At 70.1% G+C, this 54,783-nt stretch carries 44 protein-coding genes and 1 pseudogene; 32 read left to right on the top strand and 13 right to left on the bottom strand.

Annotation, left to right across the window (positions count from 1 at the left end; genetic code table 11):
* The first annotated feature begins 319 nt into the window (after nucleotides 1-319).
* Both AC1DCG_RS14820 and AC1DCG_RS14815 read left to right on the top strand, forming a co-directional pair.
* Complete coding sequence (locus tag AC1DCG_RS14820; RefSeq protein ID WP_477027730.1) at nucleotides 320-1,324, top strand: FAD:protein FMN transferase; 1,005 nt, start codon at nucleotides 320-322, stop codon at nucleotides 1,322-1,324.
* Nucleotides 1,321-2,871 carry a flavodoxin domain-containing protein gene (locus AC1DCG_RS14815; protein WP_477027729.1) on the top strand — a complete coding sequence of 517 codons (1,551 nt, stop codon included), beginning with the start codon at nucleotides 1,321-1,323 and terminating at the stop codon, nucleotides 2,869-2,871. Before AC1DCG_RS14820 ends, AC1DCG_RS14815 begins: the two co-directional genes overlap by 4 nt.
* A gap of 152 nt (nucleotides 2,872-3,023) precedes the next feature.
* On the opposite strand, the gene mobA is transcribed toward AC1DCG_RS14815, so the two are convergent.
* Complete coding sequence (mobA, locus tag AC1DCG_RS14810; RefSeq protein ID WP_477027728.1) at nucleotides 3,024-3,560, bottom strand: molybdenum cofactor guanylyltransferase; 537 nt, start codon at nucleotides 3,558-3,560, stop codon at nucleotides 3,024-3,026.
* A gap of 101 nt (nucleotides 3,561-3,661) precedes the next feature.
* Here mobA and AC1DCG_RS14805 point away from each other — a divergent pair, with 101 nt between their 5' ends.
* The 6 genes from AC1DCG_RS14805 (at nucleotide 3,662) to xylD (ending at nucleotide 10,071) form a co-directional block, all read left to right on the top strand.
* Nucleotides 3,662-4,729: a LacI family DNA-binding transcriptional regulator gene (locus AC1DCG_RS14805; RefSeq protein ID WP_165257007.1), complete on the top strand. Its 1,068-nt coding sequence runs from the start codon at nucleotides 3,662-3,664 to the stop codon at nucleotides 4,727-4,729.
* 58 nt (nucleotides 4,730-4,787) lie between these two features.
* Nucleotides 4,788-5,156, top strand: a complete 369-nt coding sequence (locus AC1DCG_RS14800; RefSeq protein WP_477027727.1) for a hypothetical protein — start codon at nucleotides 4,788-4,790, stop codon at nucleotides 5,154-5,156.
* Between the two features lie 167 nt (nucleotides 5,157-5,323).
* Nucleotides 5,324-6,478, top strand: coding sequence for a fumarylacetoacetate hydrolase family protein (locus AC1DCG_RS14795; RefSeq protein ID WP_165257009.1), 1,155 nt, complete (start codon nucleotides 5,324-5,326; stop codon nucleotides 6,476-6,478).
* Between the two features lie 30 nt (nucleotides 6,479-6,508).
* On the top strand, nucleotides 6,509-7,255 hold the full coding sequence (gene xylB / locus AC1DCG_RS14790; RefSeq protein ID WP_477027726.1) for a D-xylose 1-dehydrogenase: 747 nt from the start codon (nucleotides 6,509-6,511) through the stop codon (nucleotides 7,253-7,255).
* A 178-nt stretch (nucleotides 7,256-7,433) separates the two neighbouring features.
* Nucleotides 7,434-8,303 carry a D-xylonolactone lactonase gene (xylC, locus tag AC1DCG_RS14785; RefSeq protein WP_477027725.1) on the top strand — a complete coding sequence of 290 codons (870 nt, stop codon included), beginning with the start codon at nucleotides 7,434-7,436 and terminating at the stop codon, nucleotides 8,301-8,303.
* On the top strand, nucleotides 8,290-10,071 hold the full coding sequence (gene xylD, locus AC1DCG_RS14780; protein WP_477036431.1) for a xylonate dehydratase XylD: 1,782 nt from the start codon (nucleotides 8,290-8,292) through the stop codon (nucleotides 10,069-10,071). The genes xylC and xylD overlap by 14 nt, the downstream gene beginning before the upstream one ends.
* Before the next feature lie 46 nt (nucleotides 10,072-10,117).
* Here xylD and AC1DCG_RS14775 read toward each other — a convergent pair.
* Nucleotides 10,118-10,207, bottom strand: a pseudogene (locus AC1DCG_RS14775) (hypothetical protein); the annotation flags it as partial.
* Between the two features lie 18 nt (nucleotides 10,208-10,225).
* Here AC1DCG_RS14775 and AC1DCG_RS14770 point away from each other — a divergent pair.
* Nucleotides 10,226-11,794, top strand: coding sequence for a GH39 family glycosyl hydrolase (locus tag AC1DCG_RS14770; protein ID WP_477036430.1), 1,569 nt, complete (start codon nucleotides 10,226-10,228; stop codon nucleotides 11,792-11,794).
* A gap of 119 nt (nucleotides 11,795-11,913) precedes the next feature.
* On the opposite strand, the gene AC1DCG_RS14765 is transcribed toward AC1DCG_RS14770, so the two are convergent.
* Both AC1DCG_RS14765 and AC1DCG_RS14760 read right to left on the bottom strand, forming a co-directional pair.
* Nucleotides 11,914-12,480: a hypothetical protein gene (locus AC1DCG_RS14765; protein ID WP_477027722.1), complete on the bottom strand. Its 567-nt coding sequence runs from the start codon at nucleotides 12,478-12,480 to the stop codon at nucleotides 11,914-11,916.
* Nucleotides 12,480-12,776, bottom strand: a complete 297-nt coding sequence (locus AC1DCG_RS14760) for a PadR family transcriptional regulator (RefSeq protein WP_477027721.1) — start codon at nucleotides 12,774-12,776, stop codon at nucleotides 12,480-12,482. The genes AC1DCG_RS14765 and AC1DCG_RS14760 overlap by 1 nt, the downstream gene beginning before the upstream one ends.
* A gap of 99 nt (nucleotides 12,777-12,875) precedes the next feature.
* Between AC1DCG_RS14760 and AC1DCG_RS14755 the strand changes: the two genes are divergently transcribed.
* A complete protein-coding gene (locus AC1DCG_RS14755; RefSeq protein ID WP_165257016.1) occupies nucleotides 12,876-13,844 on the top strand; it encodes a magnesium and cobalt transport protein CorA in 969 nt (322 codons plus the stop codon).
* Nucleotides 13,845-14,004: 160 nt separating this feature from the next.
* On the opposite strand, the gene AC1DCG_RS14750 is transcribed toward AC1DCG_RS14755, so the two are convergent.
* On the bottom strand, nucleotides 14,005-16,182 hold the full coding sequence (locus AC1DCG_RS14750; RefSeq protein WP_477041535.1) for a TonB-dependent receptor domain-containing protein: 2,178 nt from the start codon (nucleotides 16,180-16,182) through the stop codon (nucleotides 14,005-14,007).
* 403 nt (nucleotides 16,183-16,585) lie between these two features.
* Between AC1DCG_RS14750 and AC1DCG_RS14745 the strand changes: the two genes are divergently transcribed.
* The 4 genes from AC1DCG_RS14745 (at nucleotide 16,586) to AC1DCG_RS14730 (ending at nucleotide 21,757) form a co-directional block, all read left to right on the top strand.
* A complete protein-coding gene (locus tag AC1DCG_RS14745; RefSeq protein WP_477027719.1) occupies nucleotides 16,586-18,022 on the top strand; it encodes a sugar porter family MFS transporter in 1,437 nt (478 codons plus the stop codon).
* 320 nt (nucleotides 18,023-18,342) lie between these two features.
* Complete coding sequence (locus AC1DCG_RS14740; protein ID WP_477027718.1) at nucleotides 18,343-19,992, top strand: family 43 glycosylhydrolase; 1,650 nt, start codon at nucleotides 18,343-18,345, stop codon at nucleotides 19,990-19,992.
* 157 nt (nucleotides 19,993-20,149) lie between these two features.
* Nucleotides 20,150-21,031, top strand: a complete 882-nt coding sequence (locus tag AC1DCG_RS14735; RefSeq protein WP_477027717.1) for a rhamnogalacturonan acetylesterase — start codon at nucleotides 20,150-20,152, stop codon at nucleotides 21,029-21,031.
* A gap of 42 nt (nucleotides 21,032-21,073) precedes the next feature.
* Entirely contained in the window at nucleotides 21,074-21,757 is a 684-nt protein-coding gene (locus AC1DCG_RS14730) for a hypothetical protein (protein WP_477027716.1), read from the top strand.
* Nucleotides 21,758-21,779: 22 nt separating this feature from the next.
* Here the strand turns inward: AC1DCG_RS14730 and AC1DCG_RS14725 are convergent, their stop codons facing one another.
* A complete protein-coding gene (locus AC1DCG_RS14725; protein ID WP_058347813.1) occupies nucleotides 21,780-22,376 on the bottom strand; it encodes a TetR/AcrR family transcriptional regulator in 597 nt (198 codons plus the stop codon).
* A 191-nt stretch (nucleotides 22,377-22,567) separates the two neighbouring features.
* Between AC1DCG_RS14725 and AC1DCG_RS14720 the strand changes: the two genes are divergently transcribed.
* The 3 genes from AC1DCG_RS14720 to AC1DCG_RS14710 are packed head-to-tail and all read left to right on the top strand — an operon-like array spanning nucleotide 22,568 to nucleotide 28,358.
* Entirely contained in the window at nucleotides 22,568-23,722 is a 1,155-nt protein-coding gene (locus AC1DCG_RS14720) for an efflux RND transporter periplasmic adaptor subunit (protein WP_165257023.1), read from the top strand.
* A 12-nt stretch (nucleotides 23,723-23,734) separates the two neighbouring features.
* A complete protein-coding gene (locus AC1DCG_RS14715; protein ID WP_477027715.1) occupies nucleotides 23,735-26,929 on the top strand; it encodes an efflux RND transporter permease subunit in 3,195 nt (1,064 codons plus the stop codon).
* Between the two features lies 1 nt (nucleotide 26,930).
* A complete protein-coding gene (locus AC1DCG_RS14710) occupies nucleotides 26,931-28,358 on the top strand; it encodes an efflux transporter outer membrane subunit (protein WP_477027714.1) in 1,428 nt (475 codons plus the stop codon).
* Nucleotides 28,359-28,517: 159 nt separating this feature from the next.
* Here AC1DCG_RS14710 and AC1DCG_RS14705 read toward each other — a convergent pair whose 3' ends face one another.
* On the bottom strand, nucleotides 28,518-29,657 hold the full coding sequence (locus AC1DCG_RS14705; RefSeq protein ID WP_477027713.1) for an aspartyl beta-hydroxylase: 1,140 nt from the start codon (nucleotides 29,655-29,657) through the stop codon (nucleotides 28,518-28,520).
* Between the two features lie 50 nt (nucleotides 29,658-29,707).
* Between AC1DCG_RS14705 and AC1DCG_RS14700 the strand changes: the two genes are divergently transcribed.
* On the top strand, nucleotides 29,708-30,292 hold the full coding sequence (locus tag AC1DCG_RS14700) for an aspartyl/asparaginyl beta-hydroxylase domain-containing protein (protein WP_477027712.1): 585 nt from the start codon (nucleotides 29,708-29,710) through the stop codon (nucleotides 30,290-30,292).
* A gap of 164 nt (nucleotides 30,293-30,456) precedes the next feature.
* On the opposite strand, the gene bglX is transcribed toward AC1DCG_RS14700, so the two are convergent.
* Nucleotides 30,457-32,745 carry a beta-glucosidase BglX gene (gene bglX / locus AC1DCG_RS14695; protein WP_477027711.1) on the bottom strand — a complete coding sequence of 763 codons (2,289 nt, stop codon included), beginning with the start codon at nucleotides 32,743-32,745 and terminating at the stop codon, nucleotides 30,457-30,459.
* Between the two features lie 129 nt (nucleotides 32,746-32,874).
* Between bglX and AC1DCG_RS14690 the strand changes: the two genes are divergently transcribed.
* Genes AC1DCG_RS14690 through pseH form a run of 3 tightly spaced genes read left to right on the top strand, consistent with a single transcriptional unit; the run spans nucleotide 32,875 to nucleotide 34,816 of the window.
* Nucleotides 32,875-33,099, top strand: coding sequence for a hypothetical protein (locus AC1DCG_RS14690; protein ID WP_165257029.1), 225 nt, complete (start codon nucleotides 32,875-32,877; stop codon nucleotides 33,097-33,099).
* Nucleotides 33,100-33,137: 38 nt separating this feature from the next.
* The gene (gene pseG, locus AC1DCG_RS14685) at nucleotides 33,138-34,193 is read left to right on the top strand and encodes a UDP-2,4-diacetamido-2,4,6-trideoxy-beta-L-altropyranose hydrolase (RefSeq protein WP_477041534.1); all 1,056 of its coding nucleotides are present in this window, start codon (nucleotides 33,138-33,140) and stop codon (nucleotides 34,191-34,193) included.
* Nucleotides 34,194-34,237: 44 nt separating this feature from the next.
* On the top strand, nucleotides 34,238-34,816 hold the full coding sequence (pseH, locus tag AC1DCG_RS14680) for a UDP-4-amino-4,6-dideoxy-N-acetyl-beta-L-altrosamine N-acetyltransferase (protein ID WP_477027709.1): 579 nt from the start codon (nucleotides 34,238-34,240) through the stop codon (nucleotides 34,814-34,816).
* On the opposite strand, the gene AC1DCG_RS14675 is transcribed toward pseH, so the two are convergent.
* Entirely contained in the window at nucleotides 34,813-35,532 is a 720-nt protein-coding gene (locus AC1DCG_RS14675) for a cytidylyltransferase domain-containing protein (protein WP_477036893.1), read from the bottom strand. The two genes, pseH and AC1DCG_RS14675, sit on opposite strands and share 4 nt — an antisense overlap.
* Before the next feature lie 193 nt (nucleotides 35,533-35,725).
* On the opposite strand from AC1DCG_RS14675, the gene AC1DCG_RS14670 reads away from it, so the two are divergent.
* The gene (locus AC1DCG_RS14670) at nucleotides 35,726-38,014 is read left to right on the top strand and encodes a glycoside hydrolase family 3 N-terminal domain-containing protein (RefSeq protein ID WP_477027707.1); all 2,289 of its coding nucleotides are present in this window, start codon (nucleotides 35,726-35,728) and stop codon (nucleotides 38,012-38,014) included.
* A 165-nt stretch (nucleotides 38,015-38,179) separates the two neighbouring features.
* On the opposite strand, the gene AC1DCG_RS14665 is transcribed toward AC1DCG_RS14670, so the two are convergent.
* The 3 genes from AC1DCG_RS14665 to AC1DCG_RS14655 form a co-directional block, all read right to left on the bottom strand.
* The gene (locus AC1DCG_RS14665; protein ID WP_477027706.1) at nucleotides 38,180-38,866 is read right to left on the bottom strand and encodes a dihydrofolate reductase family protein; all 687 of its coding nucleotides are present in this window, start codon (nucleotides 38,864-38,866) and stop codon (nucleotides 38,180-38,182) included.
* An 85-nt stretch (nucleotides 38,867-38,951) separates the two neighbouring features.
* Nucleotides 38,952-39,848, bottom strand: a complete 897-nt coding sequence (locus AC1DCG_RS14660; protein ID WP_477027705.1) for an oxygenase MpaB family protein — start codon at nucleotides 39,846-39,848, stop codon at nucleotides 38,952-38,954.
* Entirely contained in the window at nucleotides 39,848-41,452 is a 1,605-nt protein-coding gene (locus AC1DCG_RS14655; protein ID WP_477027704.1) for a fatty acid--CoA ligase, read from the bottom strand. The genes AC1DCG_RS14660 and AC1DCG_RS14655 overlap by 1 nt, the downstream gene beginning before the upstream one ends.
* Before the next feature lie 157 nt (nucleotides 41,453-41,609).
* Here AC1DCG_RS14655 and AC1DCG_RS14650 point away from each other — a divergent pair, with 157 nt between their 5' ends.
* From AC1DCG_RS14650 to AC1DCG_RS14630, 5 genes are all read left to right on the top strand, one after another.
* Nucleotides 41,610-44,129, top strand: a complete 2,520-nt coding sequence (locus tag AC1DCG_RS14650; RefSeq protein ID WP_477027703.1) for a response regulator — start codon at nucleotides 41,610-41,612, stop codon at nucleotides 44,127-44,129.
* On the top strand, nucleotides 44,126-44,506 hold the full coding sequence (locus tag AC1DCG_RS14645) for a response regulator (protein WP_165257039.1): 381 nt from the start codon (nucleotides 44,126-44,128) through the stop codon (nucleotides 44,504-44,506). Before AC1DCG_RS14650 ends, AC1DCG_RS14645 begins: the two co-directional genes overlap by 4 nt.
* Nucleotides 44,503-44,769, top strand: coding sequence for an Hpt domain-containing protein (locus AC1DCG_RS14640; protein WP_477027702.1), 267 nt, complete (start codon nucleotides 44,503-44,505; stop codon nucleotides 44,767-44,769). Before AC1DCG_RS14645 ends, AC1DCG_RS14640 begins: the two co-directional genes overlap by 4 nt.
* Before the next feature lie 74 nt (nucleotides 44,770-44,843).
* Nucleotides 44,844-45,518: a DUF2306 domain-containing protein gene (locus tag AC1DCG_RS14635; protein ID WP_477027701.1), complete on the top strand. Its 675-nt coding sequence runs from the start codon at nucleotides 44,844-44,846 to the stop codon at nucleotides 45,516-45,518.
* Nucleotides 45,503-46,348: a LytTR family DNA-binding domain-containing protein gene (locus AC1DCG_RS14630; protein WP_477027700.1), complete on the top strand. Its 846-nt coding sequence runs from the start codon at nucleotides 45,503-45,505 to the stop codon at nucleotides 46,346-46,348. Before AC1DCG_RS14635 ends, AC1DCG_RS14630 begins: the two co-directional genes overlap by 16 nt.
* Before the next feature lie 180 nt (nucleotides 46,349-46,528).
* Here AC1DCG_RS14630 and AC1DCG_RS14625 read toward each other — a convergent pair whose 3' ends face one another.
* Nucleotides 46,529-48,991: a glycoside hydrolase family 3 protein gene (locus tag AC1DCG_RS14625; RefSeq protein ID WP_477027699.1), complete on the bottom strand. Its 2,463-nt coding sequence runs from the start codon at nucleotides 48,989-48,991 to the stop codon at nucleotides 46,529-46,531.
* 442 nt (nucleotides 48,992-49,433) lie between these two features.
* Between AC1DCG_RS14625 and AC1DCG_RS14620 the strand changes: the two genes are divergently transcribed.
* From AC1DCG_RS14620 to rutD, 5 genes are all read left to right on the top strand, one after another.
* Nucleotides 49,434-50,477, top strand: a complete 1,044-nt coding sequence (locus tag AC1DCG_RS14620; protein ID WP_477027698.1) for a LacI family DNA-binding transcriptional regulator — start codon at nucleotides 49,434-49,436, stop codon at nucleotides 50,475-50,477.
* A 99-nt stretch (nucleotides 50,478-50,576) separates the two neighbouring features.
* Nucleotides 50,577-52,298: a sensor histidine kinase gene (locus AC1DCG_RS14615; protein WP_477036890.1), complete on the top strand. Its 1,722-nt coding sequence runs from the start codon at nucleotides 50,577-50,579 to the stop codon at nucleotides 52,296-52,298.
* 198 nt (nucleotides 52,299-52,496) lie between these two features.
* Entirely contained in the window at nucleotides 52,497-53,198 is a 702-nt protein-coding gene (gene rutB / locus AC1DCG_RS14610; RefSeq protein ID WP_477027696.1) for a pyrimidine utilization protein B, read from the top strand.
* Nucleotides 53,199-53,372: 174 nt separating this feature from the next.
* Nucleotides 53,373-53,762 (top strand): pyrimidine utilization protein C, encoded by a 390-nt coding sequence (gene rutC, locus AC1DCG_RS14605; RefSeq protein ID WP_477036889.1) that lies wholly within the window; start codon nucleotides 53,373-53,375, stop codon nucleotides 53,760-53,762.
* Nucleotides 53,763-53,916: 154 nt separating this feature from the next.
* Nucleotides 53,917-54,726: a pyrimidine utilization protein D gene (gene rutD, locus AC1DCG_RS14600; protein WP_477027694.1), complete on the top strand. Its 810-nt coding sequence runs from the start codon at nucleotides 53,917-53,919 to the stop codon at nucleotides 54,724-54,726.
* Nucleotides 54,727-54,783: the final 57 nt, after the last annotated feature.

Genomic DNA, 54,783 nt, shown 5'->3' with positions numbered 1-54,783 from the left:
GGCATGGGCGGCCCTCCGGGCGGTCCGGGCGGCCAAGGCGGCCCCGGTGGTCCGGGCGGCGGCGCTCCCGGCGGCCAGCCCCAGGCCCCGACGGCCCTGGCCGGCAACGGCTTCTCGGCCAGCTACACCGCGACCCTGGAAGCCCAGCGTCCGTAACCTGACCTGCTCCTCCCCCGCTCGCGGGGGAGGGGGACCACGAAGTGGTGGAGGGGGCGGCGGCGCGTACAGCGCTTGAACTCGCCCCCTCCACCACGCTGCGTATCCGCAGCGCGCCACCTCCCCCGCTTCGCGAGGGAGGAGCCTGGACACCGACTCCCCCATGACCCGCGTCCTCGTCCCCACGCTCTCCGAACCGCCGGCCCGGCCGGTGGGCGGGGTCGTGCGCGGGTTCGACGGGGAAACCATGGGCACCACCTGGTCGGTCAAGGCCGTGCTGCCCGTGACCACCGACCTCGAGGCCATGGCCGCGATGGTCCAGCGCGCGCTGGACAACGTGGTCGCGCAGATGAGCGCCTGGGACCCGATGTCGGCGCTGTCGCGCTTCAATCGTTCCGCGCCCGGAAGCTGGACGGTTCTTCCGGCCGGCTTCGCGACCGTGCTGCGCCGCGCCCTGGAAGTGGCCAAGGGCAGCGACGGCGCCTTCGATCCGACCCTGGGCGCGGTCACCGATCTCTGGGGCTTCGGCCCCCGCCCCTTCTCCGGCGAGCCGCCCAGCGCCGACGCGCTGGAGGCCGCCCGCGCGCCGATGGGCTGGCGCCGCGTGGCGCTGGATGGCGACGCGCTGTTTCAGCCGGGCGGCCTTTCCATCGACCTCAACGGCATCGCCAAGGGCTTCGGCGTCGACGAGGCCGCCCGCGCCCTCGACCGGTCCGGCGTGCGCTCCTACCTCGTCGAGGTCGGCGGCGAACTGCGCGGCACGGGCGCCAAGCCCGACGGCCAGCCGTGGTGGGTCGAACTGGAGCGTCCGCCGCTGGCCGGCGCCAATGACGAGGCTGCGCCCCGCACGCTGCTGGCCCTGCACGGCCTGTCGGTGGCGACCTCGGGCGACTATCGCCGGTTCTTCGACCATGCGGGCAAGCGCTACGCCCACACCCTGGATCCCGCTTCGGGCGCGCCGTGCGACGCCGGCGTAGTCAGCGTCACCGTCCTCCATCCCGAGTGCATGACCGCCGACGCCCTGGCCACGGCCCTGACCGTGATGGGCGCCGAGTCCGCCATCGCCTTCGCCACGGCCCGCGACCTGCCGGCCCTGATCGTGACCCGCGGTCCCAACGGCCTGTCCGAGCGCCTGTCGCCGGCCCTGCAGGCGATGCTCGACGAATGACCGACCTCATCTCCAGCCTGCCGCCGGACGCGCGCCGCCTGGCCCTGGCCGCCATCGTCGTCGGCCTCTACGTGCTGCTGTGCGCCGGGATCGCACTGAAGGTGGCCTTGCGCAAGCATAAGGCCCGCCGCGAGGAGGCCGCTCTGGCGTCCGGCGCCGGCGAGCCGGTGCTGGTGGCCTTCGCCAGCCAGACGGGCTTCGCCGAGGAACTGGCCATGGCTACGGCGAAAGCGCTGCAGGCGGCCAGCCTGCCGGTGCGGCTGCGCGAACTGTCCGCCGTCGAACCCCAAGACCTGACCGGTCGCGCCCTCTTCATCGTCAGCACCACCGGCGAGGGCGATGCGCCCGACAACGCCCGCCGCTTCATCCGCGACGTGATGGCCACCGAGCCCGATCTGGCCAAGCTGTCCTACGCCGTCCTGGCTCTGGGCGACTCGACCTACGCCCAGTACTGCGCCTTCGGCCGCAGCCTCGACGCCTGGCTCGCCCGCAACGGCGGCGCGCGCCTGTTCGACACGGTGGAGGTCGACGACGGCGAGGCCGCCGCCCTGCGGCATTGGCAATCACAGCTCTCCGTGCTCACGGGCTCGACCGACGCGCCCGACTGGAGCCGTCCGGCCTACGGCCGCTGGACCCTGGCCGACCGCCGCCTGCTCAATCCCGGTTCGGCCGGCGAAGGCGCCTTCCACGTGAGGCTCGAACCGCTTGATGGCGGGCTCGACTGGCGGGCCGGCGACATCGTCGAGATCGGCCCGCGCAACGCCCCCGCCGACGTGGCCGACCTGCTTTCGCGCCTGTCGCTGAGCGCCGACGCCGCCGTGAAGGCTGAAGAGGCCACGAGCCTGGGCGAGGCCCTGTCCTGGCGGCGCCTGCCGCACGAGGACGCGGCCATCAAGGCCCTGGCCGGAACCGCGCCCCAGGCGCTGGTCGACGCCCTGCCGGCCCTGCCCCACCGCGAATATTCGATCGCCTCGCTGCCCGCCGACGGCGGCGTGGAACTGGTGGTGCGCCTGATGCGCCGCGCCGACGGCAAGCCGGGCCTGGGCTCGGGCTGGCTGATCGAACACGCAGCCGTCGGCGGCGAGATCGCCGGTCGCGTGCGCTCCAACCGCAGCTTCCACGCCCCGCAAGACGATCGGCCTATGATCCTGATCGGCGCCGGCACCGGGCTAGCCGGCCTGCGCAGCCACCTGAAGGCTCGCGCCGCCCTCTCCCGCAAGCGCAATTGGCTGGTGTTCGGCGAGCGCTCCTCGGCCCACGACTTCTTCCATCAGGCCGAGATCGAGGCCTGGGCGGCGTCGGGCGTGCTCGAACGCCTGGACCTGGCCTTCTCCCGCGACCAGGCCGACAAGGTCTACGTCCAGCACCGCCTGCGGGCGGCCGCCGACGAGGTCCGGGCCTGGGTGGCGCAGGGCGCGGCGATCTATGTCTGCGGCTCGCTGGAGGGCATGTCGCGCGAGGTGCACGCGGCGCTGGGCGAGATCCTGGACGGCGAGGCGCTGGAGGACCTGGCGGATCAGGGCCGCTATCGCCGGGACGTCTACTGACGGGCGGCGCAGCCCCTCACCCTCCCATAGCTGCGCAATGGGCCCTTCCCTCTCCCGCAGGGAGAGGTTTTCCAAGAGCGAGCCGTTCCCCTTCCACCTCTCCCACAGGGAGAGGGAGGGGCCCGCGCCGAAGGCGTGGGAGGGTGAGGGGGTTACGGCCTAAGCCGATCACGCTCCTCCGGCGTGTTCGCCCCCAGCAACCGCGCCCTGGCCGCCTCCGGGCATGGCAGCACCGCAAGCCCCGCCCGCTCGACCAGCCGCCGTAGCGGCCAGCCCGGCAGCGCCCCCTCTGGCAACGCATCCAAAGGCAGCACCATCGGCACGGGCGACACCTCGAACGTCGCGCCGGTCTCCACGGCCAGCAACGGCGCAAGGTCCTCCACCGCCAGGGTCGGCGCGTCCACCGCCAGCACCAGCGCCCGCTCGCAGCCCCGCGCCGCCAGCGCCGCGGCCCCGGCCAGCACGCCGCCCACAGGCCCCGCGCCCTCCTCGGGATCGGGAACCCAATCAAGCCCGTAGTCGCGCCCGGCGGTCAGCACCACGCTTGCGCCAGCCGCCTGCGCCAGGGCCGCCACGCGGTCGACGGCGCGCATGCCGCCCCAATCCAGCAGGGCCTTGTCCCGCCCCATCCGGACCGAGCCGCCGCCGCACAGAATGATGGCTCCAAGACGAGCGTCACGCGTATTCATGCCCCCTTCCCTACGCCCGACGAGCAGCCGCGACCAAGGCCCCGCTTCCCCCTGGCGCGAGAAACGGTCTAGACTCGCCCAAAAGGGACGGACTTCTCAGTATGAACGAACGCACCGAGCGCACGCGGCGGCGCAGCAGCCAGAGCGCCACCATCCGCGACGTCGCGGCTCGCGCCGGCGTTTCGCCGATGACCGTCTCGCGGGTCATCAACCGCGAGGCCACGGTCAAGGAAGAGACCAGGGCGTTGGTCGAGCAGGCCATCGCCGAGCTGAACTACGCCCCCAATCCCGCCGCCCGCAGCCTGGCCGGCAGCGCCCCGTTCCGCATCGGCCTGCTCTACGACAACCCCTCGACCGGCTATCTGTCGGAGTTCCTGGTCGGGGCGCTGGACGAAAGCAGCCGCACCGGCTCGCAGATCGTCATCGAGAAATGCGCCGAGCCGGAACTGGCCGGCGCCACCTTGGCCCGCCTGCTGAAGACCGGCGTCGACGGCCTGATCCTGCCGCCGCCGCTGTGCGAGTCCCAGACCGTCCTGGCCGAGGTGAAGGCCGCCGGCGCCGCCGCGGTGGCCGTCGCGCCCGGCATGGCCAGCAGCGACATGGCCACCATCCGCATCGACAACGAAGCCGCCGCCTTCGAACTGACCCAGCACCTGCTGGCGCTCGGCCACAAACGCTTCGGCTTCATCAAGGGCCACCCCAACCAGACGGTCAGCCAGCAGCGGATGGACGGCTTCATGACCGCCCTGAAGGCGGCCGGAATCCCGCAGGAAGACGTCCGCGTCGAGCAGGGCTACTTCACCTATCGCTCGGGCCTGGAGGCGGCCGAGCGGCTGCTCAACACCAAGGAGCGCCCCACCGCCATCTTCGCGGCCAACGACGACATGGCCGCCGCCACCGCCGGCCTGGCCCACCGCCTGGGCCTGGACGTGCCGGGCGACGTCTCGATCGTCGGCTTCGACGACACCTCGATCGCCGCCAACATCTGGCCGGCCCTGACCACCGTCCACCAGCCCATCGCCGCCATGGCCCGCGCCGCCGTCGACCTGGTGCTGGAGGAGATCCGCCGCCACCGCGACGGAACCGGCGAGCCGCGACAGCTGATGCACCCCCACACGCTGATCGTGCGGGATTCGACGGGACCTGCGGCGAATGCGGACAGGGGCTGAACAGGCTTCAAGGTCGAAGGCCCGCCCGTGGCTGATCTCTGCGGGGGTCGTCGCAGGCATGTTCGGGCTCTGGGTCGGCCTGCACCTCGTGGCCGGCCCCGTGGGTCTCGTCCTGTTCCCGGAAACGCCCGCGCCGGCGACCGAACTGTTCGCCGGGCTGCCCGGAGACTACGACGCGGGCCAGAAACTGCTCACCGCCCGCCTGGACGAGCGCTTTCCCCCGGGCGGGCCGGCGCATGACCTGGAGCGATATCTCCTGGCCCAGGACCTGCACCCCAGCCCGGCGGCCGTAGCGGGCGAACAGAACGTCACGGCCATCTGGGGACGATCGGTCTGCGGCCAGCGGCTGGATATCTCGTGGAAGGCCGATGAGCAGGCGCGGCTGGTCAGCCATCGGGTCGTCTACTGGAACTCCGGCTGCCTCTGACGCCGCGCCCGGCCCGCTCCGCCGCCCAGCCCTTCTGTCGACAACCTCAGAACAGTTGTCAGACAACTCCCTTGCGCGCCTCCACATGTTAGCGCTAACAAGTCTGAGAGTTACGAAGCGTGGCGGGCGTTCGCAAAGATCCGCCCGCGCCAGAGGGAGAAAACGCGGTGGGCGTGACGAAATACCTTCCCGAGGACTGGCGGGAAGCGACCCTTCTGGGCCGCATCGATTTCGGCCAGGGCCCGACCCCCGTTCTGATCCGCGGCGGCCACGTCGAGGACGTCAGCAAGATCGCCCCCACGCTCGCAGACCTGATGAACGCCTACGCGCCGGGTGACGCGATCCCGCGCGGCGTCGACAAGGGCCCGCTGGAAAAGCTCGACCTGCGTCCGGTGTGGGACGACCCGCAGGGCAACGCGCCGGCCAAGCTGCTGGCCCCCGTCGACCTGCAGGTGCTCAAGGCCGCCGGCGTCACCTTCGCCGTCTCGACCCTGGAACGGGTGATCGAGGAGCGCGCCCGCGGCGACGCCGCCAAGGCCCTGGAGATCCGCCAGCAGCTTTCGGAGCGCATGGGCGGCGACCTCAAGAGCGTCGAGCCCGGCTCGGAAGGCGCCGCGCGCCTGAAGGAGGCCCTGGTCGCCGACGGCCTGTGGTCGCAGTACCTGGAAGTGGCCATCGGCCCCGACGCCGAAATCTTCACCAAGGGCCCGACGCTGTCGTCGATGGGCTGGGGCGACCAGATCGGCGTCCGCTCCGACAGCCACTGGAACAATCCCGAACCGGAAGTCGTGCTGCTGGTCGACGGCCAGGGCGAGATCCGCGGCGCCTCGCTGGGCAACGACGTCAACCTGCGCGACTTCGAAGGCCGCTCGGCTCTGCTGCTCAGCAAGGCCAAGGACAACAACGCCTCCTGCTCGATCGGTCCGTTCTTCCGCCTGTTCGACGCCTCGTTCAGCCTGGACGACGTGCGCAACGCCGAGGTCGAACTGAAGATCACCGGCCGCGACGACTTCGTGCTCGACGGCAAGTCGAACATGAGCCTGATCAGCCGCGACCCGGCCGTGCTGGCCGGCCAGGCCCACGGCAAGCAGCACCAGTATCCGGACGGCTTCGTGCTGTTCCTGGGCACCATGTTCGCGCCCATCCAGGACCGCGACGCCCCCGGCCAGGGCTTTACCCACAAGGTCGGCGACCGCGTCCGCGTCTCGACCCCCAAGCTGGGCGTGCTCGAGAACGAGGTGACCACCTGCGACCAGGCCAAGCCCTGGACCTTCGGCATCTCGGCCCTGATCCGCAACCTGGCCGGCCGCGGCCTGCTGTGACCCTCGTTTCCTCTTTCCAGGCTTAAGCGCATGTCCTCCGCCATCTATCCCAGCCTCCAGGGCAAGCGCGTCGTCATCACCGGCGGCGGCTCCGGCATCGGCGCGGGCATCACCACCGCCTTCGCCCGCCAAGGGGCCGAAGTGATCTTCGTCGACATCGCCGCCGAGGACTCGCAGGCCCTGGTCGCCGACCTGGCCGACGCCCCGATCAAGCCGGTGTTCAAGCAGGTCGACCTGACCGACCTCGAAGCCGTGAAGGCCTTCTTCGCCGAGACCGGCGCCATCGACGTGCTGGTCAACAACGCCGGCAACGACGACCGTCACAGCCTGGCCGACGTGACCCCGGCCTACTGGGACAACCGCATGAACGTGAACCTGCGTCACATGCTGTTCTGCGCCCAGGCCGCGGCCCCGGGCATGAAGGCGCGCGGCGGCGGCGCGATCATCAATTTCGGCTCGATCAGCTGGCACCTGGGCCTGGAGGACCTCGTCCTCTACGAAACCGCCAAGGCCGGCATCGAGGGCATGACCCGCGCCCTGGCCCGCGAGCTTGGTCCCGACGACATCCGCGTCACCTGCGTGGTGCCGGGCAACGTCAAGACCAAGCGCCAGGAGAAGTGGTACACCCCCGAAGGCGAGGCCGAGATCGTCAAGGCCCAGGCCGTGAAGGGCCGCATCCTGCCGGCCAACGTCGCCTCGCTGGTGCTGTTCCTGGCTTCGGACGACGGCAGCCTGTGCACCGGTCACGAGTACTGGATCGACGCCGGCTGGCGATAAGATAGGTCGGCGACGGCCCCCTCCGGCCCTCCGGGACACCTCCCCCAGAGGGGGAGGATCTGAAGCGCTAGAGGCTCCCCCTCTGGGGAGCTGTCGCCCCCGGGTCCGACCAAAGGTCGGCCCAAAGGTGATTTGAGCGACTGAGGGGGCCCAGCGCCGTAGGAGGAAACGAAAAGCCATGACTGCCCCCACCTGCGTCTGGGACCTGAAGGCCACGCTCGGCGAAGGGCCGATCTGGCATGGCGACGCCGTCTGGTTCGTCGACATCAAGGGCCATCGGGTCCACCGCTACACCCCCGCCACCGGCGAGACCGCCAGCTGGGACGCGCCCGACCAGGTGACCTTCGTCGCCCCCCGCGTCGGCGGCGGCTTCGTGGCGGGCCTCAAGAGCGGCCTGCACCACTTCACGCCGGAACAGGGCTTCACCTTCATTTCGCAGATCGAGGACGCCGGCCTCGACAACCGCCCCAACGACTCCACGGTCGACGCGCAGGGCCGCCTGTGGTTCGGCACCATGCACGACGGCGAGGAGGCCGACAGCGGCGCGCTCTACCGGCTCGAAGCCGACGGCTCGCTGACGAAGCACGACGCCGGCATCTGCATCACCAACGGCCCGGCCGTCTCGCCGGACGGAGCGACCTTCTATCACACCGACACCCTCGGAAAGGTGATCTGGGCCTTCGACGTTGGGGCCGACGGCGCCCTCTCCAACAAGCGCGAGTTCTTCCGCCTGGCGATCGATGACGCCTGGCCCGACGGCTCGGTGGTCGACGCCGAGGGCTTCGTCTGGACGGCCCTGTGGGGCGGTCGCGGCGCCATCCGCATCTCGCCGCAAGGCCAGGTCGTCCGGCGGGTCGAACTGCCGGCCATCAACGTCACCAAGCCGTGTTTTGGCGGACCGGACCTGAAGACCCTCTACTTCACCACCGCCCGCAAGGGGCTGAGCGACGAGCAGCTCGCCGCGAACCCGCTGTGCGGCGGCCTCTTCGCCCTGCCTGTCGACGTCGCCGGGCAGCCGCAATACGAGGTGCGCCTTGACCTCCGCTAATCGAACGCCCCGCCGGTTCCGCTCGCGCGACTGGTTCGACAATCCCGACCACATCGACATGACCGCGCTCTATCTGGAGCGCTTCATGAACTACGGGATCACCCCCGAAGAGCTGCGCAGCGGCAAGCCGATCATCGGCATCGCCCAGACCGGCAGCGACATCTCGCCGTGCAACCGCATCCACCTCGATTTGGTGGCCCGGGTGCGCGACGGCATCCGCGACGCGGGTGGCATTCCGATGGAGTTCCCGGTCCACCCGATCTTCGAGAACTGCCGTCGCCCCACGGCGGCGCTGGACCGGAACCTGTCGTACCTCGGTCTCGTCGAGACCCTGCACGGCTATCCGATCGACGCCGTGGTGCTGACCACCGGCTGCGACAAGACCACCCCGGCCGGCATCATGGCCGCCACCACGGTCAACATCCCGGCCATCGTGCTGTCGGGCGGCCCCATGCTGGACGGCTGGCACGAGGGCGAGCTGGTCGGTTCGGGCACGGTGATCTGGCGTTCGCGCCGCAAGCTGGCGGCCGGCGAGATCGACGAGAACGAGTTCATCGAGCGCGCGGCCTCCTCGGCCCCCTCGGCCGGCCACTGCAACACCATGGGCACCGCCTCGACCATGAACGCGGTCGCCGAAGCCCTGGGCCTTTCGCTGACCGGCTGCGCGGCGATCCCCGCCCCGTACCGCGAGCGCGGCCAGATGGCCTATCGCACCGGCCAGCGGATCGTCGACCTGGCCTATGAGGACGTCAAACCGCTCGACATCCTGACCAAGAAGGCCTTCGAGAACGCCATCGCCCTGGTGGCGGCGGCCGGCGGCTCGACCAACGCCCAGCCGCACATCGCGGCCATGGCGCGGCATGCGGGCCTGGAGATCACCGCCGACGACTGGCGGGCGGCCTACGACATCCCGCTGATCGTCAACATGCAGCCGGCCGGCAAGTATCTGGGCGAGCGCTTCCACCGGGCCGGCGGCGCGCCGGCGGTGCTGTGGGAACTGCTGCAGCAGGGCCGCCTGCACGGCGACGTGCTGACCGTCACCGGCAAGACCATGGGCGAGAACCTGCAAGGGCGCGAAACCTCCGACCGCGAGGTGATCTTCCCCTACGCCGAGCCGCTGGCGGAAAAAGCGGGTTTCCTCGTTTTGCGCGGCAACCTGTTCAACTTCGCGATCATGAAGGCCAGCGTCATCGGCGCCGACTTCCGCGAGCGCTACCTGTCCAAGCCGGGCCAGGAAGGTGTGTTCGAGGCCCGGGCCATCGTCTTCGACGGCTCGGACGACTATCACGCCCGCATCAACGACCCAGCCCTGAACATCGACGAAAGCTGCATCCTGGTGATCCGCGGCGCGGGTCCGATCGGCTGGCCGGGCTCGGCCGAGGTGGTCAACATGCAGCCGCCGGATCACCTTCTGAAGAAGGGGATCATGAGCCTGCCCACCCTGGGCGACGGCCGTCAGTCGGGCACCGCCGACAGCCCCTCGATCCTCAACGCCTCGCCCGAGAGCGCGGTGGGCGGGGGCCTGTCGTGGCTGCGCACCGGCGATACGATCCGCATCGACATCAACACCGGCCGCTGCGACGCGCTGGTGGACGAGGCCGTGATCGCCGAGCGCCGCAAGGAGGGCGTCCCGGCCGTGCCGGCCACCATGACCCCCTGGCAGGAAATCTACCGCGCCCACGCCAGCCAGCTGGACACCGGCGGGGTGCTGGAGTTCGCCGTGAAGTACCAGGACCTGGCGTCCAAGTTGCCTCGGCACAATCACTAGCCAACAAGCAAGATAGCGGGTCATCCCGGAAAGCCCGCAGGGCTTATCCAGGACCCAGGGGCCGGCGCACTGCGGTTGCCCCTGGGTCCCGGCTCTCCGCTTCGCTGCGGCCGGGACGACGAACTGAATTGGTCAAGAAGGAAGGAAGACGCCCATGTTCTCGCGCCGCCGACTGATGGCCGCCATCGCCAGCCTGACAGCGCTGCCTTCCCTGCCCGCCTTCGCAAGCTCAGCCAAGCGGACGATCGCCCTCGACCTGGCCAAGGCGACCACGCCGGTCGACCGCTTCTTCGACCTGTCGATCGGTTCGGACTACCCCGGCACCCTGTTGCGCGAGGACAGCCTCTCCCAACTGAAGACGGCGTCGGACGAGCTGAAGTTCCGCTACATCCGCTTCCACGCCATCTTCCACGACGTGCTCGGCACGGTGAAGAATGGCGCGGACGGCAAGATCACGTACGACTGGACCAAGATCGACCAGCTGTACGACCGCCTGCTGGCCATGGGGCTGAAGCCGTTCATCGAGCTGGGCTTCACGCCCGAGGCGATGAAGACTTCGGACCTGACGATCTTCTGGTGGAAGGGCAACACCTCGCACCCGCAGTTCGAACCGTGGGCGCACCTGATCGACGCCTTCGTGACGCACCTGCGCAAGCGCTACGGCGAGGCCGAGGTGCGCACCTGGTTCTTCGAGGTCTGGAACGAGCCCAACCTCGACGGCTTCTGGGAGAAGGCGGATCAAAAGGTCTATTTCGACCTCTACGCCCTCACCGCCAAGACCATCAAGGCGATCGACCCGACCTTGCGGGTCGGCGGTCCGTCGACGGCCGGCGCGGCCTGGGTTCCGGAGTTCCTGGCCTACTGCAAGGCCAACAATGCGGCGGTCGATTTCGTCACCACCCACACCTACGGCGTCGAAGGCGGCTTCCTCGACGAGAACGGCAAGGACGACACCAAGCTGTCGGCCAATCCCGACGCGATCATCGGCGACGTGCGCAAGGTGCGGGCCGAGATCGAGGCTTCGGCCTATCCCGGCCTGCCGCTCTACTTCACCGAATGGAGCACCAGCTACACGCCGCGCGACCCGGTGCACGACAGCTATCACAGCGCCGCCTACATCCTGGCCAAGCTGAAGGGCGTCAAAGGCATCGTCCAGGGCATGAGCTACTGGACCTATAGCGACCTCTTCGAAGAGCCCGGCCCGCCGACCGCGCCGTTCCAGGGCGGCTTTGGCCTGATGAACCCCGAGGGCATCCGCAAGCCTTCGTGGTTCGCCTACAAGTACTTGGCGGCCCTGCGCGGCAAGGAAGTTCCGTCTACGGATCATAGCGTCCTGGCCAGCATCGACGGCGGCAAGGTCGCCGCCCTGGTCTGGGACTTCACCCAGCCGGTGCAGCCGACCAGCAACCGCTCGTACTTCACCAAGGTGCAGCCGACGACGGACGCCCCGGCCGCGGCGCTCAGCGTCGCCAGCCTCAAGCCGGGTCGCTACCGCCTCAAGGCCCAGCGCACCGGCTTCCGCGCCAACGACGCCTACACGGCCTATGTCGAGTTGGGCATGCCCAAAAGCCTGACGGCCGACCAGATCGGCAAGCTGCAGGCCCTGACCGCCGACAAGCCGGAGATCGACCGCGCCATCACCGTCGGCAAGGACGGCTTGGCCAAGATCGACTTCGCGATGCGCCGGAACGACCTGGTGCTGGTGACCCTGGAACGGACGTGAAGATGCTCCCCCGGAAGGGGGAGCTGTCGCGGAGCGACTGAGGGGGAAGTGATCGCGGCATATCAACAGCCGCTTCCCCCTCCGACCCTACGGGCCACCTCCCCCTTCAGGGGGAGGACTTATCGCGCGATCCTCGCCGCGCGGCGTCGCCCCACGGCCGAGCCCGCCAGGGCGCCGACATAGCCCAGGCCCACCATGACGGCCCAGACGACCAGCATCTGCAGGGTCGGGGCGCGAAGCCCCGCCCCCGTGACCGCCAGCAGGGCGTTGCCGATCAGCGACGGCCCCAGGCCCACGACCAGCGCGGTCGCCAACCGGCGTCGGGGCCAGTTCAGGGCGATGGCGAAACCGGCCAGCACCAGCGCGGCGACGATGAGCGGCATGACCAGGCGGGCCGCTTCCCCTCGCGAGAGCAGCCCCGAAAGGACGGCGCCGAAATAGCAGAGCGGCGCCAGGGCTCCGACGAGCGCTACGCCCGCCGCCAGCGCCGCCGCGTAGGTCGCCTCCCCCGCCGCCCGCCAGCGCGCGGCCGCGACGAGGCATCCCAGCGACCAGGACAGCCGGCCCTTTTCGAGCGCCTTGAACTCGGCGTGCATGGCGTCAGCCCACTCGCCCCGCCCGGCCGGCGGATTGCTGACCGCCAAGCTCATGATCCGGTCGGCGAGATCTCTACGGTTTCCGGTCATCAGGCTCCCCCCAGGGCCAAGGATGTTGCTGACGGACGACAAACGGCCGCCAGGGCCGAGCGGCCGGCGCCGGTGATGCGATAGGCGTGCCGCGCCGGGCGGCCCGGACGTTCGGGCTCCAGCCAACGGCTCTCCAGCAGGCCGCGCTCGGCCAGCCGGATCAGGATCGGATAGAGGCTGCCCGATTTCAGGCCGGTGGCCGCGGCAACCTCCAGGCCATACAGCCACTCGCGCCCATGCAGCACGTCGAGGACGGCGAGCGACTGCGGCGAAAGCTTGCGGGGCGCGGCGGGCATGGTCAAAACTCTACATATATTGCAAACATCGTCAAGCGCCCCGGCCTTGCCTCCGCCCGGCGTTCACGCCATCTGCGGACCAGCAGAGCAGGAGCCTTCATGAGCGTCGTCGCCGCCTACGCCTATATCGACGGAAAGCGGGTGCGGGAGATCCGGCTCGACGATCCGGCGAGCCTGGCGCCGCGCGACGGCGAGTTCGTCTGGATCGGCCTGGTGGACCCCACCGAGGACGAACTGCGCATCCTGCAGGAGCGCTTCGACCTGCATCCGCTGGCCGTCGAGGACGCCCTGCACGCGCGGCAGATGCCCAAGGTCGACATCTATGGCGGCCAGCTGTTCGTGGTCGCCAAGACCGCCCAGATGGTCGAGGGCCGCATCGTCTTCGGCGAGACCGACATCTTCGTCGGCTCGCGCTTCCTGATCAGCGTGCGCCACGGCTCGGCCCGGGCCCACCTGGAACTGCGCGCCCACCTGGAGGCCCAGCCCGCCCTGCTGGCCCATGGCGGCGACTACGTGCTGCACGCCGTGCTCGACTTCATCGTCGACGGCTACCTGCCGGTGGTCGACGCCATCGAGGACGAACTGGCCGAGATGGAGCGGCGGGCGCTGGACGCCTTCCTCAGCCGGGCCGAGATCACCCGCCTGTTCACCCTGCGCCGCGAACTGACCAAGTTCCTGCGGCTGCTGGGGCCCATGGCCCAGGTCGCCGGCTATCTCGAGCACCACGAGACGCCGTGCATCGATCCGGAGGTGAAGCCCTATTTCCGCGACATCCGCGACCACGTCGCCCGCGTCGACCTGCTGATCGCGGGCCTGGGCGAAGTGCTCAATTCGGTGTTCGAGGTCAGCTCGCTGCTGGAGCAGCAGCGCCAGGGCGTCATCACCCGCCAGCTGGCCGCCTGGGCGGCGATGCTGGCCGTGCCCACCGCCGTCGCCGGCGTCTACGGCATGAACTTCGAGCACATGCCCGAGCTGAAATGGACCTTCGGCTATCCGCTGGTCCTGGGCGTCATCGCCGTGGTCTGCGCCCTGCTCTATCGACGCTTCAAGAAGGCGGGCTGGCTTTGAGATGCTCCCCCTGAAGGGGGAGCTGTCGGCCCCCGGGTCCGTCCGAAGGCCGGCCCGAGGATAAACTCCGCGACTGAGGGGGAAATTGTTGCGGCGCTTCCGAAGCCGCTTCCCCCTCCGCCCCTTCGGGCCACCTCCCCCTTCAGGGGGAGGATCGCAATCAGCCCCCGACCGCGCCCGAGCCGAAGTCGAACTGCTCGGGCCGCGGCTTGCCGCCGCCGAAGTTCCAGGTGAAGCCGAAGAACACCGCCCGCACGTTGGCCGTGCGCAGGGTGACGTCCTTCAGGGTCGGCGTGTCGGTGACGGCCTTGTCCTCGAAGCTGTCGAGCGCGTCCTGCACGGTCACGACGAACGACAGCTTGTCGTTGACCTTCCGGCGATAGCCGAGATTGACCATCTGAAACGGCTCGCGGTGGCCCTGCGCGGTCAGGCGCTTGCCCGAGGTGAAGGCGTTGATCTGGAAGAAGTCCTTCGGGGTGGCCTGCCAGTTCAGGTTGGCTCGGCCCGACAGCGTGGTGGCCGAGCGCGTGCCCGAGAAGCCGAGGTTGCCCGCGTCGATCTCGTTCCAGAAGGCGTTGGCGCTGACGTTGTAGGTGATCTTGGGCGACAGGCGGCCGTTGGCCACCAGTTCCAGACCGCCGTTGCGGCTCTTGTTGAGGTTTTCGCGCGTGGTCAGCAGCACGCCGTCGCCGAGGTCGCGGACCACGTCGGTGACCACGCCCTCGCTGCTGCGGTAATAGGCCGTGGCCAGGTAGTAGGCCGGGCCCTTGCGATACTGCCAGCCCAGCTCGAACGAGTCGGTGACCTGCGGCTTCAGGTAGGGGTTGCCCGCCCGGTAGTTCTGAGGGTCCTGATAGACGCGGTAGGGGTTCAGGTCCTGCACCTGCGGGCGCTGGACGCGGCGGCTGTAGCTGCCCTTGAACGTGTTGTTCTGGTCGACCGTGTAGCCCAGGTGCAGGCTGGGATAGACCTTGAAGTAGTCGTTCTCGAAGGTCTGGCCGCCGGTGACCTGGTTGCCGTTGATCTGCACCTGCTCGGCGCGCAGGCCGCCCTGGGCGGTGAAGTCGCCGAACGCCTTCTCGTAGGTGATGTAGCCGGCATAGACGTCCTGATCGAACAGGAAGCGGTTGGTGCGGGCCGGATCGACCGTCTGGGCGCTMCACGAGGTCCCGGTCGAGCCGTGGTTGTCGTAGTCGTTCTTCACCCATTCGAAGTCGAGGCCGGTCTTCAGCGTGCCGCCGCCGACGTTCGGCTGGGCATAGTCGGCCTTGAAGTTCGTCCGCTCCTGGTCGGCGCCGAAGCCGAACAGCTCGTAGGCGTCGGCCCCGGCGCTGTAGTCGGTGAAGGCCGTGGAGCTGCGCGAGAAGTCGGTCTGCTCGTATTCCAGGTGCGCGGTCAGCTGGTGCTCGGAACCCTTGAACTGGTGACGCCAGTCGGCGCTGACGCCCTTGTTGTCGCGCTTCATGGTCGCGTCGGTGTCGCGCGTGTAGTCGGGGAAGGCGCCGGTGGTCTCGTAGGTTTCGCCGCCCGTGGTGTCGAACTGCATGCGGCGGTAGCGGACCTCGCCGCTCAGGCGGTCCTTGGGCGTGAGGTCGTAGTCGATCCCGCCGCGCAGACTGACCATGTCGCCGTCGTTCTCGAAGGCGCCGTCCTGGCTGCTGGTCCCCGCCGCCGTGGTGCGGTCGATGGTCTGCCAGGCCTTCTGCTGCTCGTGACGGAAGCCGGCGTCGCCCGACAGGGTCAGCTTGCCGTTGACGTAGTTGCCGCTGATCCCGCCGTTGTAGCGGCCGTCGGTGCTGGCGTTGCCGCGCAACGACCCGGTAGCGCCGGGCTTGCGGGTCTGCTTGGTGACCAGGTTGATGATCCCTGCCGTGCCGTCCGGGCGGAAGGCGGCCGAGGGGTTGGTCATCACCTCGACCCGGTCGATCTGGTCGGCCGGCATGGCCTGCAGCGCATCGCCGCGACCGTCGCCGTTGAACATGCCCGACGGCTTGCCGTCGATCAGGATGGTGACGTTGGCGTCGCCGCGCAGGCTGACATTGCCCTGCACGTCGACCTCGACCGAGGGGATGTTGCGCAGGGCGTCGGCGATCGAGCCGGTGCGGGCCGACAGGTCGTTGGAGACGCTGTAGCTGCGGCGGTCGATCGAGCTGCGCATGGCGGTGTTGTCGCCGGTGACGGTCACGCCCTCGACGGCGGCCGGCGCGGTCTTGGGGGCAGACGCCGAACCGCCCTGGGCGGGCGCGGGGGCGGCCGTCTGAGCGCCCCCTTGGGCCAGCGCCAGGCAAGGCGTCGCGACGATGGCGGCGGCGGAGAAAAGGATGGTCTTCAGGCGCAAGGCGCGTCCCCCGAGGCAGGCTCGTCGAGGCGCCGCGAGCGGACGGTCCGCGCTGGTCTCGACCTCCAGCGGTAAAGCGCGGCCGGCTTTGCGGGGCAAATTTCTTTTCGGCAATGTTGCAGCGGCGCCGCCCAGCGTGGCGCCGCTGCAACGGCTGCGCGGCGCGGCCCCGTCCTGCGGACGGCAGGCGAAATGACAACGTTGCCATCGCCCCTTGCGAGCGCCGCCGGACCTGACACTATCGCGCGGCAAATGCGACGGCGGGTGCGGCGGGAATCCCGCAAAAACGGCCGCTTGCGTGCTGATACCGGTAACACTAAGGTCGCCGGCAACCAAGGTCCCTACGGGGGCGCGTTAGGGATCAAAGCAGGCTCCGGAAGGAGCCAGTTCGGGGAGGACTCCAGTGGCATCAGTTTCCAGCGCCGGGCCAAGCGCCGGCATGAGCGCCGACGGCGCGAAGGTCAACATGGCCTTCGTCGCCGCCATCGTGGCCGTGGCCACCATCGGCGGCTTCATGTTCGGCTACGACAGCGGCGTCATCAACGGCACGCAGGAAGGCCTCAACAGCGCCTTCAAGCTGACCGAGTTCGGCACCGGCCTGAACGTGGCGGCAATCCTGATCGGCTGCGCCATCGGCGCCTTCGCCGCCGGTCGCCTGGCCGACGTCTGGGGCCGCCGCACCGTGATGATCATCTCGGCCCTGCTGTTCGTGATCAGCGCCCTGGGCACGGGCGCAGCCCACACCTCGACCATCTTCGTCATCTTCCGCCTGATCGGCGGCCTGGGCGTCGGCGCCGCCAGCGTGCTGTGCCCGGTCTACATCTCCGAAGTGACCCCGGCGAACATCCGCGGCCGCCTGTCGTCGGTGCAGCAGATCATGATCATCACCGGCCTGACCGGCGCGTTCGTGGCCAACTACGTGCTGGCCCACACCGCCGGCAGCTCGACCGCCGACTTCTGGCTGGGCCTGCCCGCCTGGCGCTGGATGTTCTGGATGCAGGTGATCCCGGCCGGCGTGTTCTTCTTCGCCCTGCTGACCATCCCGGAAAGCCCGCGCTACCTGGTCGCCAAGGGCAAGGACGCCCAGGCCGAAGCCATCCTCTCGCGCCTGTTCGGCCCGGGCACGGGCGCGGCCAAGGTCGCCGAGATCCGCGCCTCGCTGAGCGCCGACCACAAGCCGAAGTTCTCCGACCTGCTCGACCCGGTCACCAAGAAGATCCGTCCGATCCTGTGGGCCGGCCTGGTCCTGGCCATCTTCCAGCAGTTCGTCGGCATCAACATCGTCTTCTACTACGGCTCGGTGCTGTGGCAGTCGGTGGGCTTCACCGAGGACGACAGCCTGAAGATCAACATCCTGTCGGGCGCCCTGTCGATCCTGGCCTGTCTGGCCGCGATCGCGCTGATCGACCGCATCGGCCGCAAGCCGCTGCTGCTGATCGGCTCGGCCGGCATGGCCGTGACCCTCGGCGTCCTGACCTGGTGCTTCTCGACCGCCACCACCGTCAACGGCGCCCTGCACCTGGACAGCACGGTGGGCCCGATCGCCCTGGTCGCCGCCAACCTCTACGTGATCTTCTTCAACCTCTCGTGGGGTCCGGTCATGTGGGTGATGCTGGGCGAGATGTTCCCCAACCAGATGCGCGGCTCGGCCCTGGCCGTCGCCGGCTTCGCCCAGTGGATCGCCAACTTCGCCATCTCGTTCAGCTTCCCGGCCATGGCCAAGATGAGCCTGTCGGCGACCTACGGCTTCTACGCCGCCAGCGCCGTGGTTTCGTTCTTCCTCGTCCAGAAGCTGATCCACGAGACCCGTGGCAAGGAACTGGAAGCGATGGAGGGCTAACCTTTCCAAGAACCTCCCCCTCTGGGGGAGGCGACCGCGAAGCGGTCGGTGGGGGGAGGAAGGCCACCGCTTGGGCGGCTGAAAACTTCCCCCCACCGTCGCCTTCGGCGACACCTCCCCCACGGGGGGAGGTTCCTAGATCCAAGAAACGCCCGGAGCCCCGCTCCCGGGCGTTTTCTTTTGCCCGCGTTCCTGACAGCGTTATCGTGGGAAAATGGGCGATGACACCGGTAGACAAAGCCGCATTCCGCCGCTTAAGTGACCGGTAACAAGCCGACGTGGCGTCAGTTCGCGCGGCCAGTACCCGGGAAGGAAAATTCATGGCCGACCTCAGCCGACGCGGAGCCCTGTTGCTGACGGGGGGCTCGCTTCTGACCGGGGCCGCCGCCGCGGCCGCCCTGCCCTCCGCCGCTGCGGCCGAAGGCGTGGGCTCCCTGCCCGCCAAGCCCAAGTCCGGCCCGAACTGGACCAAGGGCGTCGAAGGCCAGCGCAAGGCCGACCTGGGCGACGGAACCTTCCTCAACCCGATCCTGGCCGGCGACCGGCCCGACCCGTCGATCCTCAAGGACGGCGACGACTACTACATGACTCACTCGTCCTTCGACGCCTATCCGGGCCTGCTGATCTGGCATTCGAAGGACCTGGTGAACTGGGCGCCGGTGGGCCCGGCCCTGAAGACCAACATCGGCTCGGTCTGGGCGCCGGAGCTGTGCAAGCACCAGGGCCGCTACTACCTCTACATCCCGGCCAAGTTCCCCAAGAACAACACCAGCTACGTCATCTGGGCCGACAAGATCGAAGGCCCCTGGTCCGAGCCGATCGACCTGAAACTGCCCGGCTACATCGACCCCGGCCACATCGTCGACGAGAACGGCGAGCGCTGGCTGTTCCTGTCGGGCGGCGACCGCATCAAGCTGGCCCCCGACGGCCTGTCGACGGTGGGCAAGCCCGAGCACGTCTACAATCCCTGGCGCTATCCCGATGACTGGGACGTCGAGGGCTTCTCGCCCGAAGGCCCCAAGGTCATGAAGAAGGGCGAGTACTTCTACATGATCACCGCGGTGGGCGGCACGGCCGGCCCGCCGACCGGCCACATGGTCATCGCCGCGCGGGCCAAGTCGCTGGGCGGCCCGTGGGAGAACCACCCGAAGAACCCGCTGGTGCGCACCGTCGACAACGCCGAGAAGTGGTGGTCGCGCGGCCACGCCACCCTGGTCGAAGGCTCGGGCGGCGAGTGGTGGACCGTCTATCACGGCTATGAAAACGGCTTCTGGACGCTGGGCCGCCAGACCCTGCTGGCCCCGGTGACCTGGACCAAGGACGGCTGGTTCGACATCGGCGGCGGCGATCTGGCCAAGCCGATCAGGAAGCCCCAAGTCGCGCAAAAAGAGCGCGGCAAGGCCGTGCCGCACGGCATGGCGCTGTCGGACGACTTCAGCACCGACAAGTACGGCGTGCAGTGGAACTTCTTCGACCCCAAGCCGGGCGAGCAGGACCGCATCAGCCGCTCGGGCGGCGTCCTGACCCTCAAGGGCGCGGGCGAGGCCCCGTCGACAGGCTCGCCCCTGATCTTCGTCAACGGCGACCAGGCCTACGAGATCGAGTGCGAGATCGAGATCGATCCGGAGACCCGGGCGGGCCTGATCCTGTTCTATGATCGCCAGCTCTATTGCGGCCTGGGCTTCGACGCCAAGAACTTCGTCACCCACCAGTACGGCATCGAGCGCGGCCGCCCGGCCAATCCGCATGGTTCGCGGATGCTCATGCGCCTGCGCAACAACCGCCACATCGTCGCCTTCCACACCTCGGGAGACGGCGGCAAGACCTGGAAGCGGTTCGACCGCGGCATGGAGGTCAGCGGCTACCACCACAATGTGCGCGGCGGCTTCCTGATGCTGAAGCCAGGGATCTACGCCGCCGGCAAGGGCTCGGCCCGGTTCAGGAACTTCAAATACCGGGCCCTGGACTAGGGCCGGAGGATCAATCCTCGCCATTTCCCTATTCGTCATCCCGGAAAGCGCGCAGCGCTTATCCGGGACCCAGGGGCCAAGCGCGGTGCGGTGGCCCCTGGGTCCCGGCTCTCCGCTTCGCTACGGCCGGGATGACGAGCAATTTTTGGAGCCCGACATGCGCCTGAAGTCCCTCCTTCTCGCCGCCACCCTCGTCGCCGCGCCCTTCGCCGCTTTTGCCCAGGCTCCGGCCGCCGAACCCGAGCCACCGATGTTCAAGGCGGTGAAGATCGTGCTGATCGGCGATTCGACCACCGCCGTGATCGGCGGCTGGGGCCCCAGCTTCTGTGGACAGCACCTGACCTCGTTCGCCGCCTGCATCAACCTGGCGCGCGGCGGCCGCTCCAGCGGCAACTACCGCACCGAGGGCTCGTGGCGGCTGGCCATGAAGGAGATCGCCGCCGGCGGCTTCCAGGACACCTATGTGCTGATCCAGTTCGGCCACAACGACCAGCCGGGCAAGCCGGGCCGCTCGACGGACCTGGCCACCGAATATCCCGCCAACCTCAAGCGCTATGTCGAGGAGGTGCGGGCCGCCGGCGGCAAGCCGGTGCTGGTCACCCCGCTGACCCGCCGCCAGTTCGAGGGCGGCAAGCTGATCGACGACCTGGGCCCCTGGGCGCAGGCGACCCGCAAGGTCGCCGCAGAGACCAAGACCCCGCTCGTCGACCTGCACGCCAAGTCCTACGCCGCCGTCCAGGCAATGGGCGCGGCCGAAGCCACGCGTTTCGCCCAACAGCCGCCCCCGGCCGAGGTGCTGGCCGCCGCCAGGACCGGCACAACGATCAGCGCCCAGCCGGCGGCCCCGCCTGCGCCGGGCGCGAGCCCCGCCAAGCCCCCGCAGGCCCAGAACAACGCCGCCGTCGAGCCGATGGGCCAGGCCAAGCTGTCGTTCGACTACACCCACCTGGGCCGCGACGGCGCCGACTACTTCTCCAAGATCGTCACCGACGAACTGGCCGTCGCGGTTCCGGCCCTGCGGCGGTATCTGGTGCCGTAGCGCGGCTTGCCGAGCAGAGCCCGACCGTGGGATCGTGGGGCCATGTCGCGACGCGATCCCCACACCTTCCTCGATACGCTCGGCCTGGCCGGAGACGGCGACGACATCGACCTGCTGCGCGAGATCGAGGCGTCGTTCGGCGTCGCTTTCGATGACGAGGCCGGCGACTGGCGCACGGTCGGCGATCTCTATTGGGCGCTGGTGCGGCGGGTCGGAACCGACGAGGCCGGCCTGTGCGCCACCAGCATGGCGTTCTATGCATTGCGCGGCGCGCTGGAGCGGCAAGGCAGGACCGAGCCGCGCGCACGACCGACATCGCGCCTCGCCGCCCTCGCCCGCCTGCCGCCCAGGCGCCAGTACGCCTTGCTGACGCGAGAGCTCGGCCTGAAACTGCCCGCGCCGCCAAGCGGCTGGGCGGGAACCCTGGGCCTATGCCTGTGCCTTGCGGCGGCGCCCGGCGGCGCCGTCGCGCTGTTCCAGCCCGCCCTGTGGCCCTGGCTGGCGGCCTGCGTCGCGGCCGGCGTCGCGCTTCTGCGGCTCGACCCGGGCGCCTATGGCCAGCTCACCCTGGGCGATCTCGCCCGCGAGACGGCGGCCCGCAACAACGCTCGTTTCGTCGCCAAGGGCGCGGATACGCGCCACGAGGCGGTGTGGCGCGCCCTTCGCGACCTTCTCGCCGCCGACGGCCACCAGAACGTCGGCCTGGAGACCCGGCTGATCGCCTGATCCCATCGTCAGCGGAAACCGCTCACCCCAGCAGGCAGGTCAAAACCGACTTCATCACCGTGGCCATGGCCTGACGATCCTGTTCGGGGTGGTTGACGCTGCGGATGACCAGGCCGTCGAACATAGCGCCGATCATCTCGGTGCGGGCGGCGAACTCCTCGTCGCTCCATTCGGGCTTGCGGCTGCGCTCCAGCATCTGGCTGGCCAGGGCGCGTTCCTGGTCGTCGGCGGCGCGGACGATGGCGGCGACCTTGGGATTGCGCGAGGCCTCGGCCATCACCTCCAGCACCAGCGGCGCGCGACGCGGGTCGTAGCATTTGCTGACCGCCTCATCGATGTGATCGAGCATGGCGTCCAGCAGCGTGCCCGGCCGGCTTTCCAGCTCGGCGAACTTCTCGCGCATCTCGGCCAGGTCCTGGGCGACGATCGCCGCGACCATGGCTTCCTTGTTCTCGAAGTAGCGATAGATCTGGCCCACGCTGAGGCCGGCGGCCTTGGCGATCTCGGCCATGCTGGCGCCATGGAAGCCAGCCTGGCGCACAACATCGCAGGCCGCATCCAGGATCTGTTGCCGCCGCGCCTCGGGCGTCGGCTTGGCGCTTGAACTCACGTCGACCATCGAGCGGTCCCGTTCTCCATTACATTTCCGTCAGGTCAACCGAGCCGGCAGGACGGGGTGTTGACTTCGCCTTACCCCGGGCCTATGTCCAGCGCAATTGAGAATGAACGTTCATTCTCAAATTGTTCATCATAGGCGCGTCGTCAAGGGGACCTCCCCCCCTGCGGCAGCCTGTCGCTCCGGGGATATCCATGGCTATCAAACGTCCGCTCGCCGCTTCGGCGGTTCTTCTGGCGGCTGTCTCGCTCACCCTCGCCGCCTGCGGGCAAGGCAAGGGCGGAGCCGCGGGCGGCATGGGCGCGGGCGGTCCCACGCCCGTGGGCGTGGTGGTCGTCAAGACCGAGCCGGTGACCCTGACCAGCGAACTGCAGGGCCGCACCTCGGCCTACCTGGTCTCGGAAGTGCGTCCGCAGGTCGGCGGCATCGTCAAGGCCCGCCTGTTCCAGGAAGGCTCCTACGTCCGCGCCGGCCAGCCGCTCTACCAGATCGAGCCGGCGACCTTCCAAGCCCAGGTCAACAGCGCCCAGGCGGGCCTGGCCCAAGCCCAGGCGACCTACACCGCCGCCAAGCTGAAGGCCGACCGCTACAAGGAACTGGTCGCCGTCAACGCCGTCTCCAAGCAGGACAACGACGACGCCCAGGCCGCCGCCCAGCAAGCCTCGGCGAACGTCGCCGCCCAGAAGGCCGCGCTCGACACCGCCCGCATCAACCTGGGCTGGACCCGCGTCGTCGCCCCGATCTCGGGCCGCATCGGCAAGAGCTCGGTGACCCCCGGCGCGCTGGTCACGGCCAGCCAGGCCACGGCGCTGGCCACCATCCAGAACCTCGACAAGATCTATGTCGACCTGACCCAGTCGTCGGCCGAGCTGCTGCAGCTGCAGCGCGACCTGGCCGGCGGCCAGCTGGGCCGCTCGGGTTCGGCCCAGGTCAGCCTGAAGCTGGAAGACGGCTCGACCTACCCGGTCCAGGGCCGCCTGGAGTTCGCCGACGTCACCGTCGACCAGACCACCGGCTCGTTCGGCCTGCGCGCCACCTTCGACAACCCCAACGGCGCCCTGCTGCCGGGCATGTACGTCCGCGCCACCCTCGGCAAGGGCGTGGCCTCCAACGGCGTGCTGATCCCGCAGGCCGGCGTGAGCCGCGACCCCAAGGGCAACGCCACGGTCACCGTGGTCGGCGCCAAGGGCGTGGCCGAGGTTCGTCCGATCACCGTCGGCCAGACCGTCGGCGACAAGTGGCTGGTCACCTCCGGCCTGAAGGTCGGCGACCAGGTCATCGTCGAAGGCCTGCAGAAGGTCCGTCCTGGCGCGCCCGTGAAGCCCGCCGTCATCACCGCTCAACGCTAAGGCCGGCCCCAAATGCTGTCCCGTTTCTTCATCGACAGACCCATCTTCGCATGGGTGGTCGCGATCGTGATCATGCTGGCGGGGGCGCTCGCCATCCGCACGCTGCCGATCGCCCAATACCCCGAGATCGCCCTGCCGCAGGTCTCGGTCTCCGCCAACTATCCGGGCGCCTCGGCCAAGACGGTCGAGGACAGCGTCACCCAGGTCATCGAACAGAAGATGAAGGGCCTCGACGGCCTGGATTACATGTCGTCGACCAGCGACAGCTCGGGCTCGGCCACGGTCACCCTGACCTTCAAGGCCGGCACCGACATCGACATCGCCCAGGTGCAGGTCCAGAACAAGCTGCAGACCGCCACCGCCCTGCTGCCGCAGGAAGTGCAGCAGCAAGGCCTGACGGTCGCCAAGTCGGCCCGTAACTTCATGATGGTCGTCGGCCTCTATTCGGAGAACGACAAGACCACCAACACCGACCTGGCCGACTACATCGCGTCCAACATCCAGGACCCGCTGAGCCGCGTCGACGGCGTCGGCGAAGTGCAGCTGTTCGGCGCCCAGTACGCCATGCGCATCTGGCTCGACCCGAACAAGCTGTCGTCCTACAGCCTGACGCCTTCGGACGTGTCGGCGGCCATCCAGGCCCAGAACGCGCAGGTCTCGGCTGGCCAGCTGGGCGGCACGCCCAACCTGCCGGGCACGGGCCTGAACGCCACGATCACGGCCCAGTCGCGCCTGCAGACGCCCGAAGAGTTCGAGAACATCATCGTCAAGAACAGCACGGGCGGGGCTCTCGTCCGTCTGCGCGACGTCGCCCGGGTCGAACTGGGCGCCGAAAGCTACGTCTCGACCGCCAAGTTCAACGGCCGTCCGGCCGCGGGTCTGGCCATCCGCCTGGCCCCCGGCGCCAACGCTCTGGACACCGCCAAGGCGGTGAAGGAGCAGATGGCCACGCTCGAGAAGAATTTCCCGGCCGGCTACAAGTACGTCGTTCCTTACGACTCCACGCCGTTCGTGGAACTGTCGATCCACGAAGTGATCAAGACGCTGGTCGAAGCCATCATCCTGGTCTTCATCGTCATGTTCCTGTTCCTGCAGAACTGGCGCGCCACGCTGATCCCGACCATCGCCGTCCCGGTCGTCCTTTTGGGCACCTTCGGCATCCTCGCGGCCTTCGGCTACTCCATCAACACCCTGACCATGTTCGGCCTCGTGCTGGCCATCGGCCTGCTCGTCGACGACGCCATCGTCGTGGTCGAGAACGTCGAGCGGGTGATGAGCGAGGAGCACCTGTCCCCCGTCGAGGCCACGCGCAAGTCGATGGGCGAGATCACCGGCGCCCTGATCGGCATCGCGCTGGTGCTGTCGGCGGTGTTCGTGCCGATGGCCTTCTTCAGCGGCTCGCAAGGCGTCATCTACCGCCAGTTCTCGATCACCATCGTCTCGGCGATGATGCTGTCGGTCGTGGTCGCCCTGGTGCTGACGCCGGCGCTCTGCGCCACCATGCTGAAGCCGCACGACCGCGCCCACGGCGAGGCTCTGCGCACCGATCATCCGGGCCTGCTGGGCGCGGTGATCAACTTCTTCAACCGCTTCTTCAACTGGTTCAACCGCAGCTTCAACGACGTCTCGGGACGCTATCAGGGCGGGGTCCGCAAGATCCTCGGCCGCAGTGTCCGCTGGATGGCTATCTACGGCGTGATCATCCTGGTCATGGGCCTGCTGTTCGTCCGCCTGCCCAGCGCCTTCCTGCCGGAAGAAGACCAGGGGATCATGATCACCCTCGTCCAGCTGCCGCCGGGTGCCACCGAGGAACGCACCCTGGGCGTCCTCGACCAAGTCCGCAGCCACTTCATGGACGACGAGAAGGAAGCCGTGCAGTCGGTGTTCACCGTCTCGGGCTTCAGCTTCAGCGGCGCGGGTCAGAACGCCGGTCTCGCCTTCGTCCGCCTGAAGGACTTCGACGAGCGCAAGGCCGCCAACCTGAAGGCTCCGGCCGTCGCCGGCCGCGCCATGGGCAAGTTCCTGCAGATCCGCGATGCGATGGTGTTCGCCGTCGTGCCGCCGGCCGTGCCGGAACTGGGCACCTCGTCGGGCTTCGACTTCCAGCTGCAGGACATCGGCGGCGTGGGCCATGACGCCCTCACCGCGGCCCGCAACCAGGTCCTGGGCATGGCTGGCCAGGATCCCAACCTGGTCGGCGTGCGTCCCAACGGCCAGGAAGACACCCCGCAGCTGAAGATCGACATCGACCAGGCCAAGGCCGGTTCGATGGGCCTGACCACGGCCGACATCAACGCGGCGCTCAGCGCGGCGTGGGGCGGCTCGTACGTCAACGACTTCATCGACCGCGGCCGGGTCAAGAAGGTCTACATGCAGGCCGACGCGCCCTACCGCATGAAGCCCGAAGACCTGAACAACTGGTACGTCCGCAACAGCAGCGGCCAGATGGTGCCCTTCTCGGCCTTCGCCACGACCCGCTGGGTCTACGGCTCGCCGCGTCTGGAGCGCTACAACGGTCTGTCGTCGATGAACATCCAGGGCGCTCCGGCCCCGGGCAAGAGCTCGGGCGACGCGATGAAGGCCATGGAGAAGATCGCCGCCCAGCTGCCGGCCGGCATCGGCTACGAGTGGACCGGCCTGTCGGCCCAGGAACGTGAAGCGGGCAACCAGGCTCCGGCCCTGTACGCGATCTCGATCCTGGTGGTGTTCCTGCTGCTGGCGGCCCTCTACGAGAGCTGGTCGATCCCGCTGTCGGTCATCATGGTCATCCCGCTCGGCATCGTCGGCGCCCTGCTGGCGACCACCCTGCGCGGCCTGTCCAACGACATCTACTTCCAGGTGGGCCTGCTCACGACCATGGGCCTGGCGGCCAAGAACGCCATCCTGATCGTCGAGTTCGCCAAGGAGATCTTCGAGCGCACCGGCAACCTTGTGGAAGCCACGCTGGAAGCCGTCCGCATCCGTCTGCGTCCGATCATCATGACCTCGCTGGCCTTCGTCTTCGGCGTGCTGCCCTTGGCGATCTCCAACGGGGCTGGATCTGGCAGCCAGCACGCGATCGGCACGGGCGTCATCGGCGGCATGCTGTCGGCGACCATCCTGGCGATCTTCTTCGTCCCGCTGTTCTTCGTGATCGTCGAACGGATCTTCAAGCCCAAGCCCCGTCACCACGACGAGGCCCCCGCCACCCCGGTGGAAAGCCACTGAGATGCTTCGTAACCTGACCCTCACCCTGCTGGCGGCCAGCGCGCTGACTGCCTGCACCATGGCCCCGAAGTACGAGCGACCGGCCCTGCCGGTCGCCACCACCTGGCCCACGGCTTCGGCCAACGGCCAGACGGCTTCGGCCGGCGACCTCGCCTGGAAGCAGGTGTTCGAAGACCCCCGCCTGGCGGGGACCATCGACCTGGCCCTGGCCAACAACCGCGACCTCCGGATCGCGGTGCTCAACATCGAGCAGGCCCGCGCCACCTATCGCATCCAGCGCGCGGCCCTGCTGCCGACGGTCAACGGCACGCTCTCGGGCACCAAGAGCGAGACCCCGACCGCGGCTTCGGGCTTCGGCTCGGCGATCGGCGGCTCGGGCTCGCTGGAGATCGAGAACTACAACGCCACCGTCGGCGTCACCTCGTACGAGCTCGACATCTTCGGGCGCGTGCGCAGCCTCAAGGACCAGGCGCTGCACAGCTACCTGGCCACCGAGGAGACCGCCCGGGCGACGCAGATCAGCCTGATCGCCGAGACGGCCAACGCCTGGCTGACCTTGGCGGCCGACCAGGACCTGCTGGCCCTGGCCAAGGACACGCTGAAGAGCCGTGAAGACAGCCTCGCCCTGGCCCAGCGCCAGTTCGACGTCGGCGCGGCCTCGCAGCTGGACCTGCGCACCTCGCAGACCCTGGCTGAGACGGCCCGGGCCGACGTGGCCACGTACACGGCCCAGGTCGAGCGCGACAAGAACGCCCTGCGCCTGCTGGTGGGCGCCGAAGTTCCGGCCGACCTGCAGCCGGCCGGCGGCCTGATCACCGCCCAGATCCTTCCCGATCTGCCGGCGGGCGTGGCTTCGGACGTGCTGACCCGTCGTCCCGACGTGCTGGCGGCCGAGCACAGCCTGATGGGCGCCAACGCCAACATCGGCGCGGCCCGCGCGGCCTTCTTCCCGCGCATCAGCCTGACCGGCTCGTACGGCAGCGCCAGCGCCGACCTCGACGGCCTGTTCAAGAGCGGCACCAAGAGCTGGAGCTTCGCGCCCAGCATCAGCGTGCCGATCTTCGCCGGCGGGGCCAACAAGGCCGGGCTGGACAGCGCCAAGGCCGGCCAGAAGATCGCCGTGGCGACCTACGAGAAGACCGTGCAGACGGCCTTCCGCGAAGTCTCCGACGCGCTGGCCACCCAGGCCACCATCGGCGACCGCCTGGCCGCCCAGGAACGGGTGGCCGCCGCCGCCGCCGACACCGCGCGACTGACCAAGCTGCGCTACGACCGCGGCGTCGACAGCTCGCTCGTCCTGCTCGACGCCCAGCGCACGCAGTACACGGCCCAGCAAGGCCTGATCAACGCGCGCCTGGCCCGGGCCAGCAACTTGGTCACGCTCTACAAGGTCCTCGGCGGCGGCGCTCCCGCCAGCAAGGGGTCCTGACCTGATCGGGGAGGGTAAGGCCCCTCCCCCAACCGATCCCCGCGCGACGGTGCGGGGCTGATCGCGGCGGCATCCCCCCGGACACGCCGCGACCGGAAGGGGCGCATCACCCCCCCAATCCCAGATGCGCCCCTTCCACCCTTATTCCCTTCCCCACAATCAGATCCGACCGCCCGACGCCGCCTCCAGCCGCGCGTGCAGGCCGTCCAGCCGGGCCGCGCAGGCCGCCCGGATCGCCGGATCGACCTCGGCGCGCTTGGCCGCGCCATCCGGCGCGAACGCCCGCTCGGGCGCCTTGGCGTCGATCTTGGCCGCCGCCGCCATCGCCTCGCGCTCCGCCGCCTCGGGCGCCCAGCCGAAATGCGGCAGCACACGCCCAGCCACCGCCTCGGGCAGCGTCGCATAGTTGACCAGCAGCCCCGCTTCGTCGGCCGCCAGGGCCGCCAGCATCGCCTCGCCGATCGCCGCCAGCACCGCGGCCTGATAGTCGGCGTCCGGCGTCGCCGGCTGCGCCAGGCCGAACACGGCCGGCGCCACCACCTGCGGAACCATCTGCATGCCCGGCGAGCGGGCGTGCGAGACCATCACCTCGGCCGGCGCCCGGTAGAGGTGCAGCCAGGGCGCCTGCGGAAAGGCCGCGCGGAAGAGGTCGAAGGCCAGGGCGTGCCAGCAGTCCAGCTTGAGGAACAACCGCTCGTCCCCCGCGCCGCGCGCCCGGCCCAGCGCCGCCACGACGCCGCGCAGCAGGACGACCTTGCGATCCCTGGGCAGGTCGCCGCGCACGACGTGGTCGATCGGCGCGGCCTCCGACAGCACGGTCGCGCCCGCCGGCGCCCCGAGCATCCGGCCAAGCAGGGTCGAGCCGCAGCGCGACATGTGGAAGACGAGGCCGTCGGGGGCCGGTCCCGCCAGCCCTTCCAGCGCCGACAGCGGCGTGCGCAGCCGCAACAGCCGGTTCAGCGGCAGCGACCAGACCTTGGGGACGCTCTCGCCAAAGAACGACTCCGCCAGCCGGCGCGCGCCGAAGAAGGCCCAGTCGACCGCGTCCTCGCCCGGCGAGACGGCGACCGGCAGCCATCCGGCCGGCGGCGCGGTCGGGCGCGGGACCACGTTGCGCCTGGCCAGTCGCTCGGCCAGGCCCGGGGCGGCCAGCCCCCATCCGGCGGCCACAGCCTGCGCCTCGCGGGCGAAGTCCTCGTCGCGGAACAGCTCGGCGAGCCTGGCGCAGGCGGCGACGTCCTCGGCCAGCCGCGCCATGAAGGCTTCCAGATCCCGCGTCGCGCCCGCCGTAAGTTGCATGCCCGCCCCTGGCCCTTGTCGGTTGAAGAGCGGCACAATAGGCTCGGGCGATGGGATTTCCAGACCGCCTGAAGCTGCCGTTCGCCTTCGATCCGGCGCGCCTGCGCGCCGACCTTACGGCCCTGACGGCCGGGGCCGACTGGATCGCCCACTTCGTGACCCAGAACTACGAGGGCGACTGGAGCGTCATCCCCCTGCGCAGCCAGGCCGGGGCCAGCCACCCGGTGATGATGATCTATTCGGACCCGGGCGCGACGGCGTTCGAGGACACGCCGTTCCTGGCCCCCTGCCCGTATTTCCGAGAGGTGATCGCCGCCTTCCCGTTCCAGGCCACCAGCGCCCGGCTGATGAAGCTGGCCCCCGGCTCGGTCATCAAGACCCACCACGACGAAGACCTCGACGCCGGCTCGCTGCTGGTGCGCTTCCACGTACCGGTGGTCACCAACCCCGATGTCGATTTCCGCCTCAACGGTCGCCGCGTGGTGATGGAGGCCGGCAGCGCCTGGTACCTCAAGCTCACCGACCCCCACAGCGTCGCCAACCACGGAACTGAGGATCGCGTGCACCTGGTGATCGACGGCTACGTCAACGACTGGGTGAGGGGGTTGTTCGCGGCAGTGGAAGAGGCGGTTTAGGCGCGGTCCACAACGGTGTCATCCCGGCCGGAGGAACGCGCCAGCGGTCCGCAGAGCCGGGATCTCCCACGCTTGCGGGGTATCGGAACGGTGCGAGATCCCGGCGCTCCGCTTCGCTACGACCGGGATGACAAGTTTATCGGGTGGTGCCCCCCTGCACTTTCCTACGCCCCCAGCAGCGTGAACTGGGCGTTCAGCCCGTCGACCGCGCTGCTGGCCACCCAGACGTCGAACACGCCCGGCTCGGCGGTCCAGCGGTCGCCCTCGCCGAAGAAGGTCAGGCTGCCGCGCTCCAGCTCGAAGGTGATGTCGCGGCTCTCGCCCGGCTTCAGGGCGACCCGCAGGAAGCGCTTGAGCTCGCGCACCGGCCGGGTGCGGCTGGCCACCCGGTCGCGGGTGTAGAGCTGCACCACGTGCACGCCCTCGCGCTTGCCGGTGTTGGTCACCCGGGCGCTGACCTGCAGCTTGCCGTTCCAGGCCAGGGTCGGCGAGGACAGCTTCAGGTTCGACAGGGAAAAGGTGGTGTAGGCCAGGCCGTAGCCGAACGGGTACAGCGCCTCGTTCTTCACCGTGCGCCAGCGGGCCTTGTACTCCTGGATCTCGCTGTCGGCCGGGGCAGGACGCCCCGTCGTGCGGTGATTGTAGGCGTAGGGCTGCTGGCCGCTCTCGTAGGGAAAGCTGACCGGCAGGCGGCCCGACGGGTTCACCGACCCGAACACCACGTCGGCCACAGCGTGGCCGGTCTCGGTGCCCAGGAACCAGGTCGCCAGGATCGCCGGGGCGTTCTTCACCGCGCCGTCCAGCACCAGCGCCCGACCGTGGCGCAGCAGCACGACGGTGGGACGGCCGACGGCCGCCACGGCCTCGGCCAGCATCATCTGCGGCTTGGGGATGCCGATGTCGGTGCGCGACTGGGCCTCGCCCGACATGTTCTGGCCCTCGCCGATCGCCAGCACGACGATGTCGGCGGCGGCCGCGGCCCGCACCGCCGCTTCGATCCCACCGGGTATCGAGGCCTCGACGTCGCTGCCCTTGACGGTCTGCAAGAGGTTGGGATCGGCCATGGCCTGGCGAAAGCCCGTGGCCAGGTCGACGCCCAGGCTCTTGTCGCCGAAGAAGGCCCACGGCCCCAGGATGTTGTCGCGGTCGTCGGCGAACGGCCCGATCAGGGCGATGCGCTTGCCCGAGCGCGGCAGCGGCAGGAGGTTCCCGTCGTTCTTCAGCAGCACGATCGAGCGGGCGCCCGCCTCGCGCGAGAGGGCGCGCATGGCCGGGGTCGCCGTGCGGGCGGCCTGGGCCTTGGGGTCGATCGAGCGGAACGGCTGGTCGAACAGGCCGATGGCCTCCTTCAGCATCAGCACCCGGCGCACGGCCTGGTCGACCACCGCCATCGGCACCGCGCCGCTCTTGACCAGTTCGGGCAGGTAGCGGCTGTAGAGCCCGCTCTGCATGCTGATGTCGACGCCCGCCAGGATCGCCAGGCGGGCGGCGTCGCGATCGTCGGCGGCGTAGCCGTGGGCCACCAGTTCCTGGTCGGCGGTGTAGTCGGAGATGACCACGCCCTTGAAGCCCCACTCGCCGCGCAGCAGGTCGGTCAGCAGACGCTTGTTGGCCGTGGCCGGCACGCCGTTGATGTCGTTGAAGGCCGACATGGCGGTCAGGCAGCCGGCCTCGAAGGCGGCCTGGAACGGCGGCAGGTGCACCTCGCGCAGCGTGGCTTCCGACAGCTCGACGGTGTTGTAGTCCATGCCCGCGACCACCGCGCCGTAGGCGGCGAAGTGCTTGGCGCAGGCCAGCATCGAGTCCGGCGACGTCAGGTTCGGCCCCTGGAAGCCGCGCACCCGGGCCTGGGCCAGCGCCTCGCCTAGGAACACGTCCTCGCCCGAGCCCTCGGCCACCCGGCCCCAACGTTCGTCGCGGGCCACGTCGACCATCGGCGCGAAGGTCCAGTGCAGGCCATGGGCCGTGGCTTCCTGCGCGGCGGCGCGGGCGGTGCGGTAGGCCAGCGGCGGGTCGAAGCTGGCGGCCTCGGCCAGCGGGATCGGATAGACGGTCTTGAAGCCGTGGATCACGTCGGCCGCCAGCAGCAGTGGGATGCCCAGGCGCGAATGCTCCACCGCCGCCGTCTGGGCCAGCAGCGCGCCCTCGACGCCGACGCCGTTCATCAGCGTGCCGATCTTGCCCGCCCGGGTCTCGGCCAGCAGCTGCTGGGTGTTGCGCAGGTTGATGGCCGGGTTCATGTCGCCCACCGGCGGGCGGATCATGTCGGCGTAGCAGGACAGCTGGCCGGCCTTCTCGTCGATGGTCATCTTGGCGATCAGCGCCTCGACCCGCTCGGAGCCTCGCGCCTGCGCCGACGCTCGGCCGGCCACCGCCAGCCCGGCCAGGCCCGCCGCACCGGCCATCAGTCCGCGACGGCTGATCCCTTCAAGCGAAGCTTCGCGCCGATCCATAGAATCCCTTCCGACTGCCTGCGGGCGGCAACCTCGCCGACCCGTGCGGATCGCGCAACGCCCCGCACGGGCCAAGCGAACCACGCAGGGCCGCTTGCGTTATCAGTCTGGCTGAAGGGAGACCCGACCATGTCCGCTCAATGGCGCATCGAGATCCGGCTGGGCGAGGGCCACGCCCCGCTGCGCAGCGTGCTCGTCGAGGCCGACACCGAGGTCGACGCCCTGCGGCAGGTGCTGGCCGAGGCCGAACGAGACCACGTCGCGGCCGAGGAACTGCTGCTCGACGGCCAGGAAGAGGTGTTCTCGCGCACCGAGGTCCTGGACGGCCACGTGGAGCACCAGGGCCAGGCCTGACGCTCGCCCGCCAACCGGGCCTGTGCTAGGCCCGGTGCATGGCTGGAGAACGCATCCTCTTCGTCGTCAACGCCGRCCCCAGCGTCGGCGGCGGCCACTTCATGCGCAGCCTGAACCTCGCCCGCGCGCTGGAGGCGGGCGGCGCGACCTGCGCCTTCGCCGGACCGCCCGCAGTGACCGGGCTGATCGAGACCTTCGCCTCGCCTTCCCTGCTGGCCGCGACCTTCGCCGACGAAGACCTGGTCGCCGGCGCCGCCGGCCTCGCGACCGGCTACGACGCCATCGTCTTCGATCACTATGATCTCGTCGCGGCCGACCACCGCCGGATCGCCGAGGGCCGCCCCGCCCTCGTCGTCGACGACCTCGCCGACCGTCCGCTGGCCGCCGACCTGCTGCTGGACGCCGGGGTGACGCGCCAAGCCAGCGACTACGACGGTTTGGTCCAGCCGGACACCGAACTGCTGCTCGGCCCGAACCACGCCGCCCTGTCGCCGGCCTTCGCCGCCCTGCGCGACGAGGCCCTGGCCCGCCGCGCCGCCGCCACGCAGGTGGAGCGCGTGCTGGTCTCGCTGGGCCTGACCGACGTCGGCGGGATCACCGCGCGCACCGTCGGCGCCCTGCTGCCGGTGCTGGGCGAGCGGGCCCTCGACGTCGTGGTCGGCGGCCAGGCGCCCAGCCTGCCGACCCTGCGTGAAATCGCCGCGGTCGACCCGCGCCTGACCCTGCACGTCGACAGCCGCGACATGCCCCGGCTGACCGCCCGGGCCGACCTCGCCATCGGCGCGGCCGGCTCCAGCAGCTGGGAGCGCTGCGTGCTGGGCCTGCCGACCGTGTCGCTGGTGCTGGCCGACAACCAGCGCGAGGCGGCCCAGGCGCTGTCGGACCTGGGCGCGCATCGGTCGCTGGACGGCTCGGCCGTGCGCGAAGGCCTGCAGCCGGCGTTCCTGGCCCTGGCCGAGGACATGCACGCCTGGCGCGACATGTCCGCCGCCGCCGCAAAGGTCTGCGACGGCCTGGGCGCCCAGCGCACGGCCGAACGGTTCATCGCCCTGATTTCGCCCCGTTTCGGAAACAATCACGCGACGCTCACCTGACACTTACCCGCGCGTAAGCCCGTCAAGCGTCGAGACCCCCTGTCATGCCCAAAGTCACCCTGCGCGCCGTCGCGGCGCACGACCAGGCGCGACTGCTGGAATGGCGCAACTCCGACGCCGTCGCCCCCTACATGTACAGCGACCACCTGATCTCCGAGGGCGAGCACGCCGCCTGGTTCGCCCGCCTGGGGACCAATCCGACGGTTCGCTACTGGATCATCGAGCTGGACGACCATCCGGTGGGCCTGGCCAACCTCGCCGACATCGACCTGGGCAACCGCCGTTGCGCCTGGGCCTATTACCTGGCCGATCCGTCGGTGCGCGGCCTGGGCGTCGGCAGTTTCGTCGAGTACTGGGTGATCGAATACGTGTTCGGCGTGTTGGGCCTGGCCAAGCTGTGGTGCGAGGTCATCGAGAGCAACAAGGCCGTCTGGCGCCTGCACGAGGGCTTCGGCTTCACGCGCGAGGCGTTGCTGCGCAGCCACGTGGTCAAGGGCGGCCAGCCGCTGGACGTGATCGGCCTTGGCCTTCTGGAAAGCGAATGGCGCGGGGCCTCGCGCGAGGCCGCCCGCGAGCGGCTGATCGCCAAGGGCTTCGACCTGTCGGACCTGCCCGCCGCCTAGATCCGCGGCAACCCGCCCAAGTCTCGCAGATCCGGCCGGCTGCGCACCAGCGACCGGATGTCTTCGGAACCGAAGTCCGGCTGGCCTGCGTAAAGCGCCTCATAGACCGCCCGCACGAATTCGAGGTCCGAGGGCAGGTCGACCGTCCAGCGCACCTGGCTTTCGTCGACCGCCTGGGTGAGGCCGCCCAGGGCGAAGCGCTCGGGCCGGCGGTAGACGAAAGGGGTGACGTGCTCGCGCTCGTAGGGGTCGCTCGCCTCGTCCGCCATCAGCCGCAGCAGGCCCACGCTCAGAATCTCGGCGTCCAGCCCGATCGGATAGGTCCGGTGCGGCAGGGTGGTGGCCGAATAGTCCGCGCCGCCGGCAAGGTGTCTGGCGATCAGCGCCTCGATCAGCACCGGATCGGCCAGCGGGCAATCGGCCGTCAGGCGCAGCATCCGGTCATCGTCGTCCAGGCCCGCGACCGCGCCGGCGAACCGGCCCAGCACGTCGTCCAGCGGGCCGCGGAACACCTCGACGCCCGCCGCTTCCAGGGTCTCGGCCAAGGGATCGTCGCTGGCCTCGCTTGAGGTCGCCGTCACCAGCCGGTCGATCGAGGCCACGCGACGCAGGCGTTCGACCTGGCGCAAGACCATCGGCGCGCCAGCCACGTCGGCCAGCACCTTGCCCGGCAGCCGGGTCGAGCTCATCCGGGCCTGCAGCACCGCGACGATCACTGCGCGCCTCCCTGGAACATCGGTTTCATGGTCCGCCTGCCTCGCCCTGTCGGCCGCACCCTCCGCCGGGTCGGTTAAGGAGGACTTTCGCTCGCGAGGCCGGTTTGGACAACCAAGCATTGACAGCGTTGTCAAACCATTGTGGTCTCCCTGCCCAACGACCGCATGCGACGATCGAAGGGAGAAGAACGCCATGGGACCGCTGATCGACCGCCGCGCGCTGCTGGCCGCCGGCGCCGCGTTGGGCCTGGCGCCCGCCCTGCCCGCCCTCGGCGCCGACCAGGAGGCCCGGGTCCGCGCTCTCCTCAAGCAGATGACGCTGGACGAGAAGATCGGCCAGACCCACCAGCCGGCCGGCGGCCGCCAGAAGGCGCTGAACTCCAAGATCGACGCGACCGCCCTCGACCTCGTGCGCAAGGGCGGCGTCGGCTCGTACCTGCACGTGGCCGGCGCGGCCTTCCTGCGCGAGTTGCAGCGCACCGCCGTCGAGGAGTCGCGGCTGAAGATCCCGCTGCTGTTCGCCATCGACGTGGTGCACGGCTTCCGCACCCTCTATCCCGTGCCGCTGGCCATGGCCGCGACCTTCGACCCGGAGATCGTGCGCGCCACCGCCCGCATGGCCGCCGTCGAAACCGCCGTCAGCGGCCTGCACTGGACCTTCGCCCCGATGGTCGACATCGCCCGCGACCCGCGCTGGGGCCGCATCGTCGAGGGGGCCGGCGAGGATCCCTATCTCGGGTCGGTCATGGCCGCCGCCCAGGTGCGCGGCTTCCAGGGCGAGGGCCTTTCCGCGAAAGACTCGATCCTGGCCTGCGCCAAGCATTTCGGGGCCTATGGCGCGGCCGCCGGCGGCCGCGACTACGACAGCGCCGAGCTGTCGGACCGCACGCTGAACGAGGTCTACCTGCCGCCTTTTCATGCGGCGGCCAAGGCCGGCGCGGGCACGATGATGACCGCCTTCAACGACCTGAACGGCGCGCCCACCACCGCCAACGCCGCCCTGGTGCGCGGCGTGCTCAAGACCCAATGGGCGTGGCCGGGCCTGGTGGTCAGCGACTGGAACGCCATCCTCGAACTGATCAATCACGGCATCGCCGAGACCCCGGTCCAGGCCGCCGCCCTGGCGCTGAAGGCCGGGATCGACATGGACATGGCCAGCGGCGTCTACGCCGCCCACCTGAAGACCGCGATCGGCCAGGATCCGTCCCTGCTGCCGCTGCTCGACCAGGCGGTGACCCGGATCCTGACCGCCAAGATGCGCCTTGGCCTGTTCGACGATCCCTACCGCTTCGGCGATCCCGAGCGCGAGAAGACCATCTTCGTCGGTCCCGAGCATCGCGCCGTCGCCCGCGAGGCGGCGCGCAAGGCCGTGGTGCTGCTGAAGAACGACGGCGGCCTGCTACCGATCGCGCCTTCCGTCCGGAAGATCGCCGTCATCGGGGCCCTGGCGACCGACAATCTCTCTCAGCTCGGCTCGTGGAAGGCGCGCGGCCAGGTCGGCGACGTCGCCCCACTGCTGCCGGCGCTCAAGGCCATCGCCCCGGCCGGAACCACGATCATCCACGTCGCCGGCGCCGGTCCGCGCAGCGACGACGAGACAGGCATCCCGGCCGCCGTCGAGGCCGCCAAGGCCGCCGACCTCGTGCTGCTGATGGTCGGCGAGGACTTCGACCACAGCGGCGAGTCGCGCAGCCGCGCCGACCTTTCCCTGCCGGGCGCGCAGAGCGCCCTGGCCCGCGCGGTGCTGGCCACGGGCAAGCCCGTCGTCGTGCTGCTGCCGTCGGGCCGCCCCCTGGTCGCGTCCGAGGTGCTGGAGAAGGCCCCCGCCGTGCTGGCGACCTGGTTCCTCGGCGTCGAGGCCGGCCCGGCCCTGGCCGAGATCCTGTTCGGCAAGGCCGCGCCGGGCGGCCGCCTGCCCGTCGGCTTCCCGCGCGCCACCGGCCAGTCGCCGACCTACTACGCCCATGTTCCCACCGGCCGCCCGGCCGATCCGGATCTGGCCAAGGACACGGCCCGCTACCACGACGTCGACATCGGCCCGCTGTTCCCGTTCGGCCACGGCCTGAGCTACGCCACCTTCGCCTATGCCGACCTGGCCATCGACCGCGAGAGCATCGCCCCGAGCGGCGCGGTGAAGGTCTCGCTCACCGTGGCCAACACCGGATCGGCGAGCGCCGACGAGGTGGTTCAGCTCTATGTCCGCGACCCGGTCGCCAGCGTCGCGCGGCCGGTCAAGGAACTGCGAGGCTTCGTGCGGCTGACCCTCAAGCCCGGCGAGCGCAGGCGCGTGACCTTCACCCTCGCCGCCGCCCAGCTGGCGATCTGGAGTCCCGAGGGCTGGCGGGTCGAGGCCGGCAGGGTCGACCTGATGATCGGCTCGTCCTCGGCCGACATCCGCCTGAAGGGCGCCTTCACGATCGCCGCGCCCGGCAAGGCCAACGAACCGGCGACCGCCGTCCTGACGTCGGTCGACGTGGCTTAGAGATCGGAGCTCAAAGAAACATGTCATCCCGGCCGGAGGAGCGCGACAGCGATCCGCAGAGCCGGGATCTCCCACGCCTGCCGATGCGGAACGGTGGGAGATCCCGGCGCTCCGCTGCGCTACGGCCGGGATGACAATGGGATAGGCTGTTGAACGCGCTACGTGTCAGTTGAGTCCGTCGCCTCCCCCCTCCCCCGCCCACGCAGCCCGCCGCTTCAGCTCCGCCTCGCTCGGCGCCTGCACCATGAACGAACCGGTGCGCACCGGGCCGTCGCGGCGGTAGCGGTTCACGACCACGCCGGTGTCGGCCAGGATCGAGCCGGTCAGGATCCAGGCGCCCGGGGCCGCGTCCTCGTCGAACAGCCGCCGCCCCGGTCCCAGCAGCACCGGGAAGACCATCAGCTGCATCTCGTCCACCAGGTCGGCCGCCAGCAGAGCATGGACCAGCTGGGTGGAGCCCTGGGTCAGGAGGTCCGGTCCCGCCTGTTCCTTGAGCCGTCGCACGCCCTCAGCCGCGTCCGGCCCGACGACGCGGCTGTTCTCCCAGGTCAGCGCCAGGCTTGGATCGCGGGTGGCGACGTGCTTGGTCGCGGCGTTGAAGCGCTCGGCGATCGGGTTGGCCGGATCCTGGTAGGGCCAATGGGCGGCGAAGATCTCGTAGGTGCGGCGGCCCAGCAGCAGGTCGAACGGCGCCTCGAACAGCGACATCACCGCCTGGCCGGTGACCGGGTCGGAATAGGGCGCGACCCAGCCGCCACGGGCGAAGCCGCCGCGGCGGTCCTCGTCCGGTCCGCCCGGGCCCTGCATGACCCCGTCCAGGCTGACGAAGGCGGCGACGATCAGCTTTCTCATGTCCATGCTCCCTTGCGGTTTCCCCAAGGACGCCCGGCCCGATCACGATCCTACACCCCTGCCCGCCTTATCGAGGGCGCAGGGCTCAGGCGCGCGCTCGCCGCCGGTAGAGATAGTCGTACGGCAGGCCCATGCGCCGGGTGGCCTCGACCGCCGGCGAGCCCTTGATCGGCATCTTGTCGGCGCTTGCCCCGGCCAGGCGCACCAGCCGCCGCTCCACGCCGTTCAGGTCGAAGGCCTCGCCCAGTCCGAGGCGCGCGCGCACCTCGACCGGGGTGATCGCCACAGCCGCCCGCACCAGCGGTTTCTGGATCAGCCGCAGCGGCCCCGGCAGCAGCGGCGTATTCGTCATGATGTCGAGGAACTCGAAGACGATCTCCGACGGCTCCAGGCTGGGCAGCATCACGGCCAGCTGGCGCTTCCACTCGGCCTCTGAGGCGGGGACGCCGGTCGCGCCGTAGAGCCGCGCGCCGGGGGCGGCCTCGGCGAAGGCCGCATCGCGCTCGGCCGGCGTCAGGGCCTGGGCATAGGCGTGATAGGCCTCGATGAAACCGAAGCTGGCGGTGGCCTGCACCCAGTCCAGCAGCGCCGGGTCGTTGGCCTGGTAGGCCACGCCCGCCGGGGTCTCGCCGGTGACATGGCCGTGCATGCGCACGACGCCGGCGATCATCTTCTCGGCGACCTCCCGCGGGCCGTAGACCGTGACCATCGCCGCCAGGCCCGTGCGCTTGAGGCGTTTCAGCGGCTGCGCCTTGAAGCTGGAATGATCCCAGACACCCGAGCGCACGCGCGGTTCGGCCAGCTCCAGGATCACCGCGGTGATCCCGCCCACGAACAGCGACACCGGGTTCTTGAACACCCGCCACGACACCGAGTCCGGCGAGGTCAGGGCCGCCGCGCCGGGCGGCGCGGAAAAGTCGATCGCCGGTCCCCCGTCGGGCGCCAGAAGTCGCGCGGCGGCGCGCGAAAGGGGATCGGCCATCAGTTCACCCGTCGCTCTCGCCCCGCCCAGTACGGTTCGCGCAGCTGGCGGCGCAGGATCTTGCCCGAGGCGTTGCGCGGCAAGGCCTCGACGAAATCGACGCTCTTGGGCGCCTTGAAGTGCGCGATGCGCGTGCGGGCGAAGGCGATGATGTCTTCCGGATCGGGCGTGACGCCGGGCTTGGGCGCCACCACCGCCTTGACCGCCTCGCCCCACTTGTCGTCGGGCACGCCGATCACCGCCACCTCGGCCACGTGCGGATGGCCGTAGACGGCGCTTTCCACCTCGGCCGGATAGATGTTCTCGCCGCCGGAGACGATCATGTCCTTCACCCGGTCGTGGATGAACAGATAGCCGTCCTCGTCCAGATAGCCGGCGTCGCCGGTGCGCAGCCAGCCGTCGGCGTCGATGGTCGCGGCGGTGGCCGCGTCCAGCTTCCAGTAGCCGGCCATGTTCGACGATGAGCGCACGGCGATCTCTCCGACGGTGTTGGCGGGTAGAACGCCGCCGGCCCCGTCGAGGATGCGAAGCTCGACCCCCGGCATCGGCAGGCCGGCCGAGCGCATGCGCTTGTTGCCGGCCGGATCGTGGTCCTCGGGCGGCAGATAGACCACCGTGCCGGTGGTCTCGGTCATGCCGTACTGCTGGACGAAGCCGCAGCCGAACACCTCGATGCACTCGCGCAGCAGGTCCAGCGGAATGGGCGCGGCGCCGTAGAGGATGTGGCTGAGGCGCGAATAGTCGATCTGCCGCGCCCGGGGCAGCCGCACCACGATCTGCAGCGCGGCAGGCACCATGAACATCTTCGACACCCGGTCCTTCTCGATGAAGTCGAGCACCTTGGTCGGGTCGAACTCGCGCGCCACCACGCCCTTGGCGCCGTTGAACAGGCCCACCAGGCCCCAGCCCGTGCCGCCGATATGGGCCACCGGCATGGCCACCAGGCTGACGTCGTCGGGCCCCCAGACGTTCCAGTCCATGGGCGCGCGCTCGGCGGCGGCCTTGCGCATGGCCAGCAGGTTGTCGTGGGTCAGCATCGCCCCCTTGGGCTTGCCGGTGGTGCCCGAGGTGTAGAGCTGCAGCACCACGTCGGACGACTTCAGCGGAGTGGCCGGGTCGGCGTGATCCTGGGCATCGCGCCAGGCGGTGAACAGCGGCAGGTCGGCCGGACCGCCCGGCTCCATGGCCACCACCGGCGGCCGCGGCCCCTCCAGCAGCTTGGCCACCTCGCCCACGTGATCGACCAGCTCGGGACCGACGAACACCATCTTGGCCTCGGTGTCGGCGACGATGTAGGCGATCTCGGCGGGGGCCAGGCGCCAGCCGATCGGGGCGGTGACGACGCCGGCCTTGGCCGCGCCCAGCAGCATCTCGAAATAGAGGTCGCTGTTCTTGCCGACATAGGCGATGCGGTCGCCCGGCTCCAGGCCCTCGGCGACCAGGGCCCGGGCCACCTGGTTGGTATGGCGGTCGAGCTCTTCGAAGCGGGTCTCGCGTCCCTCGAAGGCGAAGGCCACGGCGTCTGGCCGTTCCTGCGCGTGATAGCGGGCGACGTCGCCCAGCGTGGGCATGCGGGCGAAGTCGACGGCGGCGGCTCCAGTCATCCGATCCTCCCTGCGCGCCGTCTTTCGCGGCCGCTCGGATAACATGGTTTTCGTCGTGACCCCGGGTAAGTCAACGGTAGCGGGAAACCCGCGTTTGGTCGCGCCGCCGACCCGCCCTAAGCTGTCGACTCGAACGCCCGCGAGGAACCCTCCGTCCATGACCAGCTTCCTCCTGCGCCGCGAACAGCGCGGCCTGCTGATCTCGGTGATCCTGGGGCTGGTGGTGGCCCCGCTGCTGCTGCTGCTGACGACGTGGGAGATCCAGCGCGAGTTCACGCGCGGCCGCGTGCTGCGCGAGGCCGTCGACCACTCCTACGAACAGCGCATGCAGCTGCAGACGCTGTTCTCCCTGCTGCAGGACGCCGAAACCGGCCAGCGGGGCTTCGTGATCACCGGCCAGCAGCGCTTCCTCGAGCCCTATGACGCCTCCCTGCGACGGCTGCCCAGCCACCTGGCGTCTCTGCGGGCCCTGCGCCAGCGCGACGTCGGCGACCTGATCGCCAGCGATGATCCCGTATTCGACCGCCTCGTCGCCCTCATCGAGCGCAAGCAGGGCACGATGGCCGAGGGCATCCGCCTGCGCCGGGACGAAGGCCCAGACGCCGCCCGCACCCTGGTCTCCAGCGGCCAGGGCAAGGCGATCATGGACGAGATCCGTGTCGTCACGGGCGAACTGCAAGCCGCCGACAAGGCCGCCCTGGGGCGGCGCATCGCTGAGAACGACGCCCTGACCCAGCGGACCGAGCGCCTGACCCAGACCCTGTTCGTGGTGCTGGTGGTGTTCCTGCTGGCCGCCTTCCTGCTGCTGTCGCGCCAGATCCGCGCCCGCCAGCAGCTGTTCACCGTCGCCCAGGCCACGGCCGGGCGCCTGGACGCCATCCTCGACAACGCCCAGGACGCCATCGTCACGCTCAACCCCAGCGGCACGATCGAGACCGTCAACAAGGCCGCCGAGGAGATGTTCGGGCTGCCGCGCGAAGGCCTGCTGCGCAAGGCCTTGGCCCAGTTCATCGACCTGCCCGACCGTGGCGAGCTGTTCATCCGCCAACTGGCCGGCGCCGACGACCTGTCCAAGGGCGTGCTGCGCGAGCTGACCGGTCGCCGCGCCGACGGAACCACCTTCCCCATCGAGGCCTCGATCGGCCTGGTCCGCCTGCCCGAGGGCGAGCGCATCACCGCCTCGATCCGCGACATCTCCGAGCGCCGCCGCGTCGAGAAGCTGAAGGCCGAGTTCGTCTCCACCGTCAGCCACGAACTGCGCACGCCGCTCACCTCGATCGCCGGGTCGCTGGGCCTGCTGGTCGGCGGCGCGGCCGGCGCCCTGCCCGAGCGGGCCGCGCGCCTCTTGGGCATCGCCCATTCCAACTGCCAGCGCCTGGTGCGGCTGATCAACGACATCCTCGACATCGAGAAGATCGAGTCCGGCCAGATGGAGTTCGACCTGCAGCCGCTCGATCTGGGGGAACTGGCCCGCCGGGCGGTGGACGCCATGGGCGGCCTTGGCGGCCAGATGAACGTCGCCTTCGAACTKGATGTCGCCCCCGGCCTGCCCCTGGTGCGCGGCGACGCCGACCGCCTGAGCCAGGTGGCCGCCAACCTGCTGTCCAACGCCGCCAAGTTCTCGCCGGCCGGCGGCGCGGTCGAGGTCAAGGTCAGCGCCCCGCGCCCCGACGTCCTGCGCTTCTGCGTCCGCGACCACGGCCCCGGCGTGCCCGAGGCGTTCCGCGACCGCATCTTCTCGAAGTTCGCCCAGGCCGACGCTTCGGACACCCGCGCCAAGGGCGGCACCGGCCTTGGCCTGGCGATCTCGCGCGAGATCGTCCAGCGGCACGGCGGCCGGCTGTGGTTCGAGTCCGAGCCCGGCCAGGGCGCGACCTTCATGTTCGAGCTGGCGACGATCGAGACCCGCGCCCGCGTGCCCGAGGCCAGCGACGGCGCGGCCCGCGTGCTGCTGTGCGAGGACGATCCCGACATCGCCGAAATCCTGTCGGAGGCCCTGCGCCAGGCGGGCGTGCGGGTGCACACTGTCGGCGACGTGGCCTCGGCCAGCGCCGTGCTGGAGATCGGCGGCTTCGACGCCTTCGTCACCGACGTGCGCCTGCCCGACGGCAGCGGCCTTGATCTGCTGCGCCGTCTGCGCGCCGACGCCGCCACCCGCGACATCCCCGCTCTGGTGATCTCGGCCGAGGCCGCCGAAGGGCGCGGCGAGGCGCTGGACGTCGTCGACTGGCTGCAGAAGCCCATCGACCTGGAGCGCCTGCGCACCGCGGTGCATCGCGCCGTCAACGGCCACGCCGACAGCCGCCGCATCGAGGTGCTGCATGTCGAGGACGACGCCGACGTCCACGCCGTGGTCCGCGACGCCCTGCAGGAGCGCTGCACCGTCCGCCACGCCGACAGCGTGCGCGCCGGCCGCGCCGCCCTGCAGCTGTCGCGGCCCGACGTGGTGATCCTCGACCTGGGCCTTGGCGACGGCAACGGCGTCGAGCTGCTGGGCGACCTGCACGAAGGCGACGAGCCCGTGCCGGTGATCGTCTTCTCGGCCCAACCGCTTGAGGACAGGGCCCTGGCGGCTTCCGTCGACGCCGTTCTGACCAAGTCCAAGACCACGCTGGACCAGCTGGCCCGAACTGTGCGCAAGCTCGCCGCGGACGCCGATTCCAAGAGACGCCGATGACCGACCTGAAGCTCCTTTACGTCGACGACGAGGCCGACATCCGCGAGGTGGCGACCTTCTCGCTGGAGCTCGACCCGGGCATCGAGGTGCGTTCGGCCGGCGGCGGCGTCGAGGCCTTCGCCATGCTGGACGGCGACGACTGGCGCCCCGACGTGGTGCTGCTGGACGTGATGATGCCCGACATGGACGGGCCGGCCGTGCTCGCCCGCCTGCGTGAACGCGGCGATCTGAACGGCGCACCGGTGATCTTCATCACCGCCCGCGCCCAGGCCGAGGAACGCGCCCGCCTGCTCGGCTTCGGCGCCGCCGACGTGATCACCAAGCCGTTCGACCCGATGACCCTGGCCCAGGACGTGCGCGCGATCCTCGCCCGATGACCACCGCCGACCCTCTCGCCCCCCTGCGGGCCAAGTTCCTGGTCCGCGTCGCCGACGACCTGGCCAAGCTGCGCGCGGCCGAGACCTCGATGAAGGACAGGCACTACATCGTCCACCGCCTGGCCGGCGCGGCCGGCGTCTTCGGCTATGCCAGGATCACCGACCTGGCCCGGGATCTGGACGACCTGCTCCTCGACCAGGGCGACGCCCCGCCCGAGGCCTTCGACGACCTGATCGCGGCGTTGGAGGGCGTGGCGGCCTAGACACCCGCCCCCGTCGGCCGTCATTGGCCCCAGGCCGCTGTTCCCAGCGCATCCCGCCGGCCACCACGGCGGTCATGGAACAGGTCTTCGCGCCAACTCTGGCCCTTCACATCACCTGCGGGCTGGCCGCTGTCGTCGTCGGCGTCGCGCCCATCCTGGCGCGCAAAGGCTCGCGGCTGCATCGGCTTTCGGGGCGAGTGTTCGTCGTCCTGATGGGGGTGATGCTGGCGGCCGCCTGGGTGATGACGGCGCTGCATTTCAACGCCTATTTCGCCGCCCTGTCGGCGACGGCGAGCATCGGCCTGTTCTCGGGCTGCCGGGTGCTGCGCCGCAAGCGGCCCGACCGCGATCCGGCCCAGCGGGCGACGGCGCTGGACTGGACCGCCACCCTTGCCGTGGTCGCCATCGGCGCCTGGGTGCTGGCGCTTCTGCTGACCGGCGACAGCGACGCGCCGCGCGCGCCGGCCATAGCCCTGGTCTGGGGCGCCTTCCTGATCGGCGGCTGGGACCTGTGGCGTTTCGCACGCCCGGCCGACTGGCCGTTCTCGCCCGAGCTCTGGACCTACGAGCATCTTGTGAAGATGCTGGGTGCATACGGCGCGGTGCTCAGCGCCTTCTCGGGCAATTTCCTGACCTTCCTGCCCACGCCATGGAGCCAGCTCTGGCCGACCTTGCTGTTCCAACCGATGGCCGTGATCTGGATCGCGGTCCTGGCCGTCCGGCGCCGGCGCGCATGCTTGCTCGCCTGAGCGCCGCCCCGACCGCCGCCTGGGTCTGGGCCTTCACCGCCTACAGCTGGACGATCACCAGCGTCAGCGCCGCCTGGTTCGCCCGACGCCTGGCGACGGCGCGCGGCCAGACGCTGTCGGTGGCGGCCTCGCTGCTGTGGCAAGGCGGGATCTACGCCGCCTGGCTGCCGGCGGCGGGACTCGTCTGGCTGGTGCTGCGCCGCTTTGGGGCCGGGGCGCGGGGGATCGCCGCCTGCTTCGCCGCCGGCCTGGCCGTCGTTCCCCTGGAAGCCCTGGCGGCCGGCCTGATCGACCGCGCCTTCATCGGCGACGGCCAGGACCTCGCCGCGCGGATGCTGGACCGGACGCCGGTCTGCCTGCTGCTCTATTCGGCCATCGTCGCCGTCGGCCTGGCCGCCGCCCACCACCGCCGCGCCCGCGAGGCCCGCGCTCGCAACACCCTGCTGGAAGCCGCCCTGGCGCAAGCCCGCGCCGTCGCCGCCCCGCCCAGCGACGCCGAGCGGCTGATGGTGATGTCGGGCGCGCGGCGCATTCCGGTCGAGGTCGGCGCCGTCGAGTGGTTCGGCGCGGCCGACAACTACGTCGTCGTCCACTGGGCCGGCCGCGAGGGCCTGCTGCGCGCCACGCTGCAGAGCCTGGAGGCCCGCCTGGACCCCCGCCTCTTCGCCCGCGCCCATCGCTCGTCCCTGGTCAACCTGGCCCACGTGCGCGAGGCCCGGCCGCTGTCGGACGGCTCCTGGCGGCTGCTCATGGCCGGCGGCGACGAGGTGGTGACCAGCAGGACCTACCGCGATGCGCTGCTGGAGCGGTTGGGCGGGCGGGGCGGCTAGAGCGTCTTAGCCGCCCCCCTCTTTTCTTCCCGTCATTCCCGCCCTTGTGGCGAGAATCCCTCTCTCAGTTGCAAGGGAAGATGGAGCGACGCGCCAAGCCCATCGCTTGCACCTCACGTGCGGGCGGAACCAGGGTTTCCCGCCACGAGGGCGGGAATGACGGGCCTATTTGGGAGGCCCCTACTGTCCCGGACAGGCCACATGCGCCTCGGTCGGCTCCAGGCGGATCTCGCGGAAGGCCAGCTTGAAGCCGGCCTGCGCCGACAGCACCACCGGCGAGGAGATGCGGCCCATGTCCGCGCCCGCCGCCTTCAGGCACGACAGCTTGATCTGGGTCTTGCGCCATTCGCCCACGGGGGCCTCGGCGAAGATCTTCGTGACGTCCACGCCGCCGGCGCAGCCCTCGCCGCACGAGATCGAGAAGCCGACCGGGCCCGGCGCCCGTTCGTCGACGCGATAGGTCAGGGCGATCGACAGGTCGCCGGTGGTCTGGCGGGACAGATCGGCTGGCGGACCGTTGACCAGCAGCGCGCCGGGACCGGTCCAGGTCGCCAGGCGGGCGTCTTCCTGGGCGGCGGCGTCGATGGCCGTCAGCTTCACCCCGCCGGCGGTCGACAGCAGCCACGGCGCGGGCGTGCGGCCCGAGACGAAATACTTGTCGACATTGACGCTGGCGCCGGACACGCCCGACACCTCGCCCAACTTCGCCACCTTGCCGGGCTTGGCGTAGGACAGGCCATAGCCGTAGGCGAACTGCGGGTCATAACCCTTGTCGCCCTTGTTCAGCGGGCCCGGGTCTGCGGTCTTGGGCCAGCTGAACGACAGCTTGCCGGTGAAGTCGCGCCTGGACTTGCCGTCCTTGCCGGCCACCAGCACGTCAGCCACGCCGCCGCCTTCCGAGCCCGGCAGCCAAGCGGCGACGAAGGCGTCAGAGGCGTTGATCTCGGGGTTCACCCACAGCGGACGGCCCGACAGGAACACAGCCACCACCGGGACGCCGGCGGCCTTGAGCTTCTTCAGCAAGGCCAGATCGGTCTTGTCGCCGGGCTGGTATTCCAGATGCTGCAGGTCGCCCTGGAACTCGGCGTAGGGCGTCTCGCCGAACACCACCACGGCCACGTCCGGCTTGTCGGTGAAGGCGCCGTCCTTGGACAGGGTCGCCTTGCCGCCCGAGGCCTCGACCGCCTCCTTCAGGCCGCTCCAGATCGACTGGGCGCCGGGGAAGTCGGCGTTGGTGTTGCCCGTGCCCTGCCACGACAGGGTCCAGCCGCCGGCCGCCTTGCCGATGTCGTCGGCGTCGCCGGCCACCAGCACCTTCGCTCCTGATTTGATCGGCAGCACGCCGTCGTTCTTCAGCAGCACCAGCGACTTGGCCACCGCCTCGCGGGCCAGGGCGCGGTGATCCGGAGCGCCGACCCGCTCGTAGCGGCCCTGCACCGGCGGGGCGACGCGATCGAAGAGGCCCGACTTGATCTTCACCCGCAGGATCCGGCGCACGGCGTCGTCGAGGCGCGCCATGCCGATCTCGCCGCTCTCGACCTGCTTGAGGGTGTTGTCGAACAGCCCCTGCCAGCTGTCGGGGGCCATGTACATGTCGAGGCCCGCATTCAGCGCCTGCGGGCACGAGACGTTCGAGCAGCCGTCGACCTGGCCGTGGGCGTTCCAGTCGCCGACCACGAAGCCGGAAAAGCCCATGCGCTCCTTGAGCACGTCGGTCAGCAGGGTCTTGTTGCCGGTGTGCTTGACGCCGTTCCAGCTGGAGAACGAGGCCATCACCGTCAGGATGCCGGCCTCGATGCTGGGCGGATAGCCCTGGGCGTGCAGGCGCACGAGGTCGGCCTCCGACACCGGCGCGTCGCCCTGGTCCTTGCCATTCAGCGTGCCGCCGTCGGCCAGGAAGTGCTTGGCGCTGCCGGCGATGCGGCCGGCCTCCAGCGCCTTGCCGGGCGCCAGCTTGCCCTGCAGGCCCAGCGTCATGCGGCCGGCATAGCTTTTGACGATCTCCGGATCCTCGCCATAGCCCTCGTAGGCCCGGCCCCAGCGGTCGTCGCGCGGCACGGCCACCGTGGGCCCGAAGGTCCAGTCGCCGCCGGCCACGGCCACCTCTTCGGCCGTCGCCTTGCCGATGCGCTCGATCAGGTCGGGATCGCGGGTCGCGCCCAGGCCCACATTGTGCGGAAACAGCGTGGCGCCGACCACGTTGTTGTGGCCGTGCACGGCGTCGATGCCGAACATCAGCGGGATCGGCACGTGGCCGTCGCGGGTCTCCAGCGACACGGCGCGGAACAGGTCGACGAACTGCGCCCACTCTTTGGGACCGGCCTTGTCATTGCCGTTCGGGCCCGAGCTGCCGCCGGCCAGGATCGAGCCCAGCGGGTATTCGCGCAGCTGCTCGGGGCGGATCGAACCGATGTCGGCCTGGATCGTCTGGCCGACCTTTTCGCGCACCGACATCCTGGCCATCAGCGCGGTGATCCTGGCCTCGGTCGCCGCGTCGGTCAGGGCCGCGGGGCTCTTGACCACGGGCCAGGCCGCGACATTCGCCGCAGCCTTGCCGGCGGGGGTCAGCACCTCGGCGGCGGCGAGGCTGGTCAGGCTGGTGGCGGCCAGCAGGGCCAGGGCGGAAAGGCGGAACGGCGTCACGGGCGGCCTCGATCGAAAAAGGAGCGCGGCGGCCAAGGGGAAAGAGGCCGCCGCGCCCGAACACGCCACGGGAGCAGCGTAGGGTTTCGAGGCGGCGGCTGGCCGACGGCGCGCGGCGGCGCCCGGCCATGCGCACACGCATGGATCTGGCCTCCCGCTCGCGGGGTCGTCTGCTTGCGACCGCCTCACCGCTCAACGAGACAACGTTGTCTTACTTCGTGTCAACACGCTTATATTTGTCCACTTGAGGACAAATCGATCTCAAACCATTCCGACATAAGCGATTTCGCCGAAGCAGAGAGCACAGATAATTTTTGACAACGATGTCTTACTTGCGCTTCCAGGACGATTTACTGCGCTCCCATGACAGGAACCGGCTCGACTCGGTCGCCGCGGGCGCGCTATCGCTAACGCCGCGCCGAAAGCCGGCGGCGGGAGCCCGATGCGCAACGTCACCATCGTCCATGTCGCCGAAAAGGCCCGGGTCTCGGTCAAGACCGTCTCGCGCGTGGTCAACAACGAGCCGACCGTGACGCCGGAACTGCGCGAGCGCGTGCAGGCGGCCATCGACCAGCTGGGCTACGCCCCCAACATCGCCGCCCGCCGCCTTGGCGGGTCGCGCTCGTTCCTGATCGTCGCCTTCAACGACCGCAAGCTGACCCTGGAGAACTGGCGCAGCGACCGGGGCAACAACTGGATCGACCGCATGCAGTACGGGGCCATGCTCCGCTGCGACGTCCACGGCTATCACCTGCTGTGCGAACTGATCGACCTGGAGAGCGACCAGCTGGCCCGGCGGGTCGGCCACGCGCTCTCTTCGCTGCGCCCCGACGGGGTGATCCTGACGCCGCCCAACTGCGAGGACCCGACGGTGCTGGACGCGCTGAAGCGCGCCCAGGTTCCGTTCGTGCGCCTGGGCTCCGCGCAGGCCGGCCCCGGCGCACGGGTGCGGATGGACGACCAGGCCGCCGCCCGCCAGCTGACCGAGCACCTGGTCGAACTGGGGCATCGCCGCGTCGGCTTCGTCACCGGCAGCGCCCGCTTCCTGGCCAGCCGCGACCGCGAGGAGGGCTACCGGCGGGCGCTGGCCGCCGCCGGCCTGACGGTCGACGAAACCCTGCTCGTGCCCGGCGACTTCACCTTCGAGGGCGGCGTCGCGGCCGCCGAGGCCCTGCTGACGCGCCCCGACCGCCCCACCGCCATCCTGGCCGGCAACGACGAGACCGCCCTGGCGGTCATGCACGTAGCCCGCCGGCTGGGCGTGGCGATACCGGACCACCTGTCGCTGGCGACCTTCGACGACACCCCCAGCGTCAGGCTGTCCCTGCCGCCGCTGACCACGATCCGCCAGCCGGTGGCCGAGATGGCCGCCCAGGCCGTCGACCTGCTGGTCGCCGCCGCCGCCAAGGACGGCAAGCTGTCGCGCGCCGACCACCTGCTGCCGTTCGAACTGGCCCTGCGCGCCTCGACCGCGCCACCGCCTTAAAGAAGCCGCCTCCACCCGCGACGGGATGTCGCGGGGAGCTTGACCAGCCAGCCTGTGCGCCCTTTCCTCTTGCGACTTCGAATTTGGAGCCGGCAGCGCTTGGCCAGAGACATGACCCAGGTCGACGCCGCCTCAGCCGCCGCAGGACCGCCCACCGTCCGAAGGCGGCTGTTGATCATGGCGCTTTGCCTGGTCGCCCCGGCCATCGTCTTCATGGCCCTGCTGGCCCGCGCCGAGTACGGCCAGAGCCAGGGTCGCTACGAGCAGCAGCTGGTCGCCACCACGCGCGCCCTGGGCCTGGCCGTCGACCGCCAGCTGGCCCAAGGCCAGAGCACGCTGCAGGCCCTGTCGGTCTCGCCGGCCCTGGCGGCCGGCGACCTGGAGAGCTTCGAGCGCCAGGCCCGCGCCGCGGTGCGCGCCAAGGACGCCTGGATCGTGCTGATCTCGCCCCGCGGCCAGGTGGTCAACACCCGCCTGCCGCCCGGCCAGACCCCGCCGCGCAACACCGGCCTGCCGCCCGAACGCTGGGCCGCCGTCCGCTCTGGCCGCACCACCGTGTCCAACCTCACCTACGGCACGGTGGCCAAGCAGCCGATCGTGGCCATCGACATGCCGGTGATCGTCGATGGCCAGCTCTACGACCTGGCCTACATCCAGACCCCCGCCGCCTTCGCCCCACTGTTCGCCGCCCAGGGCGTGCCGCAGAGCTGGACGGCCAGCATCGTCGACCGCGACGCCCGCCTGGTGGCCCGCTCGCGCGACCAGGACAAGATGCTGGGCCGCTCGGCCAGCCGGCCGATGCTGGACGCCATGGCCAAGGACAACGACGGCGTTCTGGAGACCTACACCCTCGACGGCACCCCCACCCTGTCGGCCTTCAGCCGTTCGCCGACCTATGGCTGGAGCTTCATCGTCGGCGTGCCGCGCACCGAACTCGAACGCGCCAACCTGTCGTCGCTGGCCCTGCTGGTTGTGGCGGGCCTGGCCCTGCTGGCCATCGGCGCCGGGGCGGCCCTGCTGTTCTCGCGCGGGATCTCCGGCGAAGTGCGGGCCCTGGTCGCCGACGCCCGGCTCATGGCCTCGGGCGGCGACATGCCGGCCCAGACCACCGGCGGCCTGCGCGAGATCGGCGAGGTGCGCGAGGCCCTGCACGCGGCCTCACGCCAGCTGCGCGCCCGTGAGGCCGAGGAAAAGCGCGCGCAAGGCCGCCAGCAGCTGATGATCAACGAACTGAACCACCGGGTGAAGAACACCCTGGCCACGGTCCAGTCGCTGGCCCTGCAGAGCCTGGGCAAGGGCGAGCCCGCGCCCGGCTTCGACGCCTTCAACGAGCGGCTCTACGCCCTGGCCCGCGCCCACGACCTTCTGACCCGCACGGTGTGGGAGAGCGCCGACCTGGCCGACCTGCTGCGCCAGACGCTGGAGCCCTACGGCGACCGCGCCCGCATGGAGGGCCCGTCCGCCGCCCTGCCGCCCAGCGCGGCCCTGGCCCTGTCGATGGTGTTCCACGAACTGGCCACCAACGCCTCCAAGTACGGCGGCCTGTCGACGCCCGCCGGCCGGGTCGAGGTCACCTGGCGGCGCGATCCGCTGGATCCGCATCGCCTGGCCCTGCGCTGGGTCGAGAGCGGCGGCCCCAAGCTGAAGGGACCGCCCAGCCGCAAGGGCTTCGGCTCGCGCCTGATCGCCGCCAGCCTGCGCAACGAACTGAAGGGCGAGGCCCAGTTCGACTATCTGGGCACCGGGCTCGTCTGCACGCTGACGGTCCGCACGGCCGGCGCCCAAGCTTTGGGCGAAGACGCCCCCGCCGCCGACGCCTGAACGAGCAGCCGCGCGCGCCCGCGCCGGACGCCGGCCGTGCGCTTGACCGATGTTCTCTCGCTCATCGTGATGGTCGATCCGCTCCGCACCCATCCTGGGGCGCCGTCGGATCGATCGTATTGCCTCGCCGCGTAGATTGATCTTCCATGACGCTCAGGATGCAGGCCGCAGAGCCGCACCTGAGGGAAGAGCGCGTTCATGATCGTAACCGACGACTCCGTCATGCTGCCGGCCCGGCCCGAGCCGATCCCGCTGGATCCGGCCCGCACGGCCGTCATCGTCATCGACATGCAGAACGCCTACGCCTCCAAGGGCGGCTATCTCGACCTGGCCGGCTTCGACATCGGCGGCGCGGCCGCCTGCATCCAGCAGATCAAGGGCGTGCTCGAAACCGCCCGCGAAGCCGGCGTGCAGGTGATCTATTTCCAGAACGGCTGGGACGACCAGTACGTTGAAGCCGGCGGCCCCGGCTCGCCCAACTGGTGGAAATCGAACGCGCTGAAGACCATGCGCGCCAAGCCCGAGCTGCAAGGCAGGCTCCTTGCCCGCGGCCAGTGGGATTACGAGCTGGTCGACGAACTGGCGCCGCAGCCGGGCGACATCTGCCTGCACAAGACCCGCTATTCCGGCTTCTTCAACAGCCAGCTCGACAGCGTGCTGCGCTCGCGCAACATCAAGAACCTGGTCTTCGTCGGCATCGCCACCAACGTCTGCGTGGAGTCGACCCTGCGCGACGGCTTCTTCCTCGAATATTTCGGCACGGTGCTGGAGGACGCCACCCACCAGGCCGGCCCCGACTTCGTCCAGAAGGCCGCCCTCTACAACATCGAGACCTTCTTCGGCTGGGTCTCGACCGTGGCCGACTTCAAGGGCGCGTTCGGGCAGCTGGCGCCGAAATGAACCGCCGTGCGTCCTTCGAGGCGCGCGGGGCGCGCACCTCAGGATGAGGGCGTCACTGCACCGAATTCCTCATCCTGAGGCGCCCGCGTAGCGGGCCTCGAAGGACGCACCACCGCCCCTTTCTCCGCCTTCGGACGGAATGAAGAACTTAATTACAGAAGGACAGAGGACGAGATGCCCAAGACCGTCATCACCCCGCCCGGCACGGGCACGCCGATCGCGCCGTTCTCGCCGGGCACGCTGGCCGACGGGATCGTCTACGTCTCGGGCACCCTGGCCTTCGACAAGGACAACAACGTCGCCCATGTCGGCGACGCCGAGGGCCAGACGCGGCAGGTGCTGGAGACCATCAAGTCGGTGATCGAAACCGCCGGCGGCACGATGGACGACGTGACCATGAACCACATCTTCCTCACCGACTGGGCCAACTACCAGACCATCAACAAGGTCTATGCCGAGTACTTTCCGGGCGACAAGCCGGCCCGCTACTGCATCCAGTGCGGCCTAGTGAAGCCCGACTTCCTGGTCGAGATCGCCACCGTCGCCCACATCGGCAAGCGCTGATCCGTATGGTTCTCGCTCCGTCCCTTTTGCTCCGAGCATCCCCGCGAAGGCGGGGATCCATGCCGAACCTGTGGATCGTGGCTCGGCCGCGCCAATCCTCGAGAGTCAGCTTGGATCCCCGCCTTCGCGGGGATGAGCGGGTTTGGGGGCGCGCATGACTTCGGGAACCGTCGACGGCCTGCACTACGAACTGCACGGCGGCCCCATCGCGGGCCGCGAGGTCGTGCTGATGTCGTCGGGCCTGGGCGGTTCCGGCAGTTTCTGGGGGCCGCAGATGGCGGCGCTGACCGAGCGCTGGCCGGTGGTGCTGTACGACCACCGCGGCACGGGCCGCAGCGTGCGCGAACTGCCGGCGGAGCGGCCCTACAGCGTCGCCGACATGGCCGAGGACATGGTCAGGGTCATGGACGCCCTGGGGATCGCCAAGGCCCACGTCGTGGGCCACGCGGCCGGCGGCAATGCGGGCCTGGCGCTCGCCCTCTCCCACCCCGACCGCCTGGGCAAGCTGGTGGTCGTCAACGGCTGGTCGCGGCCCGATCCGCACATCAGGCGCTGCTTCGACACCCGCCTGCATCTGCTCAACGACACCGGCACCGCCGCCTACGTCCACGCCCAGGCCCTGTTCCTCTATCCGGCGACCTGGATCTCGGAGAACAGCGACCGCCTGGCCGCCGAAGAGCCGCACCACGTGGCCGGCTTCCCGCCCAAGGCGGTGATGCTGGCTCGCATCGGCGCGCTGCTGGCCTTCGACATCGACGAGCACCTGCCGCGGATCACCCACCCGGTGCTGGTCAGCGCCACGGCCGACGACATGCTGGTGCCCGTCACCTGCGCCCATCGCCTGGCCCAGCGCCTGCCCGACGCCACGCTCGACATCCTGCCCTGGGGCGGCCACGCCTCGAGCGTGACCGACCCCGAGGGGTTCAACGCCTCGCTGGTGAAGTTCCTGGAGGGGGACGGATGAGCGAGAGGCAAAAAACAAATCCTCCCCCTCTGGGGGAGGTGGCCCAGAGGGCCGGAG

This window comes from Caulobacter sp. 10L414, assembly GCF_056395525.1.
Note: the sequence above shows the minus strand (reverse complement) of the source record. Positions and strands in the feature narration are given on the sequence as shown.

What these genes read in the sequence shown, in the direction of transcription:
- AC1DCG_RS14765 (WP_477027722.1), bottom strand. Translation starts at nt 12,480, where the DNA reads ATGACCGGAAACCGTAGAGATCTCGCCGACCGGATCATGAGCTTGGCG.
- AC1DCG_RS14635 (WP_477027701.1), top strand. Translation starts at nt 44,844, where the DNA reads ATGGAACAGGTCTTCGCGCCAACTCTGGCCCTTCACATCACCTGCGGG.
- AC1DCG_RS14800 (WP_477027727.1), top strand. Translation starts at nt 4,788, where the DNA reads ATGTTCGGGCTCTGGGTCGGCCTGCACCTCGTGGCCGGCCCCGTGGGT.
- AC1DCG_RS14760 (WP_477027721.1), bottom strand. Translation starts at nt 12,776, where the DNA reads ATGCCCGCCGCGCCCCGCAAGCTTTCGCCGCAGTCGCTCGCCGTCCTC.
- AC1DCG_RS14770 (WP_477036430.1), top strand. Translation starts at nt 10,226, where the DNA reads ATGTTCTCGCGCCGCCGACTGATGGCCGCCATCGCCAGCCTGACAGCG.
- AC1DCG_RS14715 (WP_477027715.1), top strand. Translation starts at nt 23,735, where the DNA reads ATGCTGTCCCGTTTCTTCATCGACAGACCCATCTTCGCATGGGTGGTC.
- xylB (WP_477027726.1), top strand. Translation starts at nt 6,509, where the DNA reads ATGTCCTCCGCCATCTATCCCAGCCTCCAGGGCAAGCGCGTCGTCATC.
- AC1DCG_RS14710 (WP_477027714.1), top strand. Translation starts at nt 26,931, where the DNA reads ATGCTTCGTAACCTGACCCTCACCCTGCTGGCGGCCAGCGCGCTGACT.
- AC1DCG_RS14815 (WP_477027729.1), top strand. Translation starts at nt 1,321, where the DNA reads ATGACCGACCTCATCTCCAGCCTGCCGCCGGACGCGCGCCGCCTGGCC.
- AC1DCG_RS14640 (WP_477027702.1), top strand. Translation starts at nt 44,503, where the DNA reads ATGACCACCGCCGACCCTCTCGCCCCCCTGCGGGCCAAGTTCCTGGTC.
- AC1DCG_RS14755 (WP_165257016.1), top strand. Translation starts at nt 12,876, where the DNA reads ATGAGCGTCGTCGCCGCCTACGCCTATATCGACGGAAAGCGGGTGCGG.
- rutC (WP_477036889.1), top strand. Translation starts at nt 53,373, where the DNA reads ATGCCCAAGACCGTCATCACCCCGCCCGGCACGGGCACGCCGATCGCG.
- AC1DCG_RS14630 (WP_477027700.1), top strand. Translation starts at nt 45,503, where the DNA reads ATGCTTGCTCGCCTGAGCGCCGCCCCGACCGCCGCCTGGGTCTGGGCC.
- bglX (WP_477027711.1), bottom strand. Translation starts at nt 32,745, where the DNA reads ATGGATCGGCGCGAAGCTTCGCTTGAAGGGATCAGCCGTCGCGGACTG.
- AC1DCG_RS14805 (WP_165257007.1), top strand. Translation starts at nt 3,662, where the DNA reads ATGAACGAACGCACCGAGCGCACGCGGCGGCGCAGCAGCCAGAGCGCC.
- pseH (WP_477027709.1), top strand. Translation starts at nt 34,238, where the DNA reads ATGCCCAAAGTCACCCTGCGCGCCGTCGCGGCGCACGACCAGGCGCGA.
- AC1DCG_RS14670 (WP_477027707.1), top strand. Translation starts at nt 35,726, where the DNA reads ATGGGACCGCTGATCGACCGCCGCGCGCTGCTGGCCGCCGGCGCCGCG.
- AC1DCG_RS14660 (WP_477027705.1), bottom strand. Translation starts at nt 39,848, where the DNA reads ATGGCCGATCCCCTTTCGCGCGCCGCCGCGCGACTTCTGGCGCCCGAC.
- AC1DCG_RS14700 (WP_477027712.1), top strand. Translation starts at nt 29,708, where the DNA reads ATGGGATTTCCAGACCGCCTGAAGCTGCCGTTCGCCTTCGATCCGGCG.
- AC1DCG_RS14690 (WP_165257029.1), top strand. Translation starts at nt 32,875, where the DNA reads ATGTCCGCTCAATGGCGCATCGAGATCCGGCTGGGCGAGGGCCACGCC.
- AC1DCG_RS14730 (WP_477027716.1), top strand. Translation starts at nt 21,074, where the DNA reads ATGTCGCGACGCGATCCCCACACCTTCCTCGATACGCTCGGCCTGGCC.
- AC1DCG_RS14620 (WP_477027698.1), top strand. Translation starts at nt 49,434, where the DNA reads ATGCGCAACGTCACCATCGTCCATGTCGCCGAAAAGGCCCGGGTCTCG.
- rutB (WP_477027696.1), top strand. Translation starts at nt 52,497, where the DNA reads ATGATCGTAACCGACGACTCCGTCATGCTGCCGGCCCGGCCCGAGCCG.
- AC1DCG_RS14740 (WP_477027718.1), top strand. Translation starts at nt 18,343, where the DNA reads ATGGCCGACCTCAGCCGACGCGGAGCCCTGTTGCTGACGGGGGGCTCG.
- AC1DCG_RS14705 (WP_477027713.1), bottom strand. Translation starts at nt 29,657, where the DNA reads ATGCAACTTACGGCGGGCGCGACGCGGGATCTGGAAGCCTTCATGGCG.
- AC1DCG_RS14665 (WP_477027706.1), bottom strand. Translation starts at nt 38,866, where the DNA reads ATGAGAAAGCTGATCGTCGCCGCCTTCGTCAGCCTGGACGGGGTCATG.
- AC1DCG_RS14820 (WP_477027730.1), top strand. Translation starts at nt 320, where the DNA reads ATGACCCGCGTCCTCGTCCCCACGCTCTCCGAACCGCCGGCCCGGCCG.
- AC1DCG_RS14655 (WP_477027704.1), bottom strand. Translation starts at nt 41,452, where the DNA reads ATGACTGGAGCCGCCGCCGTCGACTTCGCCCGCATGCCCACGCTGGGC.
- AC1DCG_RS14735 (WP_477027717.1), top strand. Translation starts at nt 20,150, where the DNA reads ATGCGCCTGAAGTCCCTCCTTCTCGCCGCCACCCTCGTCGCCGCGCCC.
- mobA (WP_477027728.1), bottom strand. Translation starts at nt 3,560, where the DNA reads ATGAATACGCGTGACGCTCGTCTTGGAGCCATCATTCTGTGCGGCGGC.
- AC1DCG_RS14645 (WP_165257039.1), top strand. Translation starts at nt 44,126, where the DNA reads ATGACCGACCTGAAGCTCCTTTACGTCGACGACGAGGCCGACATCCGC.
- xylC (WP_477027725.1), top strand. Translation starts at nt 7,434, where the DNA reads ATGACTGCCCCCACCTGCGTCTGGGACCTGAAGGCCACGCTCGGCGAA.
- rutD (WP_477027694.1), top strand. Translation starts at nt 53,917, where the DNA reads ATGACTTCGGGAACCGTCGACGGCCTGCACTACGAACTGCACGGCGGC.
- AC1DCG_RS14725 (WP_058347813.1), bottom strand. Translation starts at nt 22,376, where the DNA reads ATGGTCGACGTGAGTTCAAGCGCCAAGCCGACGCCCGAGGCGCGGCGG.
- AC1DCG_RS14720 (WP_165257023.1), top strand. Translation starts at nt 22,568, where the DNA reads ATGGCTATCAAACGTCCGCTCGCCGCTTCGGCGGTTCTTCTGGCGGCT.